This window comes from Bacillus sp. X1(2014), assembly GCF_007678255.1.
Genome location: NZ_VEED01000002.1, coordinates 57,672 through 115,342 on the forward strand (window position 1 = coordinate 57,672; position 57,671 = coordinate 115,342).

Consider the following 57,671-nt stretch of genomic DNA (forward strand, 5'->3'; position numbering starts at 1 on the left):
CTCCTGTTTTTTCGCTGTTTTTTTATCACTCATCTGTATTTTAAACGGTGGTGCTGGTGTATTATCTGTTTGAATGGTTGCTGATTCTTTTACAGAGTTCATTTCCTTTTGCTGATTATTTCCTTTTGTGTTGCTCAACTTAACTTCTTCAGTCTTTGCATTTAAAGTGTCTATTTCATCTTTTGATTTCTGTTTATCAGTAGATTTTTTTGACTTAAAGATATTAGTAAAGACTTCATTCTTGGATTGAACCATTGTAGATTCAATTTTAATTGGCTGTGACCAAATCATTGTGTTATTAGATTCGCTGTTATCCATTTTAACAGAAACCTCTTGCAGCTTTTCACTTTTTTCCACTTGTGATGAAGATTTAACGGAGTTGCTGCTGTCTTCCTTTGAGAACACGTCTAAATTACTTACTGTAATGTTTTCACTTTTTTTGGATGATGAAGATGATTTATTCTTAGATTTGTTATCACTTCTTTTGGATGTTGAAGATGATGAAGATGATGAATCAGATTTATTTTTAGATTTGTTATTACTTTTTTTGGACGATGAAGAGGATGAAGATGATGAATCAGATTTATTTTTAGATTTGGTATTACTCCTTTTAGATGATGAAGAGGATGAAGATGATGAATCAGATTTATTTTTAGATTTGGTATCACTCCCTTTAGATGATGAAGATGATGAAGACGATGAAGACGATGAAGATGATGAAGATGATGAAGATGACGAATCAGATTTATTCTTAGAATTGTTATCACTTTTTTTGGATGATGAATCAGATTTATTCTTAGAATTGTTATCACTTTTATTGTTATCATTTTTAGAATTGCTTTGGGAACTTGCATTATTTGATTCATTGTTTGTTGCTTCCTGATTAACGTACCCTTTTAAAATGTTAGTAATTTGGTTTAATTTAATTAAGATTTTTTCTTCTCCATTTATAAGTGTTGCAAAATCTTCATCCACCTGGCTCATTATGCCATTAAAATTTTGTTTATTTACGCACAGAATGGAAATCCAAGAATTTTTAAAGGAATTTAACACCTCAGTTAAACTTTGTGTTCTTAAAAAATTGGTTGTTGTTTCTTCACTCTGAAATAGTTTTGTATTTTTTGTGATGGCTTGAATCTGTTCAAAACTATAATAAAAGACATAATTATTTTCATCTTCCATTATGATGTGATCTCTCTCTACACCAATCAATTTACCAGTAACCATTTCTTCACCTATATATAGATTTACATTGTAGCCTAATAATAAATCCAATGAAGATGAGATTTTATCTAAACCCATTAAAAGTCCTCCCTAGAAATAACCATTTCGCTTCTCCTAAAGAGAAGCGAGATGGTTGTTATTTATCCTTCTTTTGTTTGCCTGAGCCACTCCGATTCTCCTGTTGACCTTGATTTTCAGCCTCTTCTTCAGGCTTTTCGACCTTTAATCCGTAGCTAATATTTCGAATGTGGTAAATCGAGAGGCGGACGATTTCTTCTTTATTGATTAAAGAAACATAATCATTAGATACTTCACCCAATACACCATCTAATTTCTCTGGGCCACCACGATTAATTCTTACCCATTGGTACAATAAGCCCTTTAACATCCCCTGAAAATTTTCAGCCTGTTTATATTCGAATCCTTCAGGAACTTCAATATTGAACTCTAACTGATCCTTTGCATTCTCCGTTACGCTTTTAATATGATGTGTGCAGTAATATATAACACCATCATCTTCAGTAAGAAGAACTAGATGGTCATCATAGACATCCATTAATTTACCTATTCTTGATTCTGGACCACCACGATCAATCTTAACAATTTTACCCACTAAAGACTTCATCATGTCTCTATTCATAAAAATCTTTTCCTCCTTCAAATTAAATAAACATTTACACTGCATCTATATGTATCACGGTATGATGTTGTACTAATAAAGGAGCCTTTTTTTACTGTTTTAAGAAAAAATAGGCAAAAAAAAAGTATATGATTGAACTTCATATACTTTTTACATTTATAAAAGATGTTAATTCTTTCTTAAGATAGGTATTTCTTTTTTTAATAAAGTTAAAATAAACCTTTTTTTCTTGCTCTAAGGTTTCAGCTGTAGAGTTAATATATGGATCTAGACTCATGTGTGGTTTTAACGAATCCAATAAATCATTAATAATAGGTCTTTGGGCTTCCAGAGTAAAGTCGTTTTCCAAAATATTTATTAGGATATCATTATATAGGGTTCTAAAATGTGGAAAGTGAAAAAGTCGTGCGGAAAGTGTGTTGAATCCTGTTAAGGGAACATAGTCATAGTCAAGCTTTCTCCCATGGAGGTTTCTTCCCCAGGTCCCATCATAGTCCCAAGGAGAAATTTCATATAGACCTGTTTCACCATTTTTATACAATGCATAATTATGGATAAAACCATCATAATTCTGAACACATACCGCGCCAGAAACCCATCTTAAGTATTTCTCCACATCCAATACCTTTGGTATTTCTTTTTCAAATTCTTCATTACTTAGAGCATTAATCATCGCAATGAAGTTTTGTAATTCAACGATATTATCTTTATTACCATATTTTAATGTGTATCCTTGATCCAATCGTTTCTTTATTTCTTTTTTCTTTGTTAATAAGGAGAAATTTGCGCGATTATTGGTTGCATAAATTATTGCTCCATCGGGCAATTTTCTTTTTTCAAGAAGGAATTGATCAAACGATTCAATCTCTAAATAAATGCCCTTATTATATCCATTGATAGACAACAGAACATGCTGAGAATGAGGAGAAATGACCCCAATACGATCAAAGAAATCAAGCGATAATTTGTTTCTACATAATGATATATCTGAAAATTCTGCATTGAGGTGAATTTCATGAGCCCCATTGACCTTATAAGGTTTTTGAAAAACTATACGGTAGGATTTTTTTTTCTTATCCCTTATAACATTACCTCGATAGGCTATTTTAACACTAATACGATTTTCACCTATCTTTAATACCGCAGGTACTAACTCATCATTCCAAATGTCGTTATCCAATTTTTTTAACCACTTCGGATTAATTAAAATTTCATATTTTAACACTTGAATTCTCCTAAGTTACATTTTTTCTAGATATATGCATACACACTTTTGGATGTGTGTATAAACTAGAAAAAATATGAATCAAAAAATATATGATTGTCTATGTCAAATAGATGAAATCATCATAATCTGAAATAGAAAAGAAAAAATGTTTAGGAAAGTGGTGGAAAAATGGTACTAAAGCTTGATATTGAACATTTACTTTCACAAGCTAAAGAAAATGGGTTAGTTGGCTTTTTAGATAACAATCCTGTAGGTAAAAAAGAGAGCAGCAATAAGTCAACGTCAGTTAGTACAGGATCTAGCAGTGGAAGCACTGTTTGTAGCACAAGCGGAAGCACTGGTAGTAGCACATGCGACAGCACTGGCAGTGGCACCAGCGGAAGCACTGGCAGTAGCACCAGCGGAAACACTGGCAGTGGCACCAGCGGAAACACTGGTAGTGGCACCAGCGGAAACACTGGTAGTGGCACCAGCGGAAGCGGCAGCTCAAGCACCAGCGGTAGCTCAAGCAGCAGCGGTAGCTCAAGCAGCAGTGGTAGCTCAAGCAGCAGCGGTAGCTCAAGTAGCAGTAGCTCAAGCAGCAGCGGCAGCTCAAGCAGCAGTGGCAGCTCAAGCAGCAGTGGCAGCTCAAGCACTGGCAGCTCAAATAGTGGAAGTGGTAAAACACCAAAAGCGCCTAAAGCGCCTAAAGCACCTAAAGCTCAACAAGGTAGCAGCGGTAGCTCAAGCAGCAGTAGCAGCTCAGGCACTGGCAGCTCAAGCAGTGGCAGCTCAAGCACTGGCAGCTCAGGCACTGGCAGCTCAGGCACTGGCAGCTCAAGCACTGGCAGCTCAAGCACTGGCAGCTCAAGCACTGGCAGCTCAGGAAGTAGTGGCGGCTCAAGTAGTGGAAGTGGTAAAACACCAAAAGCGCCTAAAGCACCTAAAGCACCTAAAGCACAACAAGGCAGCTCAGGTAGCAGCGGAAGTTCTGGCAGCAGCGGAAGTTCTGGCAGCAGCAGCAGCTCTGGCAGCAGCAGCTCAAGCAGCGGAAGTTCAAGCAGTTCCGGAAGTTCTGGCAGCAGCAGCTCAAGCAGCGGAAGTTCAAGCAGTACCGGAAGTTCTGGCAGCAGCAGCTCAAGCAGCGGAAGTTCAAGCAGTTCCGGAAGTTCTGGCAGCGGAAGTTCAAGCAGTACCGGAAGTTCTGGCAGCAACAGCTCAAACAGCGGAAGTTCAAGCAGTACCGGAAGTTCTGGTAGCAGCAGCAGCAGCTCTGGCAGCAGCGGCAAATAAGGCAGCAGCGGAAGGTCTGCCGGTAGCGGTGGAAGAGGACCAAAAGGTTAAATGCATATTCATCAGGGACCGATACTTAAAGAGTATCGGTTTTATTTTTGATTAATTGATACATAAACAAAACAGAAAGCATTAGCCAAGATTCGTCTTTTTTTAATAGGTAAAAATCTAGGTCAATTTCTAAAAAAATTTCTAGTTAAATGCTGATTTATCGATATACGAGACATTCGTTTAGAACAAGCATTCATATTAGGACGTACTATGAAGCAAAGGACAAGATAAAAAACGGAAAATCATTAAGGAACCTTAAGTGAAGGGAGTAAATAAACTTTTATGTACCATCCATCGACGATAATTATCACCATCTTTGCTTTTATTCTGACAATGGTCCTGATCTTTATCCGTCCAAAAAATATGAACGAAGCAATCCCAGCTACATTAGGGGCCATTCTCGTCTTTCTAAGTGGAAGCGTTTCGATAGGAGATTTACTTGACATAAGTTCAAAAGTTACGGGAGCAGCCATTACCATTATTGCCACAATAGTTATGGCAATCGTACTTGAAAGTTTTGGCTTTTTCAGCTGGACAGCAGCATTAATGTTAAAAATCTCAAAAGGATCTGGAATTCGATTATTTTGGAATACCTTATTACTCTGCTTTTTGATGACTCTATTCTTTAACAACGATGGAAGTATTTTAATTACCACACCAATATTGATATTAATCTTAAATAATCTAAAGTTGAAATATCGGCAAAAAATCCCATTTCTATTAAGCGGTGCGTTAATCGCGACTGCCTCAAGTGCTCCAATAGGTGTTAGTAATATTGTTAATTTAATTGCTTTAAAAATCATCGGCATGGATTTGTACCTTCAAACGGAAATGATGTTTGTTCCAGGGATTCTAGGATTACTATTTTTAGCCTTTTTACTATTCCTAGTCTTCAAGAATGATATTCCGAATGAAATCCGTTTCCACTCCTACTCAATCCCACTCCAAAAAAACCGCCCCTACCATCCACTACAAATGGGGTCAGAAAAATTATTTAATCAACAAAAGAAACTTATGATCAATATGCTTATCTTCGTATTCCTTGTAAGGATCAGTCTTTTCGTGGCTTCGTTTCTTGGCATCTCAGTCTCTTTGGTTGCTGTCGGAGGATCAATCATCTTACTCATTTGGCGATGGATTCACTTAAAGATAAATCCAAAAGATGTTATGGGAAAAGTTCCGTGGCATATATTAATTTTCGCCTTTAGTATGTACGTCATCATCTATGGTTTACACAATATTGGATTATCGAATCTACTATTAAATTTTCTTAAACCAATCGTTAATGATAGTTTATTTCATGCTAGTTTAACGATGGGTTCCATTACTGCCTTACTTGCAAATATTTTTAACAATCACCCGGCCTTAATGATATCCACATTTGCATTAACAGATATGGGACTGACCCCTTTATTAACAAAAACCGTTTACTTATCAAACATCATAGGCAGTGATATAGGATCGTTAATTCTCCCAATCGGAACTCTTGCAACACTACTTTGGATGCATATATTAAAGAAAAATAAGATTAAAATCACTTGGATGCAATATATAAAAGTGACCATTGTTGTCATCCCCGCAACACTGATCTTCACCCTCATCAGCTTATATATATGGCTATTACTCGTATTTGCAGCATGATAAAAGAGGACTCATTATTCGATGAGTCCTCTTCACATATTAGAAATGTAATATACATTAATGCAATATCTTCTTCATTTATTAATAATAAGAAAAAAGATTCTTTTGGATTTAAGGATGTGAAGAGAGGTATGGTTAATTTGCATTTGACCAATCTAGATTTGGCAGAATATTTATTAAGTATTTATTACGAAGTAATCCAATTAAGTGAGGAGAGTGTAAGTAGCATCCCATTAAGTGATGGAATTCAAAATCGTGATAACTTAATTGCTTATCTAGCCCTTTTAGAACAAAATACTCTTGAATTAAGTCAACATTTGGAGAATCGAGGCTTTGCATCAATTAAACAATCACATACTCACGTTTTGTACACTTTTGAAAAAATATTAGAGAATTTGAAAGTTCCCACGATTTCTTCAAAAAAGATTTTCGTTCCCAGCCCAATAGAATCAGGGACCATTATGAAGAACCGCTCGGAGCTACTCCTCGGTAAAAAGAATACTCAACTACAATCGTCAATCATGGTAACCTTAGATGAGAAGATGGTGTTCAATCAAGCCTTATTAGAAGATTTATTATTAAATGGTATGAATATTGCACGAATTAACTGTGCACATGGTCATAAAGATGTATGGAAACAATTAATTGAAAATTTAAAAAGGGCAGAAAAAGGTTTAAAAGAAAAAGGGAAATATAATAACAAATCATGCAAAATATATATGGACTTAGCGGGTCCAAAAGTTCGCATCGGAAACCTCAACCATGTCAAAATAACCGTAAAGAAAGGGGACCATTTACGATTATACCTGAACTCAGAAAAGCTTGCTCATCCAGCAACAAATGAATATCCCGCAGGTGTCCCGATAACACTAGTGAAGGCTTTTCGGAATGTTCAAATCAGTGATCCAATTTTTATTGATGATGGAAAGATATCAGGAGTTGTTCAGAAAGTTACAAAGGAATTCATTGAAATAAAGATTAATTCACCGGTTTTCAGTGAATTTAGAATAAAAGAGGGAAAAGGGCTGAATTTGCCTGATTCCCTAGTTAGTTTAAATGTAAGTGCTTTAACTGAAAAGGATATTCACGATTTACCTTTTGTAATAACATACGCAGACATTTTGGGGGTATCTTTTGTCCACTCTCCACTTGATCTAAAAAAACTACACGATGAATTAGTGAAATATAGTGCACAAAATATGGCGGTTGTTGCAAAAATTGAAACGAAGGATGCAGTCCATCAACTAGCAAGAATAATCTTTGAGGGATTAAAATTTAGGTCATTTGGGATTATGATTGCAAGAGGTGATCTAGCCGTAGAAGTAGGTCCTGAAAATTTATCATATGTGCAAGATGAGATTTTAAGAATCTGTGCAGCCTCTTATATACCTGTTATTTGGGCAACAGGAGTTTTAGAAAATTTAACAAAAAAAGGAATCCCCACTCGTTCAGAAATTACAGATGCCTTTTATGGAAAACGGGCCGATTGTGTCATGCTAAATAAAGGTCCATATATTATTGATTCATTATTACTTCTTACAAAATTATTAAAAACAGAATCAAGAAATCTTTCCAAAAAACAAAGAAGATCTTCTGATTTAACTGCTCAATACGGAGTAATAAATAGTCGGAATATATAGTGAGTTTGAATATAGAAATCGCCCATTCAGCATTAATTTTAATGCTGAATGGGTAATGAAGATGATTAATATAGGATTAATTTGATCCCTTATGATAATATTTAACCATCATTTCTTCAGGGGCCATACTTCACCCGTTGCCCATATAATATGAGTTGCATTGTTCATTTTATTCAATAGATCATGTTTTTCTAAATAATTGATTCCCTTACCAGATCAGAAAGAGGGTCCAATCATACCTGCTAGAGCAGAAGGCTCAAGGATAATCTTCTCAGTATCAACCAGTTCCTTTAACAGTTTGTATAAGTGGTCGTCACTACTCGTATAACAACCACTTAGAAAAGGTTCGATGATCTTACCAACAAATCCCGAGGGTCTGCCGACCGCAAGTCCATCGGCATCTGTCACATTATCAATCCCAACATCTTGGACATAAATTTGATCATGTAAACCTTTCATTAATCGGAATAACATACAAGGGGAGTGTGTCGGTTCTGCAAAAAAACAGTGAACGTTATCTTTGAACAGCTGTTTCAAACCAAATGCTACTCCTCCTGGACCACCGCCAACACCACAAGGCAGGTACACGAATAAAGGGTGGTCTTCATCTACTAAGATTTCTAACTGTATCCTCTGCTGTAAGGAAGGATTTATCGATTCCACCTTGGGCCTTTTCTAGGTTTGGATTTCCCCAAAATACTTCATCTAATGATTTCAGTTTTTCTATTAATGGAAATTGGTTATTTTTTTGCCATGTTTTTATATCCATAATTCTATATTTAAACCCCTTCGTTTTAAATTTTAATCGGTGAGACCTCTTAGCTGTTATTTCCTAAAAAAGAAGGTATGTAGTCGCTTGTCTTTAACACTTCCCTCCTTATTGAATACTATTATATAAAAGGCATGTGAGGATATGTATTTAGTTGGCTTCTACTCTCCAAAAGCAAAATCTGGTGTCACTGAATTGGCCTTAACCATATATAATTGGCTTAAATTAAATACAAATGTATCAGCTGCATTTATATCGTATGGGACATTAGAAAAAGAAGAAACTTCAAACGAACTCGTTCATGAATTTTCAAAATTATCTCTAACGGAACAAAAACGTAAAGTAAAAAGAATGAAAAATGAATATGATATCATCATTTATGATGCTTCCAGCCAACTGTCGGAGGGGGTATTAAAACTATTACCGATTGTTGACCGCTTATTTGTGGTTGGTGAAGAACATACTGATTTTGCTATTAAATTACAGAAAATCATTCAATTTGATAAAATTTTTGATAAGAGTGTCAAAAATTTTATCACCCATTTACGAGGCAGTAAAACCTTTATCATCCGTGAAAACAAAGAAGATCGAGTAATAGGCTTTAATTACACCAAAAATGAAACAAATACGATTGGGCAGATGGTATACACTGATTATGTGACGCGCTATATCGAAGAAAAATTAATTGATAAAAACATTAAAATTTTTAAAAAGATATTAAAAATCCCTAAGAAAGAGTTATACAAAGGCTTACACGAATTAGGTATTGATTTTGAAAAAGCGCTGCTCTTTCACGAATATGTCTTTCTTCGGGAAGCATTAGGCCAAAATTATGATGAAGCAATCGAAAATCTTTTCCCACTTTTAATTAATTCCACCTACAAAGAAATCTTCGAAAAATTTCAACTCGAAATCAATTTTATCAAAAAAATAAAAACCTTATAAACCTTAATAAAACAGAGTATTGGTAATTTCTCTGTTTTTTTTTTGATTTTTTACAGCTAGAAATTGTTATACTTGGATTTTACCTGAGGATAAATGTACAATCTAATATGTAAATATAATTACAGATAAAATAATAGGTGGGAAAAAGAATGATTGCAAGGACCGAAGAAGATTTTAATGGCTTGAAAGAAATCGGCAGGATTGTAGCTGCCATCCGCGATGAATTAGTGCAAAGGGCGGTACCTGGGGTTACCACTCTTGAACTCGATAATATAGCAGCTGAGTTATTTGAGAAAGAAGGAGCTATATCTGCTCCAAAAGGCGAATACGATTTTCCAGGCTATACATGTATAAGCGTAAACGAAGAAGTAGCACATGGGATTCCCAGTGAACGAATGATCAAAGAAGGTGACCTGGTAAATATCGATGTCTCGGGTTCTAAGAACGGTTATTTTGCTGATACAGGTATCTCGATTGTTGTTGGAGAAGGGGAAGAAATTTTAACCAAAATTTGTGAGGTAGCAAAGGAGGCTTTTGAAGCTGGTCTTAAAAAAGCTAAACCAGGCTCTAAAATAAATGGAATGGGTAAAGTCGTCTACCAAACAGCCAAAAATCATGGCTTAACGGTGATAAAAAATCTTACTGGACACGGAATTGGACGTACCATTCACGAAAAACCTGAATATATTTATAATTACAATGAAACTTCTGACAATGGATTGTTAAGGGAAGGGATGGTTATTGCCTTCGAACCATTCATCTCCACCCATGATGAAGAAGTGTTTCAACTTGATGATGGCTGGACGTTTGTGACAGAAAAAAGCTTTGTGGCACAATACGAACATACGTTAATCATCACCAAAAACGGACCAGTCATATTAACACGATAATGATAAGTAAGATGTAGAACTTTTTTCAGTTCTATTTTTTACTTTGTAAACTTACATCCACATATCAAACCAATACGTTGACTGTATGGTTTGATATGTGGTATATTTGTATTAACATTTATTTGGGGAGGGGTGAGTAATTTGGGGAGTTGTATCGAATTGGTGAAATAGCAAAATTGAAGAATATTTCTAAACGGACCATTGATTATTACACCCAAATAGGCTTACTAAACCCTATTCGGACGGATTCTAATTATCGATTGTACGGAGAAGAATGTATTAAGATTTTGAATATGATTGAACACTATAAGAATCTTAATATGCCTCTAGAAGAAATAAAGTCTTCAATTGAATTGATTAAATCAGACAATACCATTGATAAACAAAAAGTTGAAAAACATTTTGAACAGATTGCTAGTATTATGCAGCATCTAAAAGAAGAAATTCATGTAATGGAACCAATTCTTCAAAAGTTAAACGATCAACAAAAAGAAAAGTTGGTAAATAGATTATCGACAGAAGGCGTTACATTGGCTCAAACATTATTAGTACTGTTTAGCTAATTATGTAGATAGCTATTTTGCTAGAAAATGATTCAAATCAAACATGTAAAAAAACAGGAGGTGTATTCCTTACTTAAAAATTTAAGTAAGGAGACCATTGATAATTAGTAATCTACTAATAATAGCAATTTTAATTGCTTTTACAGCATTTTTTGTAGCGTATGAATTTGCTATTGTTAAAATCCGCGGTACACGTATTGATCAACTCGTTAGCGAAGGGAACAAGAATGCGATCGCGGCAAAAAAGATAGTTTCAAATCTAGACGAGTATTTATCGGCATGTCAACTAGGAATTACCGTTACGGCTTTAGGACTTGGGTGGTTAGGAGAACCAACGGTTGAGCACATTCTTCACCCGTTATTGAGCTACTTGAACATGCCTGAATCCATTTCGAGTATCACTTCTTTTATCCTTGCGTTTGCATCTGTAACATTTATTCATGTCGTGGTAGGGGAACTTGCACCTAAAACCTTTGCCATTCAGAAGGCAGAAACGGTCACTTTGATCTTTGCAAGACCGATGATGCTCTTTTATAAGATTATGTATCCTTTTATTAAGGCATTAAATGGTTCTGCTCGTTTAATCGTTGGAATATTTGGATTGAAACCTGCATCAGAACATGAAGCTGCACACTCAGAAGAAGAACTTCAAATAATCATCTCTGAAAGCTACAAGAGCGGGGAGATTAATCAATCGGAATATAAATATGTAAACAATATCTTTGAATTTGATGATCGAAATGCCAATGAAATTATGGTGCCTCGTACGGAAATCGTTGCATTTGATATCTCACAATCATTAAATGAATGTCTTCAAATTGTAACGAAAGAAAATTATACTCGTTACCCAGTAATTGATGGTGAAAAAGATAACATCATTGGTATGGTAAATATGAAAGAAGTTTTTACGGAATATATCAAAGGTAAGAATGTTGAAACATCGATTCAAGAATATATTCGTCCTGTCATCCAAGTAATTGAATCGATTCCAATTCATGATTTACTCCTAAAAATGCAAAAAGAACGTGTTCATATGGCAATCTTAATGGATGAATATGGCGGTACTGCAGGTTTAGTCACTGTTGAAGATATTCTTGAAGAGATTGTCGGGGAAATTCGTGACGAATTTGATGCGGATGAAGTACCAGAAATTAATAAAATTAGTGAAAACAAAACGATCGTGGATGGTAAAGTGCTTATTGATGAAATCAACGACTTATTCGGTCTCGATCTCGAAAATTCAGATATGGATACCATTGGCGGTTGGATCTTATCTGAAAAAATGGATGTTGTCGAAGGCGATAAAGTAAGATATGACAATTATGAATTCAAAGTCCTTGAAATTGACGGTTACCATATTAAATCACTAGAAATTTTAAAAATAGCTAAACAAGAATCCATCGCGTAATGAACACCCTCTTGTCTAAACAAGAGGGTGTATTTTTGTATAATCAAAAAAATGCTGTCCCAAAAAGGAGATTGATCCCCATCCTTTTTGGGGCAGTTTTTTTCATTTTATCGATAAATCTTCCTATATTCTGTAAAAATCTTTACAAAACCTTTATAAAATTCATAAATATTCAAAATCTTTTACAAACTCTTCACCCATCCTCAACAGCAACTTCAAATTATGTACCTATACTTTACGTATGGGCTGGCAAGTCTCATTATCAATAAATCTTTTGGGGTGAAAAATTTGTGAGTACTGAAAAAAGCTACAATTTCTACCAAGATTATCTAATGGTATCATCATCCAAACTCACATTATCAAAGAATGTGGAACAGTATCTCTATCTAAAAAGAGCGTATGACATTTTCCTTGCAACCGTAGGGTTAATTATTGCACTGCCAATCGTTCTTTTATTTTCGATCCTCATTGTGCTCGAAACACCTGGTTCTCCATTTTACGTACAGGAGCGAATGGGTAAGAATGGAAAACGTTTCATGATGATGAAGTTACGATCGATGAGAATCGATGCAGAAAAAGAAGGAGCAAAGTGGGCAGAGGTAAATGACCCTCGTATTACAAAAGTGGGAGCATTCATCCGAAAGACTCGCATTGATGAGCTGCCTCAATTGGTTTCTGTTTTAAAAGGAGACATGTCCATTATAGGGCCTAGACCCGAAAGACCATTCTTTACAGCGAAATTTAATAAAGAGATAAAGGGATTCGAAAATCGGCTGATTGTAAAACCAGGCCTTACAGGTCTAGCCCAGGTTAGCGGGGGATATGATATGTCTCCAAGAGAAAAACTTCAATACGACCTGGCATACATACAAAATTTAACCTTCTCACTGGAAGTGAAAATTATTGTGAAGACGTTTAAAGTGATTTTCACAGGTGAGGGAGCACGTTAATAAAGGCGGGAAGCATATGTCAGTCATCAGAGACCAATTACATAAAGGCGTTAAATGGACGGGAATTTCTACACTTATGATAACAGCCATCCAAATTATCCAGTTTGCGTTACTTGGCAAATTAATGAGTATTTCCGAATTCGGATTAGTAGGAATGATTACCACGATTGTAGTTTTTGCCCAGATCTTACTAGATCTTGGTTTTGGCTCAGCCGTGATTCAAAAAGAAGAGGTTTCTGCCCGTGTATTGTCATCCCTATTTTGGATAAATGTGGTAGTAGGTGTTGGCTTGTTTATGCTCTTATTCCTATTTAGCCCACTGATCGCGACATATTTTCATCGAGGTGAATTAATCGAACTTATTCGAATCTTGGCCATAATGTTTTTAATCGCTCCGGTCGGGCAGCAATGCCAATATTTGTTGCAAAAAGATCTACGATTTAATTTACTAGGGGCCATTGAAGTAGGGACAACATTCATCTCTTTTTTAACATTAGTGATTCTCATCCTTACCATTAGTCCGATTTATGCCTTTGTCATTTCACAAGTCGTTCTGAATTCATTAAAAGGCATTCTTTATTTTATCTGTTATCAAAAGAAATGGCGGCCCTCTTTCGTATTTGATTTGTCGGAATGCAAAGAATACATGGCGTTTGGGGCCTTCCAATTAGCTTCCCGGTTAGTCAATCGAATGGGTTCCAATCTTGATGTGATATTAATTGGCCGATTTATGGGCGCTGAGGCACTTGGTATTTATAATCTGGCCTATCAGATCGTGACCATTCCTGTCTTAAAGATTAATCCGATTATTACGAGGGTTGCTTTTCCGGTTTTTTCTAAAAGCCATCAAAATCAAGTTTTATTAACTGATGGATTCTTACACATGACAAAACTGTTGAGTCTAGTTTCGTTTCCCATCTTAATGGGTCTCACCGCCGTGTCAAATGTGTTTATTTTAACTATTTTTGGACAGAAGTGGCTGGACGCCGTTCCAATTGTGCAAATCATGGCAGTCGTAGGCATACTTAGGGTTTTAATGAATCCAAATGGATCAGTTATTTTAGCAAAAGGAAAAGCTAATATTGCTTTTTATTGGGATGCCGGCGTTTTGATTTTCTATGGTGTTTCATTATGGTTAGCAGTAATGACGGATAAATTGGAAGTGGTTGCTTGGACTTATGCAGGAGTTAGTCTAGTGAACTTCTTAATTGGAAGATGGTTATTAAACTGGTTGATACAGCTCCGTTTTCGGCAATATCTTCAAACTATTTCGATACCATTTTTATTATCTTTTCTCATAACGGCTGTCGCTTTTTGTTTAAAAAAGATATCAAGCTTTTATTTTCCTCAATCCAGCATATGGCCGCTAATTTTTTCCGTGGGCATAAGTGCGATTGCCTATATTTTGCTTTTATATAGGGTTTATCCCGATTTTTTCTTGAAGATCGTAAAAAAACAAATAAGAGGGCAAACATAATGAAAATTTTATGGATTACAAGTGTATATCCAAGTGATGAAAATCCTGGGCAAGGTGTTTTTCATGAAACTCAAGTTCAAGCCTTAATCCGTTTAGGCGTAGAGGTTACGGTGATTTGCCCTATGCCGCGTCATACATCCTTGATTAAGTATGTAAAAAGACAGTATCGAGCGAATAAGGAGATACCATTTACGTATGTCCGAAAAGGAGTAACGGTCTACCGTCCGCCCTATTTAGCAATTCCGGGCCAACTCAGATGGTCTCAGCCGGATAAACGGATTGCTGCCGCCATTTTAAATACAATGTCTGATTATGATATAGAGCCCGATTTAATTCACGCACATTTTGCGATGCCGTCTGGAGGGGCAGCGAAAATTGTTGCAGAACAAAAAAAGTTGCCATGGATTTTAACGTTACATGGCAGTGATGTAAATATTTATCCCTTTTATAGTGCAAGTGCGAAAAAAGCATTCGAACAAACGGTACAGTCGGCAAATCTGGTATTGGCAGTAGGTGACAGCCTCAGGAAAAAAGCAAAGGAGTTAACAGGTAGAGATAGTATGGTAATTCCCATCGGGGTTGATCTATCACGATTTAAACCTCTTGATGAAACCAAAACGCAAATAAGGAGACGCCTTCAACTTCCAGAAGAAAAGAAGATTATTGTTTTTATAGGAAGGTTAACACAAGCTAAAGGAGTTTTTGAACTTGCTCATTCACTTCAATGGCTGTCAAACGATGTAGCGATTTTGTTTGTTGGCGATGGACCAGCTAAAGATAAATTAAGGCAGCATACCGATTTCAATAGACGGCTGTTCCTAATCGGGCAAGTTGAAAATGAAAGAATAGGTGATTATTTGCTGGCTAGTGATGTGTTTGCTCTCCCATCTTATACAGAAGGGATGCCAACCGTTGTCATTGAAGCCCTAGCTCTAAAGGTGCCTGTGATATGTACTTCAGTGGGAAGTGTCCCGGAGCTATTTGGTGAGCATTGTTCGCTTTTAATCGAAAGTAAGTCGGTTTCAAGCTTAGTAACTCGAGTAAACGATATTATAAGCAGAAATCTTTTTACTCCGCAGGTTCAGCATGAGCTCTATAAACATATCCAAAAAAACTATCACGCTGATCGTAATGCAGTTTTGTTAAAAGCTGTCTATAAACGGACTATGGAATCTATTTATTCAACGATTTAGTAATAAGAACTGGAAGGATTGATAAGGATGAAAAAAATAGCTGTTATTGGAACTGGTTATGTTGGCCTCGTTTCAGGTACATGTTTTGCTGATTCAGGCAATCAGGTTACTTGTTGTGATATTGATCAATTGAAAATTAATGATCTCATAAAGGGAATCATGCCAATTTATGAGCCAGGATTAAAAGAACTGGTCCTCAAAAATGTCCGGAAAGGAACACTTACATTTAGCGCTAATATCAATAAAGAAATCCAGGTTGCTGATGTCATTTTTATTGCAGTCGGGACACCAATGACATCATCAGGTAAAGCTGACTTAACGTATATAAAGCAAGTTGCTAAATCGATTGGTGAAAATTTAAATGGTTACAAAGTAATTGTCACCAAAAGCACAGTTCCCGTCGGTACTGGAAAATTAATAGAATCCTTGATTAAAGAATACGACAACGGAAACCATCTTTTTGACGTCGTCTCCAATCCTGAATTTTTAAGAGAAGGTACAGCGATTAAGGATACGATGAATATGGAGCGCGCAGTCATTGGCACTACAAGCGAAAAAGCTTATCAAATAATTGCAGAAATTCATCAGCCCTTCACAGCAAATATAGTAAAAGCCTCGATAGAAACAGCGGAAATCATTAAATATGCTGCCAATGCATTTTTGGCTACTAAGATTTCTTTTATTAATGATATAGCGAATATTTGCGAACGGGTTGGAGCTGACGTTACAAAAGTGTCCGCAGGCATTGGTCTAGACAGCAGGATTGGCAATAAATTTTTACAGGCAGGAGTTGGATTTGGCGGATCCTGTTTTCCTAAAGATACCGCTGCACTTCTGCACATTGCGGAGGATTGTGGCTACAATTTCAAATTAATCAAAGCAGTGATTGATACAAACGAAGGGCAAAGGGTTCAGCTGGTGAAAAAATTGATACGCGCATTAGGTTCCTTAAATGGAAAAACCATTAGTGTTCTAGGATTAGCGTTTAAACCAGATACCGATGATATTCGTTCTTCTCCTGCTTTGGATATTATTCCTTACTTAACAGAGCAGGGTGCTGTCGTTAAGGCATATGATCCAATCGCGATCGTAGAAGCAAAAAAACAGATCGGATATCAGTGCACCTATTCAGAGGATATATATGAAACCATTCGGGATACAGATGCTTGCATGATCTTAACTGATTGGCAGGATGTAAAAACATTAGATTTACCTTTAGTAAAGCAATTAATGAATCAGCCTCTGATGGTGGATGGCCGAAATCTCTTTGACTTAGAGTTGATGAAACAATATGGATTTACGTACCTTTCCGTTGGAAGACCAGCCATCCAATCAAAATCTATTAAATCAAAGGCAATATAGGAGGTTTTTCTGATGAGAAGAGTAATAGTGACTGGCGGTGCGGGATTTATTGGCTCCCATATAGTAGAGGAATTACTTCAAAATGATTTCATTGTCACAGTGATTGATAATTTTTCTACAGGTAGACAAGAAAACATCGATCACTTACCTATTGAAGTATATAACCACGACATTACCCATCCTAGTGTCATTGAATTAATTGTTTCTCTTAGTCCAGATTATATTATTCACCAAGCGGCTCAAGTAAGTGTGGCTGAGTCTGTTAAGGACTTTCTATTTGATGAAAAAGTAAATATTAAGGGATCGCTGCACATTATAAAAGCAGCGATTGAATCAAAGGTGAAAAGATTTGTATTTGCTTCGTCTGCAGCGGTGTATGGAAACCCAGTTTCATTACCTGTTACCATTTCACACCCAACTCAGCCGGAATCACCATATGGACTTACAAAGTTATCTGTTGAAAATTATTTAAAAATGTCTTGTGAACTGTTTCAACTGCCATATAGTATTTTGCGCTACAGCAATGTATATGGACCAAGACAAGATGCAAAGGGTGAAGGGGGAGTTGTAGCTATTTTTTCAAATCAACTTACCGAAAACAGAGCACCAATTATTTATGGAGATGGAGAGCAAACGAGAGATTTTATTTTTGTTAAAGATGTGGCAGCTGCAAATGTAAAAGCACTTCATGCAAAGGAAAATATCTGTGTTCAAGTGTCATCTGGCACATGCATTTCTATTAATGAGTTGTTTGAAACGATGAAAGAAGCTGCTGGTTCCAATCTGTACCCAATCTATAAACAAGAACGTTCAGGCGATATTCGACATAGTATTCTTGCCAATGAAGAAACAAAAGCAATACTAAATTGGGAGCCGTCTATCAGTCTTTACGAAGGTTTACATGAGACCCTGCGGTTCTCAAAGGATAAACAACCACTATCACTAAATGGTTAATTTGAAAAAGGAGAAGGAAGTTTGATGCAAAGTAATCCACTAGTTAAACCAGCAACAGGTGTGTCAGCTTTTCTCTTAGTAGGATTTGCCATTGCCTATTCACTTGTTGAAATGCAGATAGAAATGATGATTTTTCTTGGGTTATGGATGATTATCATTTTTACATTGCTTGTAAGAATAAAAGTTATTAATAAACCGCAATTTCCCACCATTATGTATTTATTAGTCATGACAACATTTCTGAATCAATCAGTTCTAAACATTCATGTTGGATTTTTTAGCATATTTTTGTATCGCTTGGTTCTGATCGCAGCAGTTATAGTCTTTTTGTTTCATGCAATGAAAGAAAGGAATCTTCCTCAATTTTGGAATCAAGTAAATGTAAAAGGGATAATGCTTTTTCTACTGTTTTGGATGGCTTATGGATCGGTATCACTACTTTGGGCAAAATCAATTATAGAGGGTATTAAGTCGTTAATTCTTTTGGGTATGGGAATAACGTTTGTCTTTTTGGCCGTCTTTACCTTTAGAAAAATGACTAGTTTGTTCTTGTTTTATGGAATCTGGATGTTTATGACAGTCTTTTTAATGGTGATTGGATTGATCAATCATTTTGCTCACATCCAGCTGCCTACCTCAACTTTATATGGAGGTCCTGAGTATAAGCTGTCATTTCCAACATCTGTTTTCTTTAATCAGAATGATTTTGCCACATTTCTTACTATATCTTTCTTTTTTTATCTATCTTTAACAAAGAATAGTAAATATGTATTTTTGAAAACAACCAGTTTACTTCTGGCCATTATTTGTGTGTATCTCATTTATTTGACAGAATCACGGGCAAGTTTGCTCGGTGTAATGATTGGATTACTTGTTTATATGTTTATCCTTCTTCCGAGATTTTTAAAGAAAATAGCCGTTATTATCGGATCAACCGTATTTCTATTGAGTACGATTGTATTTTTCGGCAAGTTAGTCGATTTGTTTAACGCTTCAACCATTAATCTTAGTAACGGAATGCTTCCATCTAATATAGCAAGATTAAATTTACTGAAGAATACCCTTCACTACATATTAGATAGCTTCGGATTCGGGGTGGGAGCAGGCAATATCTCATTCTATTTAAAAAACGAATCCATCTATCCAACTAATAATGTTGTAGAAGTTCATAATTGGCTTGCGGAAATTATGGGTAATTTCGGAATTGGTATTTTACTTGGTTACATTACTATGTATGCCTATCTTTTCATACGTCTTTATAAATTTTATAGAGTTGGAAGAAATAGAAACCAAAAAGGATTACTTGAAGCGTGTATGTTGGGGCTAATTGGATTTGCTGTTTCGAGTATCAGTCCGAGCTCTATTAGTAATCTATTTTTTCATTGGGTATTTCTAGGATTAGTTATTTCGACGGTTTCTGTGCTTAAAGACACAAAAAATCAACATCAACAAGAAAAATCCTACTAAGGAGCAAGGTTCAAATGGGACATATGATTCAACGTTTAAAAGAAAGAATGAACAAATACTTCTTAATATTATTAGCAACTACCATATTGCTGGGTGTAATTGGATGGCTTCTTCCCGTGGGACAAGAGAAATCAAGTTATACATTAGAAACATCGATATCCTTAGGAAACTATAAGAATCCTGAGTTAAATGATCCTAAACGTGTGATCAGTTTGTTAACAAACGCACCTTTTTATGAAGAACATCGGACATCTCTCTGGGAAGAAAAGTTTGAGGAATTTAGTACAAATTTCCATGTAACGGCAGGACCGGATAACACGATTAATCTTTCTTATACAGGTGATTCAGAGGAAAGCACTGTCCAGGTTCTTAAGGAGATTACAGATGCCTTTATGAACGTCGATAAAAAGAGGTTCCAAAAAAAACAAGAAATCATTCAAGAATCTATCGATGCAATAAAGAATGAAAAAGTAGGCCCTGATGCAAAAGTAGACCAGCAACGTTTCTTATATGAACTTAAGACTGCTAACGACGACATAAGACATGCAGAAATATTAAAACCTGCTGATTTTAATGCACTTGATACTGAAAATAGAGCCTTCAACTCAAAGGAAAGAGCAGTATTAGGGATATTATTGGGCGTAACATTAAGCTTTCTATGGATCGTTTTTCCCGTCATTTCCAAGGAACAGTCATTTGAATAGGAGGTTATTTTATGAGTCCACAGCAGCCACTGATCTCGATAATAACACCTTCATATAATGCAAGTTTATTTATCGAGCAGACAATCACTTCTGTAAGAAAGCAAACCTATCAAAACTGGGAAATGATTATTGTCGATGATTGTTCTTCTGATCATACACCTTATATTTTAGAGCGTATTAAAGAAGAAGATGAAAGAATACATGTCATCTATTTAAATCAGAATGGCGGGGCTGCTGTTGCCCGAAACACAGCTTTACAGCATGCAAAGGGCAGATATGTGGCATTTCTTGATAGTGATGATTGCTGGAAACCAGAAAAATTACAAAAACAGCTTTCTTTCATGCAAACTAACAACTATGCTTTTACATTTACCCGTTACGAACTTATAACAAATGAGGGAGTATTGTTGAACAAACAGATACCTGCCCCTGCGGAAATTTCGTACGATGATATGTTAAAGAATACGATTATTGGATGCCTAACAGTCATGATTGATCGGCAGCTAGTAGGCAATATTCAGATGCCTAACATACGAACAAGACAGGATTTAGCTACCTGGCTTTCCATATTAAAAAAAGGAATCAATGCATACGGATTAAATGAAAATTTAGCGGAGTACCGAATAGGAAATCCATCTATTTCAAGAAACAAGTGGAAAGCAGCAAAGATGAATTGGTTTGTGTATCGCAAAGTTGAAAACCTAAATGTAATCAGAGCTTTTTGGTGTTTTTCACATTATGCCTTTCATGCTGTACTAAAAAGAATATAAAAAGGGATGGGACAAATGAAGAGTATCCATATCATGGTGGCAACAGGGGAGTGGACACAGGACCAGTTACGGTACCGAAGACATCGGCTTGCTGAATTCCTACAGAATCATCCTGAAACAAAAGAGGTCATCTGGTTATGTCCGACGCCGACACAAAAAAAGGAGCCGTACACTACATTGTCAAATGGAATAAAACAATGGACGATTCAAGATGTATTACCACATAAAGTGTTTCGGTTTGGGCGCTATATTGATCAATTTCATAAAACTAAGCTGCAGCCATTATTTCAATATTTAAAAGAAGCTCAGGAAAAGTATACTGTTAATTTATGGTATACTTTTCCTGGATTCCCCTTACTTTCAGACAGCTTTTCTTGGAATACAGTTATTTATGATTGCAGTGATTTATGGACATCTCCGATCAATGGGAAAAACTCAATCATAGCAAATTTTAGAAGGAACATCATATCTAGAGCAGAAAATCGAATAATACAAAGGGCAGATAAGATCACATGTACCTCTGAATATCTAAGTACAAGAGTAGTAGAAAAGTTAGGTTCGAAGGAAAAGGTGTTCACCTTTGAAAATGGGGTAGAATTTGACTTATTTGCGAACAATTTAATACAAATGGAGGATGTTATACCTAATCATTTTAATGGTACGGTTTTAGGATTTATCGGGGGAATTAAACCGAAACTGGATTTTGATTTGATAAAGGAGGCAGCACAAAAAAAACGAGAGTGGCTTTTTCTATTTGTTGGTCCAGATGGTACGAATGATCATCCAAAATTTAAAGAATTATTAACTGAGAGGAATGTTTTATGGACTGGCAGTGTCGCACCTTGCGATGTCCCCAAATATATGAACTTAATTGATATTGGAATCATGCCATACAAATCATCTCAATATAATCAAGCTGTCTTTCCATTAAAGTTATTTGAATTTTTGGCAGCGGGGAAGTCGGTACTTGGCATGCATTTGCCCTCTACGAAAAAATATGCTGAGGAATCTATTTATGCTCATTTAGATACCAATAATACGAACCAATTTATTAAGATATGCGAACAATTAGAAGGCACTATAAATGATGAGCTTCTTATAAGCAGGCGAAAGAAACTTGCTAAATCAAAGAATTGGAATGAAGTATTTGAGGACATGTTCTTATTAGTTTAGAACAACATAGTAAGTTTTCAAGCAAAGAGACCCAAAAGGGTTTCTTTTTTGTTTATTAGTCAGTGGGTATAAGGTATGGATATGGCAAAGGTGCGGAAATTTAGGTGAAGGTCACTAAATGAACAGATACATCAATCGCAAAATAACCTTTCAATGTCTATTTGATTTTGATTTAAAAAAAGAGTAATAAAAAATCCGAATAAAGGCTACTGAGATATAGATTAGAAACAGAATATTTAGAAAATTATTCATACAACTACCTCCCAATTTGAAAATTACTTATTAAAATGAACCATTGATTAGGAATTGCTATAGTTACATTTTATCCAGTAAATACTAAGAAATAGTTGATTGGATGTTAACCTTTTGTAAAGTATTGTTGTAAATATTTTATTGCTATTGAGGTGTGTTTAGTACAGGTCCAATATATTTTAAAGTGAAGACACAAAAAAACCAAGAGTAATCATAAGGCGTTACTCTTGGTTATCTGAGAACTATTCTTTCTCCATGTTATCAATATATTTTTTATATTTAATTTTTACTTTCTTATGAAAAGTACCAGCTGCACGACCAAGGTTAGGGAGTATTTTTGGCCTGAACAAAATTAATGAAATGAAAATAATCGCTATTGTACCACTAAGCCCTATATTTGCCAATGCAAGCACCACTTAATGTATAATTTAATTACTCAAAAAACCACCTCAATTTAAATTAAATTATCTACCTGAAAAATTAGGAAATTAATAATAAAAAGATTAGAATTTGATGAGAACCTTTGAATGATTACATCCATTACATCTCAAACAGTAAGGTTTAACGTATTAATGAAAATTTTTACAATATAGAACAAAAATGAGGAAAATACATATATTTATAATAAGTAGTAAGTCTCATAAAAAAAGACCGTGAGCTGAAGACACGGTCTAAAAAACAACTAAAGTAGTGAATGATTAATCCAACCTCGTCGGACAAAACAGGATGGATTTTTCTTTGTGCCCATTTTTTGGCTCAACTGAATAACACCTTTCTATCTGTTATTAAAATCATTTTTTAGTTCTGAAGTGTTCCACCAAAAAGCCAAGAAACCCAATAATATAGAACTACTAAGGTAAACAAGGTAGCTGGTGGGATAACAACGAAGGTTATTTTCATATACTGCCACCAACTAATCATGACTTTTCCTTTCCTTACAATATTCATCCACATTAACGTGGCCAGCGTTCCCATTGGTAGTAGTAATGATCCCATATCACTTCCTATGACATTGGCAAGATAGGATATTTTTAAACTGAGGAGAGGGAGATCCATATTTGTTAAAGTTAGTGTGCCAACCATTAGGGCAGGGTGATTATTAAATATGTTCGAAAGAACGGATAACAAGACACCCATTAATACACTGGCATTAAGCAGGCTTCCTGATACCATTGGACGCATGAATTGGATTAACCAGTCTGTTAAACCGATATTATTTAGACCGTATATAATCACATACATACTAAAAGCGAAAACGAGGATATACCACGGTGTTTTTTTCACCATATCTGTTGGAGGTATTTTTAAATATGCCCATCTCCAACCTAAAAGGACAAGGGAGCCAAAAACTGCCATAAGCGAAACTGGGATAGACAGAAACGATGCGACAAAGAGGCTGACACGAACCGCAAAGACAAATAGGAGAACGTTTCTCATAAATCTAGATCGGGCTTTCTCAGAAGCATGTTTCAGTGAACTTGGCTTAAGTGGATTATAAGAAGAGTGTGAAAGCCCAGTTACCTTAGTAGGGATCGTTTTTGGCAAGACCTTTTTGAAGCGAAGAAACAAAAGCCAAGTCAGTAAAAGTAAACCCAAAGTTGCAGGCACAAACATCATCGCCGTATGCAAGTACAAACTCATGTGGACGATTTTTAGGGCGATTAGATTGACAATATTACTTACCCCAATTGGCGCACTTGAAGCGGTCGCAATTAATGCACCAGAAAGCAAATAAGGAATTTTTTGGTAGTTTTTTAAGCCCATATTGTTTAGCAGTATAACTAATATTGGTGTTGTAATTAAAATACTTCCGTCGTTATTAAAAAAGAGTGTCATTAAAAAACACAATAGATTGACATACCAGAATAATCGAATACCGGACCCTTTTGCTTTTTCAGCAAGCTTTTCTGCCATCCAATTAAAGAACCCGAAACTCTCTAAGACAATCGCCATTACAATTGTCGCCATTATGGTAATCGCAGCACCACTGATGGTTTCCGCAATTAGACCGAGGTCAGATAATGTAACACTTCCACTTAAGATGACAACTATCGCACCAATCATAGCCGGGATTGCTTCATTAATACCTCGGGGTCTCCAAAAAATAAATATTAGGGTGAATAAGAAGGAAGCTATCGTTAACCAAACCATTGAATATATTTTCTCCTTTCGAAAGCTAGAATTTCATGAAATGAACCATGAGACAACTTTACCTCCACCTTTTTCATCCGCATCTATCCCTCCATTCCATCTATCCCTCTTGTGATTTTGTACTGTATGTATATGTATCACAGCTAAGACAGGCTTTAGGTTTGTACCTGTTTTTCACGAATTTCCGCTGAAGTCTATGAAATAAATCAGAAACAGAAAAGGTATCAACAGAAAGAGCCACCGAAAATTCGGTGGCTCTCATTAATATCCTCTAAAAACATATTCTTCTTTTGGAGCAGAAGTAGTTGACCAATCTTCGACCTTTAAGTAAGGTATGTTTGTTTTAAAAGGCTGATAATAAATGGTTGATATTTTCCCCTTGACGGTGACCCATTCATCGTTTTTCAATTTCGTGCCATCTGGCATTTCAACCATCATTCCAAAGACACCAGAATCAGCAATACAATGAATGACACCAAATCTGAAGACAAAGAGCTGGTTTTTATTGACTGTTTCCGAATCATTAAACACGAACCCTTTAAACTCAATTTCTTTACCAAGAAAATCACCAGGGAAGTTGTAAATTGTTTCCATCCCTTTTAAATAATTTTTATCATTTAAAATGATCGTTTCTTTGTTTACGTACTTTTTCTTTTCTTTATTCATTAACATATCATAATCTTCTTTTCCATAATACACACTCGTATCTGGACGCAAAAATTGCTGCTGCATAAAGGAGTCTCCTTTTCCTTCATCATAAATAGGAAAATGGAATCCTTTTGCTTTTACAATATTTGAATCAAGGGTTGCAATTGGAAAAAATAAGCCTGAAATGATTGGAAAGGCGAATATCGGATATATAAATAGCTTTTTATACCATTTGTTTTCTTTCGAATGATTATGCCCACAATGATCATGGTCACAAGATGCTTCTTTTGACTCACTTTTGCTAAGCATACAAATTTGAACGATTGTTAACACAAGTAACGCATAACCAGCAGTGGCAGAAAGATAAGAGTATTTCATGTTGATATATTTATTAATATCCCCGGTAAGATGCATTTGAAAAATTAAATAAGTAAACCCAATTAATATTAAACTTCTTATCATAGTTCCAACTCCTTAAAACAGTAAAGAGTAAACAAAAACAACAACGAACACAGATGATACAATCATAAATACGAGCCGCTTTTTAAATGTTGCCAGCATCATCATTAGATTTTTAATATCGACCATTGGCCCAAACACAAGAAAGGCTAATAATGAACCAGTTGAAAAGGTTGTTCTAAAAGACGAGGCAATAAAAGCATCAGCTTCGGAGCAAAGAGAAAGAATAAAAGAAAGACCCATCATCACGATCGAGGATGATGCTTGGCCCTGACCGATCGACACTAGCGTCGATGTCTTAATATATGTTTGAACAGCTGCTGCGATTAGTGAACCAATAATTAAATACTTACCCATGGAGAAGAATTCTTCCACAGCATGTTCCAAGGTCTGCCAGATTTTCTTAAAAAATGGTGTCGCTTTTCCATCTGAATGGTGATGATGGATATGTTCCTTAAAAGGGCTGCCCTTAAATCGAAAAGCAATCAAAATTCCAACGATAAGAGCAACAAAGATGGCACCAATCGCGCGATAAAACGCCATCTTCCAATCACTCCCGAATGCAATAAACGTTGCAAATAAGACTACTGGATTGATAATCGGCGCAGTCAGCATAAAGGCTATGCCCGCGGAGATCGGGACCCCTTTTGAAACAAGTCTGCTAACAATTGGAACAATCCCACATTCACACGAAGGAAATAAGATACCTAGGAAACTGGCAAAGATTACAGCTAAAACTTTATTTTTAGGCATGATTTTTGCGATCATTTCTTCAGTAACAAAGATTTGAATGATTCCTGATATTAATACACCAAGAGTCACGAATGGCAGAGCTTCAATTAAGATTGAAATAAAAATGGTATTCATCTGTAAAAAAGATTGCGGTAAAGTTATACCGAACATAATAGTCCTCCTATAATACAAGACTGATGGAGACTACTATACTCTCATCCTATCCATTCGTCCAACGAAAAATCTGGAATATGCAATAATTAGACCAATAATAGGATTTCTATTTTATGTTTTACCATTTTACATCCAAATAGTTTAAAATAGAAAATAATAAGGAGGGGTGTCAATGGACTTATTCTCAAGAATAGCTGAAGATAAAATAAAAGAAGCGATTAAAAATGGTGAGTTCGAAAATCTACCTGGGATGGGTAAACCATTGGATCTGAAAGATGATCTGCCAGGGATGAACGCCGAAATGAAAATGGGGTACCGTATGCTTAAGAATGCTGGATTCATTTCAGATCAAGTAGATTTACGGAAAGAATTGATTACCCTAAATGATCTGATTTCTGCTGCCACAGATGACGATGAAATCAACAGGTTACAAGAAAAATTAACACGAAAACAGCTTCAGTTTGAAAAAATAATGGAACAAAGAAGAAAAAATACGAATGTACGTTTTGGCAGTTATGCGGAGAAAATTTATGGAAAAATGAAATAAGAAACGGATAGCATCACAAAATCTTCGAAAATGAATCCTCAAAAATGAGCAGCTCCTCATTTAAAACTTTCTCTGAGTTTTTTAATTACTTGTATTTTTCGAGCTGATGGCTATACGCTATCAGCTTTTTTTGTTTGCTACTTTTGCTAAAAATGGAACAAAATAAATGCAAGTAGTTAATGGGTGAAAAATGGAGGTACATACAATATGTCTGACATCAGGAAGATCGTTATAACACCATTGTTAGTGCTTTTTCTTATTGTTGGAATCGTATCGAATAGGGTCAGTGCTAATGAGACAGAGACCCCCAATATTGTGGGTGAATTTGGTGTTGCCATAGACGCAATGACAGGCGAGATTCTTTACAGTAAAAATGCTCATTCAAAAGCGTATCCTGCGAGTATGACTAAAGTATTAACGGCCACAATTTTGGATGAACAAATGAAAGAAGGGGAATTGTTAAAGGTTAGTTCTCATGCGGCAAATCAAGAATGCCTTTGTTTGGGGCTTACAGCAGGCGAGATACTATCGAAGCAAGACGCAATGAAAGCTCTTTTACTGTTAAGTGCAAATGATGTCGCCGTAACAATTGCTGAGAACGTAGCTGGAAGCGAAGAAGGATTCGCCGAGCTTATGAATCAGAAGGTCAAGAAATGGGGCCTTAAAAATACTCATTTTGTTACACCAAATGGGCTTCATGATCCAAACCATTATACATCCCCCTATGATATGGCTATCATCACGAAAGAAGCAATTAAACATCCCAATGTCCTAAAGGTTATGAATACACGAACGACAATGATTAAAACAAACAAGAAAGAAAAAACAATTAGAAATCTATTTAAGTTTCAAAGGATCCCGTACTCGATTACTGGTAAACCAGGGTTTACAAATGCAGCTCAACATACACTTTTGGAATATTTGAAACAAGGAAATAAGGAAATCATCTCGGTTGTCATGAAAACCGATAAACAGTCAAAATACAGCGATATTCAAACCATGGCAAACTTTTCATTTGCCCATATGAAATCAGCAAACAAGGTACCGGAAGGAAGGTAGTCGAGAAGACCTGCTTAAAGCGAATCATCGGACTACATAAAAATGACCGCTTTGTCAGCGGTCTTAATGTTGTTCTTGGTCATTCCAATATTGTAGAGTGTCGATTTTACCTGTCGGCTCACTTTTTAATACATTACCATCTTTGTCTTTGTAAACCTCGTACTCCTGGTACGTTTCTACGATATAGCCATCTACCTTTTCGATTTTTTCTAGTTTTTCCTCCAAAACTGGAACATCCCTTGAAGGCTCAACTTCAACAGGCTGTGCCATCACAGGTTGGTCAGCTGAATAAGTTACGTCTTTATTAATAAATGAGTAAGGTGAATCAAGATACGCTGCAAAACCTAAGGTGACCAATAAGCAAAAAATACTAATTAGGGTTTTTAATTTCATAAACTGGGCTCCTTTTTCACTTACATCCTCGTAACCCATTTTATGCATGTCCTAAAAACATATACCTATTGTTTAGTTTTGTATATTTGTTGATTTTACAGAAGCGATTTGCGGTCGAAAGAGTAGAAATAGAATAAATGCAGCTATGGAAAAAATCGCACCAGATATATAAGGGAGCCCGATGGCCAGTGAAAACAACCATCCTCCAAGTGGAGGACCAATAATTCTGCCAAGAGAGTCAAAAGAAGATAGTAGGCCAGTTGAACTTCCATATCCTGCGCTTGACGTTTTCGTAATTAGAGAAGAGACACTTGGACGAATAACTCCATTTCCTAAACCAAATATGGTTAGAAAAAGGGCTGCAGTGGCAAAACTATTCACCCACAAAATCAAAGCAAATCCAAGCGCAGAAACAATGATACCCGACTGGATAACCATCCTCTCCCCGTATTTCTTTGTCAATCTCCCCACTAGACCACCCTGAACAATTGCACTTCCAAATCCCATGATCATAAAAATATACCCCAGTTGAGTGGCATCCAAATCTGCCTTTTTAGCAGCAAAGTAGGCAAAGGTTGCTTCCAAACCAGAAAGGGATAAAGAAATTAATAATTGCACTAGATATAGTACGGTAACTGCTCCGCTAAGCGCCTTCCAAAATGAGGGCTTTTTTTTCGTAACCGCTTCGTTTTTCTGTTTTGATTCTTTGAGCAAAAGGAAAACAAGAATCAAAGTGATGAAAGATGAACCACAAGCAAGATAAAAGGGCATATTCAAGCTAAATTTTGAGAATATACCACCGATTGCTGGACCGAAAACAAAGCCCAAGCCCGTTGCTGCACCGATAATCCCCATTCCTTTGCCGCGATTCTCTTCAGTGGTGATATCGGCAACATAGGCCATTGCGGTAGGCATATTAGCGGAGGAAAGAATCCCACCTATAATTCTTGCAGCAAATAACATCCAAAGCTCTGTCGACAATGCTTGAATAAGAAAGGAAATACCAAGTCCAGCAATTCCAATCATCATCACTGGCTTTCGCCCAATTCGGTCGGAAACTTGTCCCCACAATGGAGCGAAAATGAGCTGCATGAGCGAATATACCGCCATAAGTAAACCTAGTTCAGTTGGGTTCGCCCCAATTTCTTCGGCATAGAATGGTAAAACTGGAATGATAATTCCAAATCCCACCATAACCAAGAACATTACAATAAATAAAATTGGTAAAGCGGACTTTGATTGCAAAAAATTTTCACTCCTAGATGACTTTTAAAGTCGTTTATATTACTTTTTCTTCCTATCAATAGGATAATGGAAATGTTTATAGAAAAACAAGTCTCTTGCATCAATTATTTCCTTGGTTGGAAATAGTATGCAATGCTGCTTAACTAGCCTGACTATTGATTTATCAAACTTTTAGCAAAAAGATAGTATAACCTAAGCTAATTGCTAGCAAATGATAGCATCCCGATAAATGACTTACCGTCAAACCAGCCTCGGAAACGGAAATGTGTTTAATGCAAAAAAAAACACCATTCCATCCCCGGAACGGTGTTTCTCTTATTTCACTGCCTTTCTAGTACTTTCTGATGTAAAGTCAGCAATAATGACTAGAATCATATAACAAATTAGTAACAAGGTAATCTCTGTATAGTGGAAATAACTCATTGCCAGCTTAAACTCCATTCCAAGACCACCCGCACCAACAAAACCAACAACAATGGTTGTTCTCATAATGACTTCCCAGCGATAAAGAATATAAGTGAGAAATCGCGGTAACACCGTGGGCAGAATACCGTAGAAAAAAATCTGAATTTTCGATGCACCTGCAGATGCTAAATTCCTTATTGGCCGCGGGTCCATATCCTCAATCACTTCAGCCCAGAGTTTACCGAGTATCCCGAAGTTGTGGAGTGCCAGAGCAATCGCCCCAGGCAATAACCCTGGTTTAAAAATAAAAATAATCATCATTGCCCAAACTAACTCAGGGACAGAACGGGAGAAGATATAAATGATCCGGACAATTCCATAAAGAATCCAGTTATACCACTTCTTTGAAGAAGTTAACCCCCCATTAGCTATATTTCTTGCTGCTGGTATCACCGTTAAGAAGGCAGCGATGGTCGCAAACCCAATCGCCATAATACTCATTTCCAATGTTTCAAGCGTGAGTTTCAGAGCGGCGGCCCAACTGCCAGCGTTGAAGAAAGCAGGGTTAGTATCATTTAATCCGATCAGACCACTGAAGAACTTTTTCGCATATTCAATGTTTTTATCAGACAATAATTCAAATAATTGAGCATTCTCAGCAACTGTGATAAATCCCCATGAACAAATCACTAAAAGTAAGGTGAAGAGAAGAGATAGCCAACCAGGACTGAATCCCTTTCGGCGTTTCCGCTCTATTAATCCTTTACGAACGAAATTACTCCAAATATCTACGAATATGACAAGTGCAATGAGACAAAAAACATATGACCAGACTTGATCGTATTTCAAATCAGCAAGTGATAATTGAATTTGGTAGCCTAGACCACCGAGTCCAACAAAACTCATAATGGCAGAGGACCGAATCGCACATTCAAAGCGGTACATCGTATAACTGATCATGTCGGCCCAAACCAAGGGAAAATAGCCATAAAAGAGTATTTGCAGTTTGGATGCTCCCGCTGATTTTAATGCTGTAATTGGCTGCTCAGGAACATCATTTAACATGTCTGCAAAAATTCGGCCAAGGATTCCTCCGTATGGAATTGCTAGGGCTAATATAGCTGCATAAGGGGACAGACCTACGGCAGCAACGAAAAGCCAAGCCCATATTAACTCATGAATTGAACGCGTGAACCCTAATATTCCCCTAAAAAATAGTTTAGATGTTAACCGGGCAACTCTGCTTGAGGTTAACGTTCCAGAGGCAAGAACACCGACTATTAGTGCATAAATAATGGCAAGTAACATTCCGGCAACCGCATATGCTAGCGTTATCCAAGCAGATTCAAGTCCCTTCATTAGTACCTCAGCAGACAGGTCCGGTTGAATGAGCCCTTCAAATATTTGCAACAGCGTTGGTATTCCACCAGCATGGAATAGATCGGAGTTCCATTGTATTGAAAACAAGCTCCACACGAATACAGCTGCCAAAAGTAACGTGAGAAGGGGGCGATGATACATTTCGAAAACTGATTTTCGTCCCAACATCTTAGCCTTGCTCCTTTAACCGATAAAGTTCTGCTAACAAATCATCTGTTACTTTATCAGTCGGTAAATCAAAAAGGATTTCTCCATTTTTAAGGGCGATGATCCTAGTAAAATATTTACGAGCGTATTCGACGGAATGTAAACTCGCGATTAATGTTTGTTTTTGCTCTGAAACGATTTTGATCAGCATGGCTAAAACATCTTCCGCCCGTGCCGGGTCAAGGGAGGCTACGGGCTCATCGGCTAGGATCACTTCCGGTTTTTGCACCATTAATCTTGCCATTGCGACACGCTGTTGTTCTCCTCCAGATAAAGTGGACGTTATTTCAAATATCTTATCTGAAAGGCCAACTCTTTCCAGTGCTTTTTGAGCAATTTCTTTTTCTCGAGGTACGAGTAACGAGAAGAGGGATTTTAAAACACCCCAATCAGCTAAACGTCCTGCCAAGACATTATGAATGACGGCAATGGACCCAATTAAATCAAATTGTTGGCGAATAACGCCAACTTTTTTAGCAAAAATCTTGCCTTTTTTATAGGATGATATTGGTTCGCTATCGATCAGTAGTTCCCCGTTTTGAATTGGCACGAGTCCGGCAATGGAATTTAATAATGTGGTTTTACCCGCTCCGCTTGGACCAATTAATGCGACCAATTCACCTTGCAAAATAGAAAAAGAAAGGGAAGATAAGGCTATCTTCCCCTCAAAATGTTTCGATATATTTTTTGCTTCAATCATTGTTTTTGAAGACATTCTTTCGACACCTACTACTTAATAATCTGTAACTCTTTCGCTACTTGTTCAATCTTTTTATAATTGTCGTTTTTTGTTTCGACAAAGCTGTCAGTTTGGAATAAATCCGCAATTTCCTTTTGGTCTCCAGTAATGGATAAAAGGGCATCTTTAACTTTTTGTTTTGTTCCTTTACCAAAGACATCTTCGACATTGCTATTGATCGTCCAGTTATAGTCATAGTAAGCAGGAGTGGTATAGAAAACTTTTACTTTTTTCGTATCCACTTTGCCTTCTTTTACAGCTGCTTCCCAAACGGCCTCATTTAATGCGCCTGCTTTAAAGGCACCTGATTCAATTAACTTATATGTCGTATCATGTGAACCAGAGAAGTTTGGCTTGCCATCAAAATCTGTATTGGCATCGATTCCAGCTTCTGATAAAAAGTACCGTGGCATTAAGTGGCCGGAAGTGGAACTTTCGCTGCCAAATGTAAAAGATTTGCCTTTTAGATCTTCTAGCTTAGAGATATTTTCAGAAGACTGGGTAATAAAGACAGAATGAAACTCAGCGTCACGAGGTCGTTGAACAATTGACTCAGCGTCAGGAACAAGGTTTCTAGCCTGTACACTTGTTAAACCGCCAAACCAAGCCATATGAATTTCACCTCGTTGGAAACCAGTTACAAGTGCTGCGTAATCAACTGACGGTACAAATTCCACTTTCATTCCCGTCTTTTCGCTAAGATACTCCGCAACAGCAGTCATACCTTTATCTAAATCTGCAGCATTTTGGTCAGGGATGGCCCCAATCTTAAACACTTCTTTTGTTGTCGTTTCTTTCTTTCCTTCACTTGTTTTTTCATTACTTTGTCCACAAGCTGCTAACGAAAATACAATCATAACAAGAATAAGAGCTGAAAGCCATTTTTTCACAATAATTCCACCTTAGTTTTTAAATAGATTCTCTGTACTTTTAGAATTATACTTAAATGTTTATTTTTAATAAATTCATTAAATCGATTTAAACTATCATTAATAATCGGTTTTTCCGATAAGACAAACAAACAGAAATACAAGGTAAACCAAGTGATATCAAGAAAAACCCATGCAAAAAAGCAGGGGTGTGAAATATTTCTTAAACTGATAATTGTGACCATTCTTCGACATTCCGCACTTTTGATTTCTAAAGATTCAACTAGATTCTTTAGTAGAAATAAACATTAAATTTTGTTGGAAATAGTGATTTCTCTAATAATGGATTCGTGAATTTTTTACATTGAATAATATGCCTAATGATCTGGGCAAAATATTAAGAAAAAGGAATTAGATATGATTGGATTACTAATTGCCATTATTTCATTTAATTATTTTGCTTTTAAGAAAAATAAAAGTCTAACTAGTAATCAAATTGTCCATATTTGGACATTCACTATCGCTTTCCAAGTATTGTTTGATGTTATGGTTGAATTCAAATACCATGGATACTGGTATTTTGATAAGGAAATTGATTGGGAGGGATTGCTTCCACATATATTTTTAGTGCCCGCAGCAAATATGATTTTTTTAAATTGGTATCCCTTTAAATCAAAAATAATAAAGAAGGCGTTTTATATTATCATTTTTGTCATTGTGATTTTGATTTATGAAGCGATCACCTTGCTGCCTGCTCCGTGGGGCTTCTTCCATTATGGATGGTGGGAAATTTGGTATGCTGCCATTCTTGATCCGATTTTACTACTTATTTTATTAGGATATTATAAGTGGATTTGCAAATTAGAAAAAAATGCTTATAACTCTTCAAAAGTACAGGAATGAATACTTAATGAGCTGCATTCGCGACTCTTTTCTTTTTGCTGTATTTTTTTATGAAGATGTTTAAACAAATGATTAACCTTGTCCATATAATAGTAAAAAGAGGGGAAGAGGTGAATAGTTTGGCCATCAATCAAGAGGGAATATCAATTGGTACCATTTCTGGAGGGATTGTAAACTTTGGTGGTGCTGTGTGTATTAGTCCAATAACGATCACAAATACAAATTCAGATTCTGAAAGTGATGATAAAAAAACAAAAATAACTACAAGATCAAGATTAAATTCCACAACAAAAAGAAACATAACAGAGCTGTTGGAAATGATTAAGGCGATGCTTTAAATAGCATCGTTTTTTGCTAATTTTCCGCGCTTTTTTATGATCATTTAAATAGGGGGAGTAAAAAAGAAAGGACGATACCTTTTTTAGTATCGTCCTTTAACATTATTTTTCTATTATTAAGAGGCAATTTGATTATTTACTTCATTTACTTCCTGCATTTGCTTTTTTGACTTTGTTACATTTAGAACAATATTTAAAAATATAGCAGTTAGACTTCCTGTAACAATCCCGCTGCTAGTAAGGATTTTTACTCCTTCTGGCAGGTGGGCAAACATATCCGGTACGGCCGTTACGCCCATACCCATCCCGACAGAACATGCAATAATTAATAAATTTTCTTGTGATGAAAAATCTACGTTTCCGAGCATTTTAATTCCATAGGCAATGACCATTCCAAACATCGCCACCATGGCACCGCCAAGTACGGGTGTTGGAATAACGGTCGTGAATGCCGCGATTTTCGGAATAAACCCAAGAAATACTAACATTCCGCCCATTGCATAAATGACGTTATTACTTTTTACTCCTGAGAGTTGGACCAAGCCTACATTTTGAGAGTAGGTAGTATAAGGAAATGCATTAAACACGGCACCTATGATAGAGGCGAGACCTTCCGCACGATAACCTCTAGATAAATCCTTCTCCGTTAATTTTTTCCCAGTGATATCACTTAGGGCGAAATAAACACCAGTTGATTCTACCATGCTCACAATGGCAACAAGAGTCATCGTAAGGATTGGAGTCCATTCAAAGGTAGGTGTTCCAAAGTAAAATGGCTTCACCATGTGGAACCATGAAGCGTCAGCTACTGCTGAAAAGTTCACTTTCCCCATTAAAGTTGCAGCTAATGTACCGCCAATTAATCCAAGTAAGATGGAAATGGAACGAATAAAACCCTTTGTAAAACGGTAAAGCAAGATAATAAATAGCAACGTTCCGAAAGCTAAGCTGATATTTGAAAGGCTGCCAAAATCAGGGCTTCCTTGACCACCAGCGATGTTATTCATCGCAACAGGGATAAGCGTAATCCCAATAATAGTTACAACAGAGCCAGTAACAACAGGTGGAAAGAACTTAATTAACTTTCCAAAGAATTGAGAAATTGCAATGACTATGAGTCCAGAAATAAGAATTGAACCGTAGATAGCAGAAATCCCAAACTGTCCGCCAATAGCAATCATTGGTCCAACTGCTGTAAAGGTACAACCAAGGACAATCGGTAAGCCAATACCAAAAAAGCGATTCTTCCAAACTTGTAAAATGGTTGCAATCCCGCACATTAAGATATCAATCGATACTAAATAGGTTAATTGTTCTCCTGAAAATTTAAGTGCTCCTCCAACAATGAGTGGAACGATGACCGCTCCCGCATACATGGCTAATACATGTTGAATTCCAAGTGAGGTAATTTTTAATGGATGTTGTTTCATTAGATTAATTCCTCCACATTTTCATTGATAAATGTCACTTCTCCGTTTGAAAGTGAGGCAACCCTCGCTAAGGATTCAACTCTTAAACCTAAGTCTTTCAATTTTTGAGCACCATGCTGAAATGATTTTTCGATGACAATGCCAATTCCAGCAACGTTCGCACCGCTTTGTTGAACTATTTTTACTAAACCAAGTGCAGCTTCTCCATTAGCTAAGAAATCATCAATGATGAGGACGCGATCACTTTCATTCAAGTATTTGTTGGAAACTGAAATTTCGTTTGTTTCATTTTTTGTAAATGAATGGACTGACGCTGTAAGTAAATCATCGACTAACGTCAACGATTTTCTTTTCCGTGCGAATACGACTGGAACGTTTAAATATAAACCGGCCATAACGGCAGGGGCTATGCCTGAAGATTCAATTGTTACAATCTTGGTAATACCATCATCTGCAAATAATCTAGCAAACTCTTTTCCAATTTCCAGCATTAGTTGCGGGTCGATTTGATGGTTTAAAAACGAATCGACTTTTAACACATGATCCGATAAAACCTTTCCATCCGCACTAATTTTCTCTTCTAGTAATCTCATGATTGATAACTCCTTATAAAAAAATAAAAGCCCAAAAGTCATAGCCTCACCATAAAATAATTGAGTGAAGTAATGACCTTTGGGCTATAAGTCCAAAAGGAATGGAAGTAGTACGCATCTTAAAAAGAGGAGATCTTCCCACTACTCACTCATAGTCAGACTGTTATCGGCAATCTGGTAGAAACTTGCGGGCCATATCCCCGCGATTATATGAGTGAAACGAATATGAATTTATTCACATTATAAAGCACATAAAAAGGGGAAATCAATAGGTTTTTTGCAAAAAGCGAACATTATAAGTTTTTTTTTACTCATCGTTCGTGTGGTGAAAACGCTTTATTTAGTTTAAATAAAACACTAACACAAAGATTGAATAACCATTCATTTTCAGTTACTATTAAAGAGAAAATTTATTCTGAAAATTCTAATATAAAGGGTGAGTGAGCAAAATGAGGAAATCAATTCCAGATTCCTGGTGGAATCAAATGAAATTACCAGCCATTTCAGCTCCGATGTTTTTGGTGTCAGGCACCGAACTTGTAAAAAATTGTTGTCTGAATGGGGTAATTGGTTCTTTTCCCGCTCCAAATGCAAGGCCAATTGAAGTTCTTGATCAATGGATGGGTCAATTAAATGCAGAGTTGGATGAGGCACGGACCCTCGAACCTAACCGAAAGATTGCACCGTGGGCGATGAATATGGTTGTACATAGTTCCTACGGCCGCCTGCAGGAAGAACTTGAATTGATTAAAAAACATCAGCCGCAATTAGTGATTACCTCTTTAGGAAGTCCGAAATTAGTGGTTGATATTGTGCATGAATATGGCGGGCTCGTATTCTCAGACGTTAGTGATTTGAAATTTGCTAAAAAAGCGGCAGAAGCTGGTGTCGATGGCCTGATTTTAGTAGCTAGCGGAGCAGGAGGTCATGCTGGACAAATTAACAACTTTGCCTTTGTGGATATGGTTCGCAACTTCTGGGATGGCATTATTGTCCTAGCAGGTTCTATCTCTACAGGCAAGGGGATTTTAGCTGCACAAGCTGCTGGAGCAGACCTTGCCTATATGGGAACAAGGTTTATCGTGGCTACCGAAAGTATGGCTAATGATGAGTATCGTGAAATGCTCGTCGAATCCACGCAAGAAGATATCCTATTAACTGATGCTTTCTCAGGCGTCATGTGTAATATGCTGGTACCAAGTATTAAAAAGGCAGGATTGGACCCAGGGACTCTGGTCAAAAAAGATCAGGTTAACTTTGATAGTATGCAAAGGGAAACAAATGCGAAAGCATGGCGCGATATATGGTCAGCCGGCCATGGTGTCGGGGCCATCAATAAAATTGAATCAGTGTCCGAAATAATTAGAAGTTTAGAAATCGAATACAAAGAGGCATTACAAAATCTCAATCGGAATGCAGGAAAATTTAGTTCCGTGTCAGTAAATTAATACAAATTAAATGAAAAGTAAAAAACGCTCAGCGCCATTTGGCTGAGCGTTTTTTAGTTCAAATTTTGTGGATATTTGATTGGAATATTAGTAATCACATACAAATCAGCCTACTGGTTGAGGACCAAAGCGAAGGTCAACTACTTCTTCCTTTTCTCCTTTGAGACGATTCTAATCACCTTATAACCTGGTTTCATTTTAATCTTTTGAACTCCATTATTGGTTGTCACTTGATACATGGTAAAATTCCGAGGTTGGCGTTCGAGTTCGTCAATTTTCTTAATGGTCTCTTTTTGAAAATATTTATGTAGTTTCTTGGTTTGCTTTTCTTGTTTTTCACCATAAAGGAGATCGTAGGCGAAGATAAACAAAAATATAAATACAGCACCAAGGATAAGTGTGTACAAGACAGAATATAAAAATGACAAGGTTGACATCCTTTCTTAAAAGCAATCGAGAGCATCTACTTCTTTAAGAAACCATTATAACGGAAATGGAATCTATTTTTAAGTTAATGTTTAGTGAATTATCTTAAGAAATAACATTATTTTGATTTGGGTACTCTATAAGGATATAAAAAATATTTTTCTTTTTTGTCCACTATATATGAACAACTTTAAAAAATTATGTTAAAGTATACATTAGGAATCCTTTAATACCGCTATTTAACAGCAAATTAACGTCCACCTGAAACGGACAACTGTTTTTCCGCAATTGACATTAAAGGTTCAAATAATTAGGGGGTATAAATAATGTCTAGTCATATTTTGGAGCAATTTTTAAATGAAAATCTTGAGGATTTAAAGGGAAAAGGCCTATACAATGTCATTGATCCACTAGAAAGCCCGAATGGTCCTGTTATCACAATAAATGGAAGAGAACTTGTTAATCTTTCTTCTAATAACTATTTAGGTTTAGCAACCGATGAACGTTTGAAAAAAGCTGCAGAAGGGGCTATTGAAACCTACGGTGTTGGTGCAGGGGCCGTCCGTACGATCAACGGAACACTCAAGCTGCATGTGGAACTCGAAGAAAAATTGGCTGAATTTAAACATACTGAAGCAGCGATTGCCTATCAATCTGGATTTAATTGCAACATGGCAGCCATTTCCGCCGTTATGGATAAGAATGATGCGATTCTATCGGATGAATTAAACCATGCATCGATTATTGACGGCTGTCGTCTTTCAAAAGCAAAAATCATCCGTGTTAATCACTCAGATATGGAAGATTTACGTGCAAAGGCAAAAGGAGCAAAAGAGTCAGGTCTTTACAATAAGATTATGGTGATCACCGATGGCGTCTTCTCCATGGATGGCGATATTGCTCTGCTTCCCGAAATCGTTAAGATTGCTGAAGAATTTGACTTAATCACCTATGTTGACGATGCCCATGGATCAGGTGTACTTGGTGACGGAGCAGGGACTGTCAAACATTTTGGTCTTTCTGATAAAATTGATTTTCAAATTGGCACATTATCCAAAGCAATTGGTGTAGTTGGCGGATATGTGGCGGGTAAGAAGAATCTTATAGATTGGTTAAAAGTTCGCAGCCGCCCATTTCTATTTTCAACTTCGCTAACTCCTGCAGATGTGGCAGCTAGCAAGAAGTCGATTGAAATCCTAATGGAAAGCACGGAACTTAACGAGAAGCTTTGGGAGAATGGCAATTACCTTAAAAAAGGTTTAAAAGAGTTAGGTTTTAATATTGGTAACAGCGAAACACCGATCACACCTTGTATTATTGGCGATGAAGCACTTACTCAACAATTCAGCAAACGTCTGAATGAAGAAGGGGTTTATGCAAAGGCCATTGTTTTCCCAACTGTACCAAAAGGGACCGGACGTGTTCGTAACATGCCAACAGCAGCACATTCAAAAGAATTGCTCGATCGTGCGATTGCAATATATGAAAAAGTCGGTAAGGAAATGGGTGTTATCTAAAAATATAACTACATTTTTTAACCTAAGTGAAGAGGACGGGGAACGACGATGAAGCGTATTTTAATCACAGGTGCTTTAGGGCAGATTGGATCAGAATTAACTTTAAAGCTGCGAGACATTTATGGAGCGGATAACGTTATTGCGACAGATATCAAAAAGAATGATAGTGAAGCTGCTCAAAGCGGCCCATTTGAGACTATTGATGTAACAGATTTAAACCGAATGGTGGAAGTTGCTAAAAAATACAATGTTGATACGGTTATGCACTTAGCCGCATTATTATCAGCCACTGCGGAAGCAAAACCGGTATTTGCATGGAATTTAAACATGGGCGGGCTGATGAATGGACTTGAAACGGCAAAGGAACTAAAAGCACAATTTTTCACACCTAGTTCGATTGGCGCTTTTGGGCCTTCAACTCCTAAAGACAACACCCCCCAAGATACAATTATGCGACCAACTACGATGTACGGGGTCAATAAAGTGGCTGGGGAATTATTGTCTGACTACTATTTCCATAAATTCGGAGTCGATACCCGCGGCTTACGTTTTCCTGGATTAATTTCCTATGTCGCACTTCCTGGCGGCGGAACCACTGATTATGCGGTTGAAATTTACTATGAAGCGGTCAAAAATGGAAAATACACTTCTTATATTGATAAAGGTACGTATATGGATATGATGTATATGCCAGATGCCTTGAATGCGATTGTTGACCTAATGGAGGCCGATTCCTCTAAATTAATCCATCGCAATGCTTTTAATGTTACGGCAATGAGCTTTGATCCAGAGGAAATTGCTGCTTCCATCGCTAAGTTTGTACCTGGATTTGAAATTTCGTATAAAGTAGATCCTGACCGTCAAAAAATAGCAGAAAGTTGGCCGAATTCTATTGATGCTACAGCAGCAAAAGAGGAATGGGGCTTTAAATACGCATTTGATTTGGATAAAATGACAAAGGACATGGTGGAAAAACTACGTCAGAAGGTATAATCTTAATAATCCCGAGCCGAAATGGTTCGGGATATCTTTTTTTAGTAAAGACTATGTTAAAACTTATTGTATATTTTGGCACCTTGTTGATTGGAGCGGAAATCAACAGGCAAGTTTAACAGAGCCAAGTAAAAAAGAAACAGCGAACCCACAGGGCTTCGCTGTTATCTTTTCACATAAATATATTTTTCCTTTTTCTCCGTAACTCTTCCTACAATCGAAGCATATGCTAGTCCACTAGCTCGAAGTTTCTCCACATACTCAGCGGCTTCCGGTTCACTGAGAGCAACAAATAAACCGCCGGAAGTAATCGCATCGCATAGGAGAAGCTGTTCTTCAGGTAGGATTTCCTCATAGACAACATCATCCGCTAACCATTTATGATTTGCCTTCGAACCACCGGGAACTACACCATTTTTAGCTAATTCTAGGGCACCTTCTAATACAGGAACTTGTGAAAGTGAAAACTCAAAACTGACATTACTACCGCGTGCCATTTCACTTCCGTGACCTAGGAGTCCAAATCCCGTTATATCTGTGACAGCATGAGGGTGAAAATCTGATAACTCTTCAGCTGCTACCTTATTTAGCGCTGCCATGGTTTCAGTCACAATTTGTTCCTGTTCCGGCGTTACCACGCTTCTTTTTATACCAGTTGTGATGATTCCGACACCGATAGGTTTAGTCAACACAAGGACGTCACCTGGCTCGGCCCCGACATTTTTCCACACTTTATCTGGGTGGACGATTCCAGTTACCGATAATCCAAATTTAGGTTCTTGGTCATCAATAGAATGGCCGCCCACGGTAATCGCTCCGGCTTCCTTTACTTTATCAGCAGCGCCACGCAATATATCTGAAAGCATTTCAGCACCCAATTTTTTAATCGGGAAGCCGACGATATTCAAGACTGTTTTGGGTTCTCCGCCCATCGCATAAACATCACTTAATGCGTTTGCAGCGGTGATTTGTCCAAACATATAAGGGTCATCCACAATAGGGGTAAAGTAATCTACGGTCTGAATTAGCGCGATGGAGTCAGTTAATTGATAAACCCCAGCATCATCAGATGTATCAAGTCCCACTAATAATTCTGGAACAGGTTCTTGTTTCGGTAAATGACGCAAAACTTGCGCCAGGTCCTCAGGACCAATTTTGCAGCCTCAACCAGCTTTTGTTGACAAAGAGGTCAAGCGTATTTTATCATGTTCACTCAACGTGTCCACCTCCATTTTTATAGTATAACTCTTTCCCTGTAAATCCGCACGAATAGACAAAAAATTTGTAGTGAAAGAGAGAATAGGTTAAAATATTAACACTATCCTGATGTAGTAAACTCACTTTTGATGGAGGTTATTTTTATGAAGAATTACCATATCATTGTAGAATTTTGCATGCAATGAAACTACGCACCTAAAGCCGCGAGTTTCGCGGAAGAGCTATTTAATCATTTTTTTAGGGATATTCAAAAGTTAGAACTAATTCCAAGTTCAGGCGGCGCATTTGAAGTGACTGTGAATGGGGAGAAGATCTATTCCAAGCTTGAAACAGGCGTATTCCCGGATACAGACGAAATGATTGAAATCATTTCCAAAAAATAAAAAGCAGCCCTCTGGTCCAAACGGATTAGAGGGCTACTTTATTATTTATAATAATATTATGTCAACTGATGTGCAAAAAATAATACCACAATAATGAATTTATGGCAGGGTAATGTATCTATTTTTTCCTACACATCTATCTGTTTTTGAAATTACAACTTCTAATATTCCATTACTAAAAGTTGCATAAACTGTCTGATTTACGACTTGAAACGGAAAGTTGATGGTCCGTACACGCATCTGTTTATTCATGGAAGGGGGGTATTTAGACGCAGATATCACTAATTTATCTCCTTCTATATATACCTTTATTTCAGAAGTTTCAAATTCATTTAAGATGGCCTCGACAATCCATTCCTTCTCTGTCTCATACAGATCGATTTGAAATTGGGTAGCATCACAATAAGATGTAAGTGGATCGAGAAAATATTCTTCCAGCCATTTTTCTACATCTTCAAAGTCAAAGCTTTCATTTTTCGGTTGTTTCTTTTTTGACATATTTAATCCCCCTTGCTCGTTTCATTTTATTCATAAGGGATAAAAATGTGAAAATGATATGCTATAATTGTAATGCCGAAGCGCCCCTTTCCTTAGTATCATCATTGGACAGGCTCAAAAGTAGGTATATATTATAGAAAAAGCACAATTGTTAAAGGAGTTTTTATCTTGAAAGAGTGGCTACGCTTCATCCCAGCTGTCCATGAACTTCAAAATCATCAGAGGTTTTTGAATCTGCTTAAAGGAAGTCAGTTGGATCAAATAAATTTGACTAAACAACTTAAAGATGTCATTGAAAGCATTCGGGGGGCAATTCTTTACGATAATTGGCCAGGTGCGAGACCAGGGACCAACGATTTTCTTGACGACCTATTTTCTATCCTCGAATCAAATATAAAGAAACAGTATTCTTATACTATTGAAAAAGTCATTAATGCAACAGGAACGATTTTACATACGAATTTAGGAAGGGCTAGATTGAGCGAAAACGCAATCAACCATGTGATTGAGACAGCAAGGAACTATTCCAACCTTGAGTACAAGTTATCAGAAGGCGAAAGAGGCTCACGACATAGTCATGTTGAAGCCTTAATTAAAGAAATCACTGGGGCTGAAGCAGCCATGGTGGTTAATAATAATGCGTCTGCTGTTTTTCTTGTCTTAAGAGCCCTGGCTGCTCAAAAAGAAGTCATAGTTTCAAGGGGACAACTTGTTGAAATTGGCGGCTCGTTTCGAATTTCTTCGATTATGGAAGAAAGTGGAGCAAAGTTAACTGAAATTGGCACCACTAATAAAACGCATCTATTTGATTATGAAAAAGCAGTCAGCCCAGACACAGCGATTGTCATGAAAGTTCATACGAGTAATTTTAAAGTGATTGGTTTTACCAAAACGGTCGAAACAGAAGAACTTGTTAATCTTACGAAACGATTGGAAGATGTCATTTTTTATGAAGATCTCGGAAGTGGTGCGTTATACGATTTCAGGAAACACGGAATTGGTGAGGAACCTGTCGTAAAAGAGGTCATTGGATTAGGCGCAGATGTTGTATCTTTTAGTGGAGACAAGCTCCTTGGCGGACCACAGGCAGGGATTATTGCCGGTAAAAAAGAAATCATTGACCGCTTGAAAAAACACCAGTTGGCACGCGTACTGCGTGTCGACAAAATGACGTTAGCTGCATTAGAAGGAACATTAATTGAATATGCCCGCGGTGAAACTGGAATGGTAAATATTCCAACGCTTCGAGATTTATTAGTACCACTTGAAGAATTAGACGTTAGATCAAAGTCTTTTGTTACAAATTTATTACACAACACTGGAAAGTATGTTACAAAAGTTACTGAGGCAACCAGTCAAGTGGGTGGGGGAACGATGCCTGATGTGGAGCTCCCAACTATGGTTATCGCTTTGAAACATTGTACTCTGACTGCGGAACAGCTTGGAAGGAAACTTCGCACAGAAGCGAAGCCGGCTATTGTCGGTCGGATCCAAAAAGATGAATTTATCATTGATTTACGAACAGTGACGCCTGAAGAAGAGGAGCAGGTATTGCAAGCTTTAATTAACGCTAGTGAATAATAATAGGAATAAATCCAGCTTTATATTAGTAGAGCTGTTCGTTTTCACGTTAATGAAGACCTTTTTCTCTGGTTAAACAAGGGGATTTGGTCTTCATCGCCTTTATGATGACCATTTTCTCTCGCATATCAAGGGGATTTGGTCTTCATCACCTTTATGATGACCATTTTCTCCCGCGTATCAAGGGGATCTGGTCTTCATCGCCTTTATGATGACCATTTTCTCTCGCATATCAAGGGGATCTGGTCTTCATCACCTTTATGATGACCATTTTCTCCCGCATATCAAGGGGATCTGGTCTTCATCACCTTTATGATGACCATTTCTCTTGCATATTAAGGGGATCTGGTCTTCATCGCCTTTATAATGACCATTTTCTCTGGTTAATCAAGGGATTTTGGTTTTCATCTTCCTTGGTAAAGTAAAGTCGCCAATATGGCGACTTTATCCGTCTTATATTTGTTCTTTCAGTTAAAAAGTTCAGAAATGCACCTCAAAACTCTATGCCATTCTACATATCATGATGAGAATTATGTTTCGCTCTTGTATGGTTGCGATTTTTTACCTTTTTAGAACCACTTAACGGCTCAGGCTGACCGGATTGTTTTGGTGCGTTTTTTCTCATGTCTTTGCCATCGTTTTTGTTCATTTTTCATCCCTCCTATATGTTAGGATGCAGTCATTAAGTCCTTTTATACCGTATATTTTTTGTAGTTCTGTGCAATTTAACGGTAAACAAAATGAAGGAGTGAATGAAGCAAATGCAAAAGTTTCCTTACAACAAAGATAAACAACAAGCATTTCAAGCAGCACAGCAAGGGTATGAGAATGCCCAAGGACTATATGAGACCATCGTGAGTGATAGTGCAAGTTACGGTCATCAACTGAAACATCTGAAAGATGAAGTAAATGAAGCATACCAGCAGATTTCAAATGCCATGGAAGTAGCATCAGAACATCAACGGGCACAGTTAGAGCGTTTCCAACAGGATTTATCAACCATGGTATCAGAAGTCAATCAAGTGGAATAAGAAAAGCAGGCGGGATATCGCCTGCTTTCTGTTATTGATTCTTTTTCCGTTTTTTGTTATTCATTCTTTCTTTGGCAGTTAATTCAGGTTCACTGGCAAATTCCTCATTAAAGCCGGCACCTTTTCCTTGGCCTTTAGCAGCATTCATCCCTGGAATTACATGATTAGACTTTCGTTTCACCATTGTAATCACCTCCTACAACATTACTATTTCCTGCATAGCAAAAATAATGACAAAGAAAAGTTTTTTTGAGATAATAATAGTGAAAATTTCGTTTTTTCCCTACCTACATCTACATTAGCACAGATGATGTTTTTTGAATTTTCAGAACAAAATACATAAAAAAACATAAGAAAAACTTATCAATCACAATAACTTTCTTGTTATTTACTTATGAATTTGGTTGTATTAAGATAAGAATTGTGAGAAAAGTTAAGACGGATGGGAAAATTCAAACTTTTCGACTTTTCATTTATTTTGGTGAATTATGACGAATGAGGGGGTTTTTAACACATGGTTAAAAACGATGTATTTAACGCACGAGCTTCTTTTGAAGCCAATGGTAAACGTTATCACTATTACCGTCTAAGTGCACTTGAAGAGGCAGGAATCGGCAACGTTTCTAAATTGCCTTACTCAGTAAAAGTTTTACTTGAATCTGTACTTCGCCAATATGATGGCCGCGTAATCGCAAAAGAGCACGTTGAAAACTTAGCTAAATGGGGAACTGCTGAGCTTAAAGAGGTGGATGTTCCATTCAAGCCTTCACGTGTAATCCTTCAAGACTTCACAGGAGTTCCAGCAGTAGTCGACCTTGCTTCACTAAGAAAAGCAATGGCTGACCTAGGCGGGGACCCAGACAAAATTAATCCAGAAAAAACTGTAGACCTTGTTATTGATCACTCTGTACAAGTTGATGCGTATGGATCTAGTGATTCTTTACGAGTGAATATGGATTTAGAATTTGAACGTAATGCTGAGCGTTACCAGTTCCTTAGCTGGGCACAAAAATCATTCAACAACTATCGTGCCGTTCCGCCTGCAACAGGTATCGTTCACCAAGTAAACCTTGAATACTTGGCTGATGTTGTTCACGTGGCTGAAGTTGATGGTGAATTAGAAGCATATCCAGATACATTAGTTGGAACAGACTCACATACAACAATGATTAATGGTATTGGTGTTCTAGGCTGGGGCGTTGGCGGTATTGAAGCTGAAGCTGGCATGTTAGGACAGCCTTCATACTTCCCAGTACCTGAAGTTGTTGGTGTTAAGTTAACAGGCGAACTTCCAAATGGAGCAACTGCAACAGACTTAGCATTAAAAGTAACACAAGTTCTTCGCAGTAAGGGTGTAGTTGGTAAATTCGTTGAATTCTTCGGTCCTGGTGTATCTGTACTCCCACTTGCTGACCGTGCAACAATTGCAAACATGGCTCCTGAATACGGTGCAACATGCGGTTTCTTCCCAATTGATGATGAATCACTTGCATATTTACGCTTAACAGGCCGTGAAGAAGATCAAATTAATGTGGTTGAACAATACTGCAAAGCTAATGGCTTATTCTTTGATCCTTCATTTGAGCCAGTTTACACCAATGTAGTTGAAATCGACCTTACTGAAATTGAAGCAAATCTTTCTGGTCCTAAGCGCCCACAAGATTTACTTCCACTTTCAAAAATGAAAGAAGAATTCGTAAAAGCTGTTTCTGCACCACAAGGAAACCAAGGCTTTGGCTTACAAGCAGATGAACTTGATAAGTCCGCTACAGTTAAATTTAACAATGGCGACGAAACTACTATTAAAACTGGTGCAGTTGCAATTGCATCAATCACAAGCTGTACAAACACATCTAACCCGTACGTACTAGTAGGTGCTGGACTGGTTGCAAAGAAAGCTGTTGAATTAGGAATGGAAGTTCCAAAATTCGTAAAAACTTCTTTAGCCCCAGGCTCTAAAGTTGTAACTGGATATCTTCGTGATTCTGGCTTACTTCCATACCTAGAGCAAATCGGCTTCAACCTAGTTGGTTACGGCTGTACCACATGTATCGGTAACTCCGGTCCATTAAAAGAGGAAATTGAAAAAACAATCGCTGAAAACGATCTATTAGTTACATCAGTACTTTCTGGTAACCGTAACTTCGAAGGCCGTATTCATCCGCTTGTTAAAGCAAACTACCTTGCTTCACCACCATTAGTTGTTGCTTACGCCCTTGCTGGTACTGTAAACATCGACTTCGCTTCTGAAGCAATTGGTAAAGATAAAGATGGAAACGATGTATTCTTCAAGGATATTTGGCCATCAACTGCTGAAGTTAATGATGTAGTTAAACGCACGGTTACTCCTGAATTATTCCGCAGCGAATATGCGAACGTGTTTGGTGACAACGAGCGTTGGAACGAGATCAAAACAAGCAATGAGCCATTATATACTTGGGATGAAGATTCAACTTACATTGCAAATCCTCCGTTCTTTGAAGGCTTATCACCAGAACCAGGTACTGTTGAACCATTAACAGGACTTCGTGTTGTAGGTAAGTTTGGTGATTCTGTAACAACTGACCATATTTCACCAGCAGGAGCTATTGGTAAAAATACTCCAGCAGGGAAATATCTGCTTGAAAAAGGCGTTGCGATTCGTGACTTTAACTCTTACGGCTCTCGTCGTGGTAACCACGAAGTAATGATGCGCGGAACATTCGCAAACATTCGTATTCGTAACCAAATCGCACCAGGTACAGAAGGTGGAGTAACTACCTACTGGCCAACAGGCGAAGTTACATCTATCTATGATGCTTGCATGAAGTACAAGGAAAACGGCACTGGATTAATTGTTCTTGCTGGTAAAGATTACGGAATGGGCTCTTCACGTGACTGGGCTGCGAAAGGAACTAACCTTTTAGGTATTAAAACAGTTCTTGCTGAAAGCTTCGAACGTATTCACCGTTCAAACCTTGTGTTAATGGGTGTGCTTCCACTTCAATTTAAAGATGGCGAAAGCGCTGAAACACTTGGTTTAACTGGTAAAGAAACCATTGATGTACAAGTAGGCGAAGATGTAAAACCACGTGATCTTCTAAAAGTAACAGCAACTGACGAAGCTGGTAACAAGAAAGAATTTGAAGTTCTTGTTCGTTTTGACTCCGAAGTTGAAATTGATTACTACCGTCACGGTGGAATTCTTCCAATGGTTCTTCGTGAAAAATTACAAGCTTAATATGGAGAACACCATGCCAAGTGGCATGGTGTTTTTTTATTGAAAGGATTGACAATCATTATCATTTTTTAATAAAATTTAACTAACAAACGAAAAGGAATGATTAAGGGCCGATGAAATTATAATCTTATTTTTCAGACATGATTCGAATAACGAAAAATGTTGAACCTGAAGAATAGGATTAGTCTGTCCTTTTTTATGTCCATATCGTATAAATGCCACTACAACAAAACCCTTTGTACAGGTTTATTTGTAGTGTCATTAACGACATATCTACGACATAATTCTCTCTTCAGGTTCAGGTGAAGGGAGTTTTTTTATGCTTACAAATCAACAGACTGTATTAAAAGTAATCGACATCGAAAAAAGTTTTCATTTAAGGAAGGTATTGGATCGTATTCAATTTGAAATAAAGAATGGGGAACGGATTGGGCTTGTCGGCTATAACGGAACTGGAAAAACCACATTGGCAAATATCATTTTTGGGAAAATGGCACCAGATAAAGGTATCGTAGAAAAATCAAAAGATTTAACGATCGGCTATCTTTCCCAATCCATTGATTATCAGGTTAGTGATTTTCAGCAGTCTTTATCAGGAAATACCAAAAATCACTTGCTCGAGCATGCGAGCATGTTAGGTCTCACGAAGGTTTATAACTGGGAAGATGAGCGTTTAGGACATTTAAGTGGCGGGGAAAAGTTAAAGTTGGCATTAGCAATGGTTTGGGCTTCAAAACCGGACTTTTTAATTTTGGATGAACCAACGAACCATTTAGATTATAAAGGGATCAAGTGGTTGGTTTCTGAATTAGAGAAGTTCCGGGGCCCCGTCCTAATTATCTCTCATGATCGACATTTCTTAGATAAAACGGTTACTAGAATTTTTGAATTAGAAAATAGCAAAATTAATTTTTACAATGGAAACTATAGTGATTATCGAAAAGAGAAGCAGCAAAGAATAGAAAATATGAGGCACCAATACGATGTCCAGCAGCAAAAAATAAAAGAAGTGGAAACACAAATTACTCAATTAAAAACCTGGTCCGAAAAAGCTCATCGAGAATCTACAAAAAAGGGGAAAGGACCAAGCAAAAGACAAAATGGGATTAAGGAATATCATCGGGTAAAGGCTAAAAAAACAGACAATCAAGTAAAGTCAAAAATGAAACGACTGCAAAATGAGTTGGAAAAAAATAAGCTTGAAAAGCCATTAGATGAAGTTCAAATAAGGTTTCAGTTTGACACGCAAGGGAAGAGAGGCAAGCGAATTGTCGAGGCTAAGAACTTGGCCAAATCCTTCGAAAATAGAACACTTTTTCAAAAATCCAATTTCTATATTAATTATGGTGATCGCCTAGGATTATTGGGTGAAAATGGCTGCGGTAAAACGACATTAATAAAAATGATGTTAGGCCAAGAGGGGTATTCCAATGGGGATTTGTGGAGCAGTGACTCGGTAGAAATTGCGTATTTAAGCCAAGATGTTGATGATTTGGCTGCAGAGAAAACAGCAATTGAAGCACTAGGGTTCACAGATCGTGAGAGTATTTTGAAAGCAAGAACTCTATTTGCCAATGTAGGCTTAAATGAGGCCCTAATCACTAAGCCAATCAAGACATTGAGTTTGGGGGAACGAACGAGAGTAAAACTCGTTGACATGCTAATGAAAGAGTATGATGTTCTCATTCTCGACGAGCCAACCAATCATCTAGACTTACCGAGTAGAGAGCAGCTGGAAAATACGTTAGCAGACTTTACTGGGACAATTATTACCGTTTCTCATGACTATTACTTCCTTAATAAGCTTTGTGACAGGGTGCTTGTATTTGAAGACCAGCAAATTCGACGGATTGAGATGAAACCTGATGAATATTTAAATCAAGATGTAAACAAAGGGGATGCCTTAAAAGAAGCCCTACTAATAATTGAAAACAAGATTTCATCTGTCTTAGGTGAGTTATCGTTTATGGATCTAAAAGACCCTAGATATACTGAGTTAGACAAAGAATTTAATGACTTACTTAAGCAAAAACGAAAACTAATGGGCTAAAATGATATTGAACAGTATGAATAAAAGGTCCTCATTCGTATCTAATGAGGACCTTTTTTCATTCTCATCAAGACAGCAAATAACCAATCAATTATTAGCCAATAAATTTAGAAGTTCTTTCTCTTTATCCGCCCGTATCCCAGCATTCCACTCATCCTCAGTCAATTGGCGGGTTTTCTCCCACTCATAAATATCAGTGATACTATCTTCAAGAGGCCTAAATGAAAGACCGCTATGGATAGCTTTATCAACATTGATAGAGAATGCACCTTTCCATGGCTCCACAGACTCAGGTGACAATGGATAATTCTCGGGTACCCAAAGCGGCATTTCCGTCCATGGGGCTACTTTCTGATCCAGAAGAAATTGTTCCTCTGCCCAAACCACATCTGCATCTGAACCTGTCACTTTAATACATGTATCGACAAACTCTTTTATCGTTAATGGATAATCCGGACCCGTTGCATTAAACGTTCCAGAGGAATGTTTTTCTTCCATATCAAGGATCCAATTAGCCAGATCTTGGTTGTCAATCATTTGAACCCGTCGGTTTGGATTTCCAGGGACCAGTACCTTGCCGCCTTTTGCGATTCTATTCACCCAATAGGGGACACGGTCCGTATAATCATTTGGCCCAATTAATTGACCTGCACGTATATTCAACACACGCCCCGGCATATTTTTCTCGGCTATTTGTTCACATAAAGCCTTAAAATGTCCGTAATATTGATAGATGGGTCCGTCGGCATCCATCGAAAGCTGATTAGCTTCCTCCATTGTCATTTCCAAGACGGGGTAGTTTTCATCCAAATTCTCCTGAATCCAATCTTGGTAGACAGAAATACTCGAGATAAATGTATAATGCTGGACTTGGTCTCTTAATAAGTTTGTTGTGTTCTGGACTGTATAGGGGATAAACCCGCTTGTATCAAGTACAGCATCCCAATAGCGATTTTGAAGCGCTTTCAAATTTCCAAATCGATTTCCATAGAGAACTTCGATATCCTTAATTCCGGGACTTTGAATTCCACGATTAAATATCGTGACTTCATGATTTCGTTTTAAAGCTTCTTCTACGAATGTTTTTCCTAAAAAGCGGCTTCCACCTAAAACAAGTATCTTCAAAAATATCCCTCCATTCATTCATACTTCTATTTTAACAAATTTTCTCACAATTTAGTTAACTTATCAAAGGGACAAATAAAAAAATGAAAGTATTGCATATGTCTCCGATATTGATAAAATTACATTGGGTGAAGTTGCAGGAATGATTCTAAAAACTTAACAAGAATTTACATAAAGTAGAAGGGATGCTTTAAATGGAAAACACATACTTACAATCCGTTTCCTATGAAAACGGAGTTCTAAAAATACTCGATCAAACCAAAATACCGAACATTACAGAATTTCTCGAAACCAAAAAAATTGAAGATGCCTGGGATGCCATTAAACAACTTAAAGTTCGTGGAGCGCCGGCAATTGGCATAGCTGCAGCTTATGGCTTAGTGCTTGGAATTAAAGATGCACCAGAAAGCTCTTTTGAAGATTTTTATGGACATTTAAAAAAGCAATCAGATTACTTGGCCTCATCACGACCAACAGCCGTCAACTTGTTTTGGGCTTTGAAACGAATGAATGAACGAGCACTTAAAGAGAAGGAATTACCGATTAATCAAATCAAAGAAGCATTGGAAGAAGAAGCCCATAACATTCGTATTGAAGATGAAGAAGTATGCCGGACAATCGGAGAGCATGCATTAAACCTTTTAGAGGACGGCATGGGGATTCTAACACATTGCAATGCGGGCGGGATCGCTACTGCGAGATATGGAACAGCCTTAGCACCACTTTATTTAGCAAAAGAAAAGGGCTGGGATATCAAAGTTTTTGCTGATGAAACAAGACCACTGCTACAAGGAGCGAGATTAACGGCATGGGAACTAATGCAGGCTGGCATAGATGTCACGCTCATTACGGACAATATGGCCGCGATGGTTATGCAAAAAGGCTGGGTGCAAGCAGTAATTGTCGGTTGCGATCGCGTTGCAGCCAATGGTGATGTAGCAAACAAAATTGGGACATATGGAGTTGCCTTATTAGCAAAAGCCCATAATATACCTTTCTACGTGGCAGCACCGATCTCCACGATTGATTTGGATACAAAAACTGGGGCCGATATCCCGATCGAGGAAAGAGACGCATCCGAAATTACTGATGGCTTTGGTAAAAGAACCGCCCCTGAAGGTGTGAAAGTGTTTAACCCTGCCTTCGATGTCACACCAAATGAGCTTGTTACCGCAATCATCACTGAAAAGGGGTTAATAAAAGGAAATTACCAGGAAGAACTAGTGAAACTCTTTGAATCCTAAAAGCGGAAGAGTTTGTTTTTTGTAAATTGTCACAGTTTCGGCATATCCTGATTTGGTTTCACCTAAGATTATAGTGTAAAATCAATGTAGCAGATTATGAAGTAAAGGAGGATTCGGGAATGATAAAAAAAGTAATTGCAACCGTAATACTAGTTTCCTTACTTACAGTCGCGATTGTTCAAGCCATGGATAAAACTTCAGAAACTCCCGAAACGAAAAGTCAAACCACAGCAAGTCAAGAAGGTCTCGCTGTTGGAGCAAAGGCACCTGATTTTGAACTGAAAACATTAACCGGAGAAAAGATAAAACTGTCTAATTTAAAAGGCAAAAAAGTGATGCTGAACTTTTGGGCAACCTGGTGTCCTCCTTGTAAGGCAGAAATGCCGGCAATGGAGCAATTTTCAAAACAGATGCCAAAGGATGTTGTCATTTTAGCCGTTAACATCGATCCGCAATTAGATGTCCATGGTTTTGTGGATGAAAATAAAATTACTTTTCCTATTCTTCTTGATGCAGAAGATAAAGTAAATGAAACTTATCAAGTCCTATCCATACCAACTACGTATTTTATTGATAGTAAAGGAAACATTCAGAATAAATATATAGGTGAAATGAAACTTGATGATATGAAAGATTTTACAAACAAACTAAAATAGACTAAAAAACATTGGAATGTTTCCAATGTTTTTTTATTGAATGCTTTTTCTTTAAAATTTTCAAAAAGTTGTAATAATTGCAACCGTTTCCGGGCATAATAACTGTTAGAATAGAAACTAAGGACGGTGATACCGATGAGAAAACCTAGAAAACGCTCATTTGCAGAGCTAGTATCTGAAAATAAAACACAACTATTAAAAGATCGCGCTGCGATGGAAAAAATTGAACAGCGCTTAGAAGAAAAACGTCTCGGTAAAGCAGAATAACTAAAAAAGTTTACCAATCATGTTTTCCTTCCTTTAGGACAAAATGTAAATAAGGAGGGATCATGACATGGGTAAAAAATATCAAACGAAACGTTTTCAACCAGATCACGTTGGAACACAGCCACGTGGCTTTAGCGGGAATAAAGGAAAGAAAATGAATGATACTTCAGGCGAGCATGCCCAAGTAATACAAACAAAAGGTGAATAACAATGAATTTAAGACTTGACTGGTGAAAGCCAGCGAGTCTTTTTTTATAGGCTTTGTTAAAGATTAATATTGATTTTGGGACTCTGTTGATTGGAGTGGAAGGCGCGAAGACTCCTGCGGGAGTACGGGGCAGACCCCGCAGGTGCTGAAAGCACCGAGGAGGCTCCCCGCAACGCCCGCGGAGAGCGAAGTGCCTGGAACGGAAATCAACAGACAAGTTTAACACAGCCTTTCCGAAAAATTCTTGTTTATTTTTTTCAGTCGGTAACAAACTATATCTGTACCAATTACACCCTAGGAGGAAATACAATGGCCTATAATAACAAACCGAATCCAGATGACCGCAGTGATAACGTCGAAAAGCTTCAAGCGATGATTCAAAATACGGAGAATAATATTGAAGCAGCTGAGGAATCATTAGCCCTTACTGATAGTGAGACACAACGCCAGGAAATTGAGGCGAAGAACGAGCGCCGTCGGGAAAGCATTGAATCCTTCCGGTCAGAAATTAAAGATGAAGCAAACAACCAACAAAGCTAAAATCGAGTGCAGACCTGTTCATTTTGGACAGGTCTTTTGTTTAGGTATGGAGTGCTTGTTATGGTAAGATAGAAGGGAAATTTTGAAGAAGAAGTGATAATCTTGAGACAAATTGTAAACCAGCATATTAATAATAATGAAGAAAAACTAAAGCAATGGGAACTGGAACTAAACCAAAATGGATCGATTTCTAATGAAAGTGCATTAATTTCCGCATTAACTGATGAATCCAATCCGGTCACCTTATCAAAGCTGTTAACAATTGCTGCTCTCTCGCGGATCGAACGTAATAAACAGGATAAAATGGCAGCGATCTGGCTGGAAAGAGCACTTAGTTTATTTCCTAATAATCAAGCAGCAAGAGAATATATGTTACAAACAGATTTGAAAAAATTAGAGGGAATATTCTTACCACTAACATTTCCTGCTATGAGAGAAACAGATAACAGAACTGCAAAAAAGAAGACTGCCGAACAATACATAGAAGTATGTCAAAATTTCTTAAGTAATGCAGATGAAATACAAACAGATTTAGCAGCAAAAAGAGAACTATCTGCAACGTTGAGTACGAAGGTTGTGTATCAGCAGTTTAATCATTTATTTGAGTTATTCACTTCTGCGATCGATGAAACAGGAAGGCTATTAAAAGCCGCAGAGGAGTATGACCAATCGATTACAGGTGTTTTCCATACCTCCACCTATTTTGATGATTTAAAATTGCATTTATCGAATTTAGAGGAAATTAAAACCGCTTGGCAAAAGCAATTTTACGAAGAGGAAGTTCAATCTGACACCGACCGAATTAATGCATTAGATCAACTAAATGAAATGATTGGGATGGAATTTGTTAAAAATCGGGTAAATGATTTTTACCGCTTTCTCAAGTATCAAAAACAACGGAAAGATTTGGGTTTTCAAATACAGGACGACTTAAGCCTAAATATGATTTTAACTGGAAATCCAGGAACAGGGAAAACCACACTTGCCCGCTTATTAGCGAAAATTTATCATGAATTAGGAGTCCTGCCTCGAGAGGAAGTGATCGAGACAGACCGTTCCCAGTTAGTTGGTTCTTTCGTTGGCCAAACTGAAGAAAATGTCCGTTCCATTGTGGAACGTTCCATTGGTGGTGTGCTGTTTATTGATGAAGCATATAGCCTGAAACGTGAGGGTCAAACAGGCAATGATTATGGTCAAGCCGCCATTGATACTTTAGTTTCACTGATGACTGGAAGTGAGTATGGCGGAAGATTTGCGGTAATAATGGCGGGCTATCCTGAAGAAATGCGCACCTTTTTGGATGCTAATCCAGGTTTACGCAGTCGCTTTCCACAGTCTAATCTCATTCATTTGCCTAATTATTCAAACGAAGAATTAATAAGGATTGCAGAGAAAGTCGCAGCAGATAATGATTATTTCCTTAGCGACGAGGCTAAAATCGAAATTAACCATCGACTTGATCTTGAACGGGTCGATGATACCTTCGGAAATGCACGAACTGTCCGCAATATCGTCATCGATGCGATTTTCAAAAAGGGCTCTAATAAGGAAGTCCCGGACGAAAATATCCTTGATTTTATGTTACTGAATAAAGATGACTTTCTAATCGCAAAAGAAGAAGCTGAAGAATCCCCTTATGAAAAATTGGACCGGCTCATTGGTTTAGATGCATTAAAGCTCGAAATGAGGTCACTGATCTCCTTTGTAAAGATGCAGCAATACCGGATGAAAAAAGGTCTGGCGCCAGTACCTATTCAATTACATGCCGTTTTCACTGGCAATCCGGGAACAGGAAAAACAACCGTTGCTAAGATTTATGCAGAGCTTTTAAAGGACTGCGGTATGTTAAAAAGGGGCCATCTAATTGTCGCAAGCAGAGCAGACTTTGTGGCTGGGTATGTTGGGCAAACTGCAGGAAAAACGAAGAAAAAGATTAAAGAAGCTCTTGGAGGAGTCTTATTTATTGATGAGGCCTATTCTCTTTTCAGTTCGACCTCAGGTGATTTTGGCAAAGAAGTCATCGATACACTTGTCGATGAAATGACCAAGCATAATGAAAACTTAGTAGTAGTCCTGGCTGGTTATCCAGACGAAATGGACTTGCTATTAGAAAGCAATCCAGGGCTTCGCTCAAGGTTTAAAAAATTCTTCTTATTTCCAGACTATTCTTCTGAAGAACTGCTTGAAATCATGACTGTATATGCAGAAAGTTATCAATACCAATTATCAAGTGATGCTAAACAGTTGTTATTGAGTAAAATGGAGCAAGAATCCTTTAAAGGAAATGGCCGTTTTGCAACTAATATGGTGGATGAAATGATCCAAGCACAGGCCTCAAGGTTAATGGAAGTGGAGAATGAGGAAGATCTTTTTGAAAAGTCACTCCTACTTGAGGTTGAGGATATAATAAAGGCCATCAAT

55 protein-coding genes, 1 pseudogene and 1 riboswitch (2 of these 57 cut by a window edge) are annotated in these 57,671 nt (G+C 37.2%); of the genes and pseudogenes, 35 read left to right on the forward strand and 21 right to left on the reverse strand.

Features of this window, described 5'->3' with window-relative positions:
* Positions 1-357, reverse strand: the 5' portion of a protein-coding gene (locus FS608_RS30690; RefSeq protein WP_144548029.1) for a hypothetical protein. Its footprint begins 219 nt before the window's first position; only the first 357 of its 576 coding nucleotides appear in the window; the start codon lies at positions 355-357; its stop codon lies beyond the left edge, outside the window.
* Positions 358-439: 82 nt separating this feature from the next.
* On the opposite strand from FS608_RS30690, the gene FS608_RS30695 reads away from it, so the two are divergent.
* Positions 440-883, forward strand: a complete 444-nt coding sequence (locus FS608_RS30695; protein ID WP_144548030.1) for a hypothetical protein — start codon at positions 440-442, stop codon at positions 881-883.
* Between the two features lie 477 nt (positions 884-1,360).
* Here the strand turns inward: FS608_RS30695 and FS608_RS04200 are convergent, their stop codons facing one another.
* On the reverse strand, positions 1,361-1,864 hold the full coding sequence (locus tag FS608_RS04200; RefSeq protein WP_144548031.1) for a hypothetical protein: 504 nt from the start codon (positions 1,862-1,864) through the stop codon (positions 1,361-1,363).
* Positions 1,865-2,003: 139 nt separating this feature from the next.
* Entirely contained in the window at positions 2,004-3,089 is a 1,086-nt protein-coding gene (locus tag FS608_RS04205) for a CotH kinase family protein (RefSeq protein WP_144548032.1), read from the reverse strand.
* 307 nt (positions 3,090-3,396) lie between these two features.
* On the opposite strand from FS608_RS04205, the gene FS608_RS30065 reads away from it, so the two are divergent.
* The 3 genes from FS608_RS30065 to FS608_RS04220 all read left to right on the forward strand — a co-directional run bounded on the left by FS608_RS30065 (position 3,397) and on the right by FS608_RS04220 (position 7,696).
* Entirely contained in the window at positions 3,397-4,470 is a 1,074-nt protein-coding gene (locus FS608_RS30065) for a hypothetical protein (RefSeq protein WP_186328597.1), read from the forward strand.
* Between the two features lie 227 nt (positions 4,471-4,697).
* Positions 4,698-6,056: an arsenic transporter gene (locus tag FS608_RS04215; protein WP_144548033.1), complete on the forward strand. Its 1,359-nt coding sequence runs from the start codon at positions 4,698-4,700 to the stop codon at positions 6,054-6,056.
* Between the two features lie 131 nt (positions 6,057-6,187).
* Positions 6,188-7,696 (forward strand): pyruvate kinase, encoded by a 1,509-nt coding sequence (locus FS608_RS04220; RefSeq protein ID WP_186328598.1) that lies wholly within the window; start codon positions 6,188-6,190, stop codon positions 7,694-7,696.
* 76 nt (positions 7,697-7,772) lie between these two features.
* Here FS608_RS04220 and FS608_RS04225 read toward each other — a convergent pair.
* Positions 7,773-8,335 (reverse strand): annotated as a pseudogene (locus FS608_RS04225) (D-serine ammonia-lyase); the annotation flags it as partial.
* Between the two features lie 274 nt (positions 8,336-8,609).
* On the opposite strand from FS608_RS04225, the gene FS608_RS04230 reads away from it, so the two are divergent.
* The 13 genes from FS608_RS04230 (at position 8,610) to tuaH (ending at position 22,321) form a co-directional block, all read left to right on the forward strand.
* A complete protein-coding gene (locus tag FS608_RS04230) occupies positions 8,610-9,410 on the forward strand; it encodes a hypothetical protein (protein WP_144548035.1) in 801 nt (266 codons plus the stop codon).
* Positions 9,411-9,559: 149 nt separating this feature from the next.
* Complete coding sequence (gene map, locus FS608_RS04235; protein ID WP_144548036.1) at positions 9,560-10,300, forward strand: type I methionyl aminopeptidase; 741 nt, start codon at positions 9,560-9,562, stop codon at positions 10,298-10,300.
* Positions 10,301-10,449: 149 nt separating this feature from the next.
* Positions 10,450-10,863 carry a MerR family transcriptional regulator gene (locus FS608_RS04240; protein ID WP_144548037.1) on the forward strand — a complete coding sequence of 138 codons (414 nt, stop codon included), beginning with the start codon at positions 10,450-10,452 and terminating at the stop codon, positions 10,861-10,863.
* 97 nt (positions 10,864-10,960) lie between these two features.
* On the forward strand, positions 10,961-12,271 hold the full coding sequence (locus FS608_RS04245; protein WP_144548038.1) for a hemolysin family protein: 1,311 nt from the start codon (positions 10,961-10,963) through the stop codon (positions 12,269-12,271).
* Between the two features lie 290 nt (positions 12,272-12,561).
* Positions 12,562-13,221 carry a sugar transferase gene (locus tag FS608_RS04250; RefSeq protein ID WP_260871570.1) on the forward strand — a complete coding sequence of 220 codons (660 nt, stop codon included), beginning with the start codon at positions 12,562-12,564 and terminating at the stop codon, positions 13,219-13,221.
* 16 nt (positions 13,222-13,237) lie between these two features.
* Positions 13,238-14,698 carry a teichuronic acid biosynthesis protein TuaB gene (gene tuaB / locus FS608_RS04255; protein WP_144548039.1) on the forward strand — a complete coding sequence of 487 codons (1,461 nt, stop codon included), beginning with the start codon at positions 13,238-13,240 and terminating at the stop codon, positions 14,696-14,698.
* Positions 14,698-15,891 (forward strand): teichuronic acid biosynthesis protein TuaC, encoded by a 1,194-nt coding sequence (gene tuaC, locus FS608_RS04260; RefSeq protein WP_144548040.1) that lies wholly within the window; start codon positions 14,698-14,700, stop codon positions 15,889-15,891. The genes tuaB and tuaC overlap by 1 nt, the downstream gene beginning before the upstream one ends.
* 27 nt (positions 15,892-15,918) lie before the next feature.
* The gene (gene tuaD, locus FS608_RS04265; protein ID WP_144548041.1) at positions 15,919-17,253 is read left to right on the forward strand and encodes a UDP-glucose 6-dehydrogenase TuaD; all 1,335 of its coding nucleotides are present in this window, start codon (positions 15,919-15,921) and stop codon (positions 17,251-17,253) included.
* A gap of 12 nt (positions 17,254-17,265) precedes the next feature.
* The gene (locus tag FS608_RS04270; protein WP_144548042.1) at positions 17,266-18,207 is read left to right on the forward strand and encodes an NAD-dependent epimerase/dehydratase family protein; all 942 of its coding nucleotides are present in this window, start codon (positions 17,266-17,268) and stop codon (positions 18,205-18,207) included.
* A gap of 24 nt (positions 18,208-18,231) precedes the next feature.
* On the forward strand, positions 18,232-19,674 hold the full coding sequence (gene tuaE / locus FS608_RS04275; protein WP_144548600.1) for a teichuronic acid biosynthesis protein TuaE: 1,443 nt from the start codon (positions 18,232-18,234) through the stop codon (positions 19,672-19,674).
* A gap of 14 nt (positions 19,675-19,688) precedes the next feature.
* Complete coding sequence (locus tag FS608_RS04280) at positions 19,689-20,378, forward strand: hypothetical protein (protein ID WP_186328600.1); 690 nt, start codon at positions 19,689-19,691, stop codon at positions 20,376-20,378.
* Positions 20,379-20,389: 11 nt separating this feature from the next.
* Positions 20,390-21,148 carry a teichuronic acid biosynthesis protein TuaG gene (tuaG, locus tag FS608_RS04285; RefSeq protein WP_144548044.1) on the forward strand — a complete coding sequence of 253 codons (759 nt, stop codon included), beginning with the start codon at positions 20,390-20,392 and terminating at the stop codon, positions 21,146-21,148.
* Positions 21,149-21,154: 6 nt separating this feature from the next.
* On the forward strand, positions 21,155-22,321 hold the full coding sequence (gene tuaH, locus FS608_RS04290) for a teichuronic acid biosynthesis protein TuaH (RefSeq protein WP_144548045.1): 1,167 nt from the start codon (positions 21,155-21,157) through the stop codon (positions 22,319-22,321).
* A gap of 494 nt (positions 22,322-22,815) precedes the next feature.
* Here tuaH and FS608_RS04295 read toward each other — a convergent pair whose 3' ends face one another.
* The 4 genes from FS608_RS04295 to FS608_RS04310 all read right to left on the reverse strand — a co-directional run bounded on the left by FS608_RS04295 (position 22,816) and on the right by FS608_RS04310 (position 26,734).
* Positions 22,816-22,986 (reverse strand): twin-arginine translocase TatA/TatE family subunit, encoded by a 171-nt coding sequence (locus tag FS608_RS04295; protein ID WP_222127302.1) that lies wholly within the window; start codon positions 22,984-22,986, stop codon positions 22,816-22,818.
* Between the two features lie 385 nt (positions 22,987-23,371).
* A complete protein-coding gene (locus FS608_RS04300; protein ID WP_144548047.1) occupies positions 23,372-24,724 on the reverse strand; it encodes an arsenic transporter in 1,353 nt (450 codons plus the stop codon).
* 261 nt (positions 24,725-24,985) lie between these two features.
* Entirely contained in the window at positions 24,986-25,834 is an 849-nt protein-coding gene (locus FS608_RS04305; RefSeq protein WP_144548048.1) for a TIGR03943 family putative permease subunit, read from the reverse strand.
* Between the two features lie 12 nt (positions 25,835-25,846).
* Positions 25,847-26,734 carry a permease gene (locus tag FS608_RS04310; RefSeq protein ID WP_144548049.1) on the reverse strand — a complete coding sequence of 296 codons (888 nt, stop codon included), beginning with the start codon at positions 26,732-26,734 and terminating at the stop codon, positions 25,847-25,849.
* Between the two features lie 175 nt (positions 26,735-26,909).
* On the opposite strand from FS608_RS04310, the gene FS608_RS04315 reads away from it, so the two are divergent.
* Together FS608_RS04315 and FS608_RS04320 are read left to right on the forward strand one after the other, a co-directional pair.
* Positions 26,910-27,284 carry a DnaJ family domain-containing protein gene (locus tag FS608_RS04315; protein ID WP_144548050.1) on the forward strand — a complete coding sequence of 125 codons (375 nt, stop codon included), beginning with the start codon at positions 26,910-26,912 and terminating at the stop codon, positions 27,282-27,284.
* Between the two features lie 207 nt (positions 27,285-27,491).
* A complete protein-coding gene (locus tag FS608_RS04320; protein WP_144548051.1) occupies positions 27,492-28,343 on the forward strand; it encodes a D-alanyl-D-alanine carboxypeptidase family protein in 852 nt (283 codons plus the stop codon).
* 63 nt (positions 28,344-28,406) lie between these two features.
* Here the strand turns inward: FS608_RS04320 and FS608_RS04325 are convergent, their stop codons facing one another.
* From FS608_RS04325 to FS608_RS04345, 5 genes are all read right to left on the reverse strand, one after another.
* The gene (locus tag FS608_RS04325) at positions 28,407-28,736 is read right to left on the reverse strand and encodes a hypothetical protein (protein WP_144548052.1); all 330 of its coding nucleotides are present in this window, start codon (positions 28,734-28,736) and stop codon (positions 28,407-28,409) included.
* 72 nt (positions 28,737-28,808) lie between these two features.
* A complete protein-coding gene (locus FS608_RS04330; protein WP_144548053.1) occupies positions 28,809-29,981 on the reverse strand; it encodes an MFS transporter in 1,173 nt (390 codons plus the stop codon).
* Positions 29,982-30,296: 315 nt separating this feature from the next.
* Complete coding sequence (locus FS608_RS04335) at positions 30,297-31,934, reverse strand: PhnE/PtxC family ABC transporter permease (RefSeq protein ID WP_144548054.1); 1,638 nt, start codon at positions 31,932-31,934, stop codon at positions 30,297-30,299.
* Between the two features lies 1 nt (position 31,935).
* Complete coding sequence (locus tag FS608_RS04340; protein WP_144548055.1) at positions 31,936-32,688, reverse strand: phosphonate ABC transporter ATP-binding protein; 753 nt, start codon at positions 32,686-32,688, stop codon at positions 31,936-31,938.
* Between the two features lie 14 nt (positions 32,689-32,702).
* Positions 32,703-33,602 carry a putative selenate ABC transporter substrate-binding protein gene (locus FS608_RS04345; protein WP_144548056.1) on the reverse strand — a complete coding sequence of 300 codons (900 nt, stop codon included), beginning with the start codon at positions 33,600-33,602 and terminating at the stop codon, positions 32,703-32,705.
* A gap of 396 nt (positions 33,603-33,998) precedes the next feature.
* On the opposite strand from FS608_RS04345, the gene FS608_RS04350 reads away from it, so the two are divergent.
* Positions 33,999-34,484, forward strand: coding sequence for a hypothetical protein (locus tag FS608_RS04350; protein WP_144548057.1), 486 nt, complete (start codon positions 33,999-34,001; stop codon positions 34,482-34,484).
* Between the two features lie 56 nt (positions 34,485-34,540).
* Positions 34,541-34,822, forward strand: coding sequence for a hypothetical protein (locus tag FS608_RS04355; protein ID WP_144548058.1), 282 nt, complete (start codon positions 34,541-34,543; stop codon positions 34,820-34,822).
* Between the two features lie 116 nt (positions 34,823-34,938).
* Here the strand turns inward: FS608_RS04355 and FS608_RS04360 are convergent, their stop codons facing one another.
* Together FS608_RS04360 and FS608_RS04365 are read right to left on the reverse strand one after the other, a co-directional pair.
* Entirely contained in the window at positions 34,939-36,252 is a 1,314-nt protein-coding gene (locus FS608_RS04360) for a nucleobase:cation symporter-2 family protein (RefSeq protein WP_144548059.1), read from the reverse strand.
* Positions 36,252-36,845, reverse strand: coding sequence for a xanthine phosphoribosyltransferase (locus FS608_RS04365; protein ID WP_144548060.1), 594 nt, complete (start codon positions 36,843-36,845; stop codon positions 36,252-36,254). Before FS608_RS04365 ends, FS608_RS04360 begins: the two co-directional genes overlap by 1 nt.
* 132 nt (positions 36,846-36,977) lie before the next feature.
* Positions 36,978-37,079, reverse strand: a riboswitch (purine riboswitch).
* A 215-nt stretch (positions 37,080-37,294) separates the two neighbouring features.
* Between FS608_RS04365 and FS608_RS04370 the strand changes: the two genes are divergently transcribed.
* On the forward strand, positions 37,295-38,293 hold the full coding sequence (locus tag FS608_RS04370) for an NAD(P)H-dependent flavin oxidoreductase (RefSeq protein ID WP_144548061.1): 999 nt from the start codon (positions 37,295-37,297) through the stop codon (positions 38,291-38,293).
* 140 nt (positions 38,294-38,433) lie between these two features.
* Here FS608_RS04370 and FS608_RS04375 read toward each other — a convergent pair whose 3' ends face one another.
* Positions 38,434-38,721, reverse strand: a complete 288-nt coding sequence (locus FS608_RS04375) for a hypothetical protein (RefSeq protein ID WP_144548062.1) — start codon at positions 38,719-38,721, stop codon at positions 38,434-38,436.
* 324 nt (positions 38,722-39,045) lie between these two features.
* Between FS608_RS04375 and FS608_RS04380 the strand changes: the two genes are divergently transcribed.
* Both FS608_RS04380 and FS608_RS04385 read left to right on the forward strand, forming a co-directional pair.
* Positions 39,046-40,236, forward strand: coding sequence for a glycine C-acetyltransferase (locus FS608_RS04380; RefSeq protein WP_144548063.1), 1,191 nt, complete (start codon positions 39,046-39,048; stop codon positions 40,234-40,236).
* A gap of 48 nt (positions 40,237-40,284) precedes the next feature.
* Positions 40,285-41,229 carry an L-threonine 3-dehydrogenase gene (locus tag FS608_RS04385; RefSeq protein ID WP_144548064.1) on the forward strand — a complete coding sequence of 315 codons (945 nt, stop codon included), beginning with the start codon at positions 40,285-40,287 and terminating at the stop codon, positions 41,227-41,229.
* A gap of 164 nt (positions 41,230-41,393) precedes the next feature.
* Here the strand turns inward: FS608_RS04385 and selD are convergent, their stop codons facing one another.
* Entirely contained in the window at positions 41,394-42,461 is a 1,068-nt protein-coding gene (gene selD / locus FS608_RS04390; protein ID WP_395947456.1) for a selenide, water dikinase SelD, read from the reverse strand.
* 129 nt (positions 42,462-42,590) lie between these two features.
* On the opposite strand from selD, the gene FS608_RS30070 reads away from it, so the two are divergent.
* Positions 42,591-42,830 (forward strand): Rdx family protein, encoded by a 240-nt coding sequence (locus tag FS608_RS30070; protein WP_349632544.1) that lies wholly within the window; start codon positions 42,591-42,593, stop codon positions 42,828-42,830.
* Positions 42,831-42,929: 99 nt separating this feature from the next.
* Here FS608_RS30070 and FS608_RS04400 read toward each other — a convergent pair whose 3' ends face one another.
* On the reverse strand, positions 42,930-43,328 hold the full coding sequence (locus FS608_RS04400; RefSeq protein ID WP_144548066.1) for an Hsp20/alpha crystallin family protein: 399 nt from the start codon (positions 43,326-43,328) through the stop codon (positions 42,930-42,932).
* A 168-nt stretch (positions 43,329-43,496) separates the two neighbouring features.
* Here FS608_RS04400 and selA point away from each other — a divergent pair, with 168 nt between their 5' ends.
* On the forward strand, positions 43,497-44,909 hold the full coding sequence (gene selA / locus FS608_RS04405) for an L-seryl-tRNA(Sec) selenium transferase (RefSeq protein ID WP_144548067.1): 1,413 nt from the start codon (positions 43,497-43,499) through the stop codon (positions 44,907-44,909).
* Positions 44,910-45,420: 511 nt separating this feature from the next.
* On the opposite strand, the gene FS608_RS04410 is transcribed toward selA, so the two are convergent.
* Positions 45,421-45,558 carry a small acid-soluble spore protein P gene (locus FS608_RS04410; RefSeq protein WP_144548068.1) on the reverse strand — a complete coding sequence of 46 codons (138 nt, stop codon included), beginning with the start codon at positions 45,556-45,558 and terminating at the stop codon, positions 45,421-45,423.
* A gap of 112 nt (positions 45,559-45,670) precedes the next feature.
* Here FS608_RS04410 and FS608_RS04415 point away from each other — a divergent pair, with 112 nt between their 5' ends.
* Positions 45,671-45,940 (forward strand): hypothetical protein, encoded by a 270-nt coding sequence (locus tag FS608_RS04415; RefSeq protein ID WP_144548069.1) that lies wholly within the window; start codon positions 45,671-45,673, stop codon positions 45,938-45,940.
* A gap of 31 nt (positions 45,941-45,971) precedes the next feature.
* Here the strand turns inward: FS608_RS04415 and sspO are convergent, their stop codons facing one another.
* A complete protein-coding gene (gene sspO / locus FS608_RS04420) occupies positions 45,972-46,124 on the reverse strand; it encodes a small acid-soluble spore protein O (protein ID WP_098532148.1) in 153 nt (50 codons plus the stop codon).
* 330 nt (positions 46,125-46,454) lie between these two features.
* Here sspO and acnA point away from each other — a divergent pair, with 330 nt between their 5' ends.
* Positions 46,455-49,160, forward strand: coding sequence for an aconitate hydratase AcnA (acnA, locus tag FS608_RS04425; RefSeq protein ID WP_144548070.1), 2,706 nt, complete (start codon positions 46,455-46,457; stop codon positions 49,158-49,160).
* 319 nt (positions 49,161-49,479) lie between these two features.
* Positions 49,480-51,210, forward strand: coding sequence for a ribosomal protection-like ABC-F family protein (gene abc-f / locus FS608_RS04430; protein ID WP_144548071.1), 1,731 nt, complete (start codon positions 49,480-49,482; stop codon positions 51,208-51,210).
* A gap of 87 nt (positions 51,211-51,297) precedes the next feature.
* Here abc-f and FS608_RS04435 read toward each other — a convergent pair whose 3' ends face one another.
* Complete coding sequence (locus tag FS608_RS04435) at positions 51,298-52,335, reverse strand: NAD-dependent epimerase/dehydratase family protein (protein ID WP_144548072.1); 1,038 nt, start codon at positions 52,333-52,335, stop codon at positions 51,298-51,300.
* A gap of 194 nt (positions 52,336-52,529) precedes the next feature.
* On the opposite strand from FS608_RS04435, the gene mtnA reads away from it, so the two are divergent.
* The 6 genes from mtnA to FS608_RS04465 form a co-directional block, all read left to right on the forward strand.
* Positions 52,530-53,579 (forward strand): S-methyl-5-thioribose-1-phosphate isomerase, encoded by a 1,050-nt coding sequence (gene mtnA / locus FS608_RS04440; protein WP_144548073.1) that lies wholly within the window; start codon positions 52,530-52,532, stop codon positions 53,577-53,579.
* 119 nt (positions 53,580-53,698) lie between these two features.
* On the forward strand, positions 53,699-54,235 hold the full coding sequence (locus FS608_RS04445) for a redoxin domain-containing protein (RefSeq protein ID WP_144548074.1): 537 nt from the start codon (positions 53,699-53,701) through the stop codon (positions 54,233-54,235).
* 135 nt (positions 54,236-54,370) lie between these two features.
* Complete coding sequence (locus FS608_RS04450) at positions 54,371-54,502, forward strand: FbpB family small basic protein (RefSeq protein ID WP_026567322.1); 132 nt, start codon at positions 54,371-54,373, stop codon at positions 54,500-54,502.
* Between the two features lie 67 nt (positions 54,503-54,569).
* A complete protein-coding gene (locus FS608_RS04455; RefSeq protein ID WP_026567323.1) occupies positions 54,570-54,710 on the forward strand; it encodes an acid-soluble spore protein N in 141 nt (46 codons plus the stop codon).
* A gap of 309 nt (positions 54,711-55,019) precedes the next feature.
* A complete protein-coding gene (gene tlp, locus FS608_RS04460; protein WP_026567324.1) occupies positions 55,020-55,250 on the forward strand; it encodes a small acid-soluble spore protein Tlp in 231 nt (76 codons plus the stop codon).
* Between the two features lie 93 nt (positions 55,251-55,343).
* A protein-coding gene (locus FS608_RS04465) for an AAA family ATPase (protein WP_260871571.1) crosses the window boundary here: on the forward strand, positions 55,344-57,671 show its 5' portion. It continues 9 nt past the right edge of the window; only the first 2,328 of its 2,337 coding nucleotides appear in the window; its start codon is at positions 55,344-55,346; its stop codon lies beyond the right edge, outside the window.

Bases quoted from the DNA above. Each gene is read 5' to 3' on its own strand.
- FS608_RS04215 (WP_144548033.1), top strand. From the start codon at position 4,698: ATGTACCATCCATCGACGATAATTATCACCATCTTTGCTTTTATTCTG.
- abc-f (WP_144548071.1), top strand. From the start codon at position 49,480: ATGCTTACAAATCAACAGACTGTATTAAAAGTAATCGACATCGAAAAA.
- tuaC (WP_144548040.1), top strand. From the start codon at position 14,698: ATGAAAATTTTATGGATTACAAGTGTATATCCAAGTGATGAAAATCCT.
- FS608_RS04445 (WP_144548074.1), top strand. From the start codon at position 53,699: ATGATAAAAAAAGTAATTGCAACCGTAATACTAGTTTCCTTACTTACA.
- FS608_RS04450 (WP_026567322.1), top strand. From the start codon at position 54,371: ATGAGAAAACCTAGAAAACGCTCATTTGCAGAGCTAGTATCTGAAAAT.
- sspO (WP_098532148.1), bottom strand. From the start codon at position 46,124: ATGGTGAAACGAAAGTCTAATCATGTAATTCCAGGGATGAATGCTGCT.
- tuaD (WP_144548041.1), top strand. From the start codon at position 15,919: ATGAAAAAAATAGCTGTTATTGGAACTGGTTATGTTGGCCTCGTTTCA.
- tuaH (WP_144548045.1), top strand. From the start codon at position 21,155: ATGGGACAAATGAAGAGTATCCATATCATGGTGGCAACAGGGGAGTGG.
- FS608_RS04200 (WP_144548031.1), bottom strand. From the start codon at position 1,864: ATGAATAGAGACATGATGAAGTCTTTAGTGGGTAAAATTGTTAAGATT.
- FS608_RS04455 (WP_026567323.1), top strand. From the start codon at position 54,570: ATGGGTAAAAAATATCAAACGAAACGTTTTCAACCAGATCACGTTGGA.
- FS608_RS04340 (WP_144548055.1), bottom strand. From the start codon at position 32,688: ATGTCTTCAAAAACAATGATTGAAGCAAAAAATATATCGAAACATTTT.
- FS608_RS04300 (WP_144548047.1), bottom strand. From the start codon at position 24,724: ATGGTTTGGTTAACGATAGCTTCCTTCTTATTCACCCTAATATTTATT.
- FS608_RS04305 (WP_144548048.1), bottom strand. From the start codon at position 25,834: ATGATAAGAAGTTTAATATTAATTGGGTTTACTTATTTAATTTTTCAA.
- FS608_RS04355 (WP_144548058.1), top strand. From the start codon at position 34,541: ATGTTTAAACAAATGATTAACCTTGTCCATATAATAGTAAAAAGAGGG.
- FS608_RS04270 (WP_144548042.1), top strand. From the start codon at position 17,266: ATGAGAAGAGTAATAGTGACTGGCGGTGCGGGATTTATTGGCTCCCAT.
- FS608_RS04315 (WP_144548050.1), top strand. From the start codon at position 26,910: ATGGACTTATTCTCAAGAATAGCTGAAGATAAAATAAAAGAAGCGATT.
- FS608_RS04335 (WP_144548054.1), bottom strand. From the start codon at position 31,934: ATGTTGGGACGAAAATCAGTTTTCGAAATGTATCATCGCCCCCTTCTC.
- tuaE (WP_144548600.1), top strand. From the start codon at position 18,232: ATGCAAAGTAATCCACTAGTTAAACCAGCAACAGGTGTGTCAGCTTTT.
- FS608_RS04325 (WP_144548052.1), bottom strand. From the start codon at position 28,736: ATGAAATTAAAAACCCTAATTAGTATTTTTTGCTTATTGGTCACCTTA.
- FS608_RS04220 (WP_186328598.1), top strand. From the start codon at position 6,188: ATGGTTAATTTGCATTTGACCAATCTAGATTTGGCAGAATATTTATTA.
- tlp (WP_026567324.1), top strand. From the start codon at position 55,020: ATGGCCTATAATAACAAACCGAATCCAGATGACCGCAGTGATAACGTC.
- map (WP_144548036.1), top strand. From the start codon at position 9,560: ATGATTGCAAGGACCGAAGAAGATTTTAATGGCTTGAAAGAAATCGGC.
- acnA (WP_144548070.1), top strand. From the start codon at position 46,455: ATGGTTAAAAACGATGTATTTAACGCACGAGCTTCTTTTGAAGCCAAT.
- FS608_RS04385 (WP_144548064.1), top strand. From the start codon at position 40,285: ATGAAGCGTATTTTAATCACAGGTGCTTTAGGGCAGATTGGATCAGAA.
- FS608_RS04400 (WP_144548066.1), bottom strand. From the start codon at position 43,328: ATGTCAAAAAAGAAACAACCGAAAAATGAAAGCTTTGACTTTGAAGAT.
- tuaG (WP_144548044.1), top strand. From the start codon at position 20,390: ATGAGTCCACAGCAGCCACTGATCTCGATAATAACACCTTCATATAAT.
- FS608_RS04350 (WP_144548057.1), top strand. From the start codon at position 33,999: ATGATTGGATTACTAATTGCCATTATTTCATTTAATTATTTTGCTTTT.
- tuaB (WP_144548039.1), top strand. From the start codon at position 13,238: ATGTCAGTCATCAGAGACCAATTACATAAAGGCGTTAAATGGACGGGA.
- FS608_RS04365 (WP_144548060.1), bottom strand. From the start codon at position 36,845: ATGAGATTACTAGAAGAGAAAATTAGTGCGGATGGAAAGGTTTTATCG.
- FS608_RS04360 (WP_144548059.1), bottom strand. From the start codon at position 36,252: ATGAAACAACATCCATTAAAAATTACCTCACTTGGAATTCAACATGTA.
- FS608_RS04280 (WP_186328600.1), top strand. From the start codon at position 19,689: ATGGGACATATGATTCAACGTTTAAAAGAAAGAATGAACAAATACTTC.
- FS608_RS04380 (WP_144548063.1), top strand. From the start codon at position 39,046: ATGTCTAGTCATATTTTGGAGCAATTTTTAAATGAAAATCTTGAGGAT.
- FS608_RS04230 (WP_144548035.1), top strand. From the start codon at position 8,610: ATGTATTTAGTTGGCTTCTACTCTCCAAAAGCAAAATCTGGTGTCACT.
- FS608_RS04320 (WP_144548051.1), top strand. From the start codon at position 27,492: ATGTCTGACATCAGGAAGATCGTTATAACACCATTGTTAGTGCTTTTT.
- FS608_RS04410 (WP_144548068.1), bottom strand. From the start codon at position 45,558: ATGAACAAAAACGATGGCAAAGACATGAGAAAAAACGCACCAAAACAA.
- mtnA (WP_144548073.1), top strand. From the start codon at position 52,530: ATGGAAAACACATACTTACAATCCGTTTCCTATGAAAACGGAGTTCTA.
- FS608_RS04310 (WP_144548049.1), bottom strand. From the start codon at position 26,734: ATGTTCGGTATAACTTTACCGCAATCTTTTTTACAGATGAATACCATT.
- FS608_RS04415 (WP_144548069.1), top strand. From the start codon at position 45,671: ATGCAAAAGTTTCCTTACAACAAAGATAAACAACAAGCATTTCAAGCA.
- FS608_RS04370 (WP_144548061.1), top strand. From the start codon at position 37,295: ATGAGGAAATCAATTCCAGATTCCTGGTGGAATCAAATGAAATTACCA.